Source organism: Eggerthella guodeyinii (assembly GCF_009834925.2).
In the GTDB taxonomy this organism is placed as follows: domain Bacteria; phylum Actinomycetota; class Coriobacteriia; order Coriobacteriales; family Eggerthellaceae; genus Eggerthella; species Eggerthella guodeyinii.
In genome coordinates this window covers 3,152,924-3,207,911 of record NZ_CP063310.1, presented here as the reverse complement: position 1 = coordinate 3,207,911, position 54,988 = coordinate 3,152,924, and the positions used below count along the sequence as shown (strand labels likewise).

The window sequence follows — 54,988 nt, the reverse complement described above, 5'->3', positions numbered from 1 at the left end:
ACAGGTCGGTGATCTGGGGCGCGAGGTAGTACATCATGACCGAGTCTTCCACGAACACGAGCGTGATCATCACGGCGAACACGAGATACGGCTTTCTCATGCGCAGCAGGTGCTGCCGCAACGCCTCGTCGCCGGTGCGGCGGTACGCCCAGAACCCGTACGCGAGCGCCGATGCCACGCAGAGGTCGCGCACGCCGTAGAAGATCCATTGGCTCAGCCGCGAGTCCTGCACGGCCACCACGACGACGGCCTGCACGAGCACGCAGATGCCGCAGGGCACGGCGATGCGCAGCCAGGTGCGGCGCTCGACGTATTCCAGCACCACCCACCACACGCTCATGATGAACAGCGTGGAGAACGCCAGCTTGAACCACGGGTGCATGAAGGGGAACGTCACGATCTCGGCCAACGTCTCGGGTTTCAGATACGAGTACTCGTCGAGGAAGATGAGCGACGTCTCCAGGCAGAACGCGAGGAAGAAGGCCATGACGCCCAGGTACGTGGTGCGGTGCGACACGAAGTAGGCCGACAGCGACATGCTGGCCGAGAACAGGCACATCAGGATGAACAGCATGGTGTAGCAGAACCAAACCTCGTTCATGGGGCCTCCTCGTCGTGGGCGCGCCGCGTGGTCTGCCTGGTCATTCCTTCCAGAAGTCGCGGGTGAGCTCCTGGCGGCTCGCGTGATCCGTCTTCTTCAGGATGTTGTGCACGTGCGCCTTCACCGTGCCCAGAGCCAGCTGCAGATCGCTGGCGATGTTCTGGTTGTCCTTGCCCTGCAGCACGAGCGCGAGGATCTCCCGCTCGCGGGCGGTCATGCCGTGGCGCTCGCTGTAGGCGGGCAGCAGGTCGTCGATCTGCTGGCGCACGACGGGGTTCTCGGACACCGGGGGCTCCTTGAACCGCAGGCGCAGCGTGGCGGCGGCTTCGCGCAGGCTGAAGAAGGCGAACGCCAGCATGAGGAAGTTCTCGGAGAAGTTGCGCTCGGATATGTAGAGGGGAAGCATGGCGACGGTGGTGGGGTCCCATACCAGCATCATGAACGTGTCCTCGAGGATGATGCACATCGTCAGCACGAGCGTGATCAGGAACAGGGGCTCCTGCCGGCGCATCCTCGCCTTTTCAATCTCGCTTTTCGTGGTGCGGTAGCGCAGCAGCGCGTACGCGAGGCACCACAGCAGGAATATCTGGCGCATGCTGTAGAACAGCCATTGCTTGTACTGCCCCTCGGGCACGGCGATGATGACGGTGGCGCTGAGCACGACGAATCCCACGGCCGGCACGATCCGCATCGACAGGCGCTTGTCCCCGAGGAAGTCGAGCGCGACGAGCCACAGCGATTGGATGATGCCCAGCGCGAAGAAGATCCTCAGAGCCGGCTGATCGATGATGTAGAACACTTCGAGGGGAAACTCGGTGTTCTGGCCGAGGTATTCGTTCTGGAAGATGAGCGCGAGGTCGAGAAAGTAGAACAGGAAGAACGCCACCATATATAGGTGGCTGCGTTTGCGGCAGACGAAGTACGCGGAAAGGGAGATCGTTCCCGCCGCGATGCAAACGAGCATGACGAGGATCGTGTAGAAGTAGAAGGCAATCTCCAAGGTTTAGTCCCCTCGCTTTCCCGCGTGCGGGTCGGCCGTTCTTCCTGCGGTTATTCTACCTCGTGGGTTTAGGGAGTCGTATCGGGGTTGTAGTGCTTTTGTAATCCAAGATTATAACACCTGATCAGAAGATGGATTACCAAGGATTATTTCGGTTATAGACTCTTTTTGAAGAAAATAATCTTCATTATTCCTTCACAACGGAGGGTGCCGGCTGCATAGTGGGCGCCATGAGAAGCGGCCGACGAACCGGAAGCCGCGGACACCGATCCCACATAGGAGGAACCATGGCAGTGAAGGACTACATCGACACCAACGACTTCACCAAGGAAGAGCTGCTCGACATGATCGAGCTGGCGCGGTCCATGAAGACCATGATCGAGGAGGGCGGCCGCTACCCGCAGGTGCTCAAGGACCGGACCCTCGGCATGATCTTCCAGCAGGTGTCCACCCGCACCCGCATCTCCTTCGAGACGGCCATGACCGACCTGGGCGGCCACGCGCAGTTCTTCGGCCCGGGCACCATCCAGCTCGGCGGCCACGAGACCCTCGAGGACACGGCGCGCGTCATGGGCTCGCTCGTCGACGTCCTGATGGCCCGCGTGAACCGCCACCCCGACGTCGTGGGCCTCGCCGCGAACTCGGCCGCGCCGGTCATCAACGGCATGTCCGACTACAACCACCCCACCCAGGAGCTCGGCGACCTCATGACCATGATCGAGAACCTGCCCGAGGGCAAGTCCATCGAGGACTGCAAGCTCGCCTTCGTCGGCGACGCCACCCAGGTGTGCGTGTCGCTGATGTTCATCGCCTCGAAGATGGGCATGGACTTCGTGCACTTCGGCCCGAAGGGCCACCAGGTGACCGACGGCGGCCTGGTCGTCGACAAGACCGTCGACATCATGGCCATCGCCGAGGGGAACTGCAAGGTCTCCGGCGGCACGGTGACCGTCTCCGACGACGTCGAGAGCATCGAGGGCGCCGACTTCGTCTACACCGACGTGTGGTACGGCCTCTACGACGAGGAGGAGGGCGGCGCGAGCTACATGGACGTCTTCTACCCCAAGTACCAGGTGACGATGGACATGATGGACTTCGCCGGCCCGGATTCCAAGTTCATGCACTGCCTGCCGGCCACCCGCGGCGAGGAGGTGACCGACGAGGTCATGGACCATCCCGAGCGCTCGCTTTGCTGGGTGGAGGCCGAGAACCGCAAGCACTCCATCCGCGCGATCCTCGCCTACCTGTGCCCCAAGGCGAAGGAGGACGCCGCCGTCGCCGACGCGGCCGAGGCCCGCATGAACGCGGTGCTCAACAAGATCGCCTAGCGATGCCTCGGGTGTTCCGAGGGGGACGGACCCCCTCGGAACACCCGCACTGATCGAACGCTCCACCGGGCCGGGCCCGCGCTCAAGCTGACGCGACCTGGTGGGGCTGACCCCCTGGAAGGGGATACCAATGGGTAATAAAGTCAAGAAGTTCTCATTCATCAGCGTCATTCTTTCCGTGATCTGCGTGGTGTTCGTGGCCGAGGCCGCCGCCCCCGCTGCCGCTATCGGCAACCAGCAGTTCTTCTGGTGGATCTTCCTCATCATCACGTTCCTGCTTCCCTACGGCATGGTGGTAGCCGAGCTGGGAACCACTTACGATTCCGACGGCGGCCTGTACGACTGGATCCGCGAAGCCTTCGGCGATCGCTGGGGCAGCCGCGTGGCGTGGTACTACTGGATCAACTTCCCGCTGTGGATCGCATCGTTGGCCACGCTGTTCCCCGACATCCTCGGCATGGTGTTCGGCGTCGAGTTCGAGCTCGCCCCGGTCCTGCTCATCGAGCTGGCCTTCGTGTGGATCGTCGTGTTCATGAGCTTCTCGAAGGTGTCTGACTCCGCCTGGATCCTCAACGGCGGTGCCGTCCTCAAGGTGCTCATCGCGGTGTCCGTGGGCGGTCTCGGCATCTGGTACGCCGTGAACAACGGCTTCGCCAGCGACATGTCGCCGGCCACGTTCATGCCCGACCTCACCAACACCAACGCGTTGACGTACCTGTCCATCATCCTGTTCAACTTCATGGGCTTCGAGGTTATCTGCACGTTCGCCGGTGCCATGAAGAATCCCTCGAAGGACATTCCGAAGGCCATCGTGCTGGGCGGTCTGGCCATCGGCGCCATCTACCTGTTCTGCTCGTTCGGCATCGGCGCGGCCATCCCGGCCGACCAGATCGACCCGGACTTCGGCATGATCTACGCCGTGATGACCATGGTGGGCGAGGCGTCCCCGATCTTCATGATCATCTGCATCATCTTCCTCGTCACCCTGTTCGCGAACATGGCCTCCTGGTCGTTCGGCGTGAACTTCGTGGCCGACTACGCCGCCAAGCACGGCAACATGCCCAAGCTGTTCTCGCATGAGAACGCGAAGACGGAGATGCCCACCGGCGCGGCTATCATCAACGGCGTGGTGGCATCGCTCGCCCTCATGCTGCAGCTGATTCCGATCCCGGCCATCTCCGACGGTATCTTCTGGATGCTGTTCTCCATGAACGTCGTGTTCCTGCTGATCAGCTACATCCCGATGTTCCCGGCGTTCCTCAAGATGCGCAAGGTGGACCCGAACCGCAAGCGCGTGTTCACGTTCCCCTTCAAGGGCAAGCTCATGTACGTTATGCTGGCCATCCCCGCCATCGAGCTCGTGCTCGCCATCATCGCCACCATCGTGCCGCTCAACGGCACGGAGGAGGAGCTCTCGAAGATCCCCATGCTCATCGGCGTGATCGTGTTCGTGGTGCTCGGCGAAGTGGTGCGCATCTGGTCGAAGCGCGGCCGCACGGAAGAGTACAAGGGCTTGACGCCCGCCCTGGCCGCCGAGCGTTTGGCCGAGGAAGCCGCCGAAGAGGCTGGCGAGGGTGCCGAAGCCGAAGAGGCGAAGAGCGACGCGGAGGCCGAGCCCGTACCGGTGGCGTAGCAACCGCCGCAACCGCAAGCAACGCTTGAAAGCAAGTACTGCAAACCAAAACAGAAAGGTGTGCATTATGAAGACGATTCACGAGAGCGAATCCACCCCGAAGGCAGACGGCTACCGCATGCCCGGCGAGTTCGAGCCGCAGACCCGCATCTGGATGGCGTGGCCGCATCGCACCGACACGTGGGCCTGGGGCGCGAAGCCGGCGCAGAAGCAGTACGCCGACGTCGCCCGCGCCATCGCCCAGTTCGAGCCCGTCACGATGTGCGTGAACCAGGCCGACTACACCAACGCCAAGGCGATGTTCGAGAACGATGAGAACGTCACCGTCATCGAGATGACCACCGACGACGCGTGGGTGCGCGACACCGGTGCCACTTGGGTCGTCAACGACGAGGGCGACAAGCGCGCCGTGCATTGGCACTTCAACGCCTACGGCGGTTTCGAGAACGGCCTGTACTTCCCCTGGGACAAGGACGAGCAGATCGCGCTCAAGATGGCCGAGATGAGCGGTTGCCGCCGCTATCGCCCCGAGAGCTTCATCCTCGAGGGCGGCTCCATCCACGTCGACGGCGAGGGCACGGTCATCACCACCGACATGTGCCTGCTCGATCCCGGCCGCAACGCGTCGGCCACCGACTTCGAGCCCTGGTCCGAAGAGCTGCGCGCGTACTGCGACGAGCAGCTCAAGAAGTATCTGGGCGTCGAGAAGGTCATCTGGGTCAAGGACGGCATCGATCCCGAAGAGACGAACGGCCACATCGACGACGTCGCCCAGATCGTCGCGCCCGGCAAGGTGCTGTGCATCTGGTCCGACGATCCGGACTACCCGTTCTACAACGAGTGCCATGCCGCCTACGAGACGCTGTCGAACGCGACGGATGCCAAGGGCCGCAAGCTCGAGGTGACCAAGCTCGTCATGCCGGTGAACCCGCTGTACATGGATCAGGATTCGTGCGATTCCATCGACACCGATGAGAACGCCGAGCCGCGCGTGGCCGACGAGCCGCTGATCGCTTCCTACATGAACTTCCTCATCGTCAACGGCGGCGTCATCGTGCCGCAGTACGGCGACGAGAACGACGCGCTGGCCGTCGAGCAGATCCAGGCCGCGTTCGACGAGGCGTGGGGCGAGGGCGTGTACAAGGCCGTGGGCGTGAAGACCGACCAGGTCGTCTTCGGCGGCGGCAACATCCACTGCATCACCCAGCAGGAACCCGCCGGCAAGTAGTACCGCGCGCCGTGGCGCGCCTGGAATCTTCCCGGTCGAGTGCGTTCATGCGCGCCGACCGGGCGGATTCATAGGATGCATTTTCCAGAGAACCGCGCGTTTTCCTTCAGCTTCCCGGTGCGCACCGGCGAAGGGGGCGATGCGGCAGGAGCGGTCCTTTTCGCCAGGGGCCGCTCCGCCTTTTCCATCAATCCTCGATAGAAGGAGTTTCGTATGCCTTACCAGAAGGGTGACGGCAAGTCGGTCGTCATCGCGCTCGGCGGCAATGCGCTGGGCAACACGCCGCAGGAGCAGCTCGACCTCGTGAAGAACACCGCCAAGCACATCGTGGACATGGTGGGCGAGGGCGCGAACGTCGTGGTCAGCCACGGCAACGGCCCGCAGGTCGGCATGATCAACAACGCCTTCGCCTACGCGAGCGCCCACGACGGCAAGACCCCCGAGATGCCGTTCCCCGAGGCCGGCGCCATGAGCCAGGGCTACATCGGCTACCAGCTGTCCCAGGCCATCCTCAACGACCTCAAGGATCGCGGCATCATGCGCTCCACCGCCTGCATCGTCACGCAGACCGTGGTGGATCCAGACGACCCGGCGTTCCAGAACCCCACGAAGCCCGTCGGCGCGTTCCTGTCCGAGGAGGAGGCCAAGGCCAAAGCCGCCGAGACCGGTTGGACGTTCAAGGAGGACGCCGGCCGCGGCTGGCGCCAGGTGGTGGCTTCGCCGAAGCCCGTGCGCATCGTCGAGTTCGACGCGGTGAAGGACCTCATGGACGACGGCTACATCGTGGTGTCCACGGGCGGCGGCGGCGTGCCGGTGTTCGAGGAGGACGGCCAGTACACGGGCGTCCCCGCGGTCATCGACAAGGACCGCTCCTCGGCCAAGCTCGCGGCCGACTTCGGCGCCGACATGCTCGTCATCCTCACGGCCGTCGAGAAGGTGTGCATCAACTTCGGCAAGCCCGACCAGGCCGAGATCTCCACGATGACCGTGGCCGAGGCCGAGGAGTACATCGCCCAGGGCCAGTTCGCCCCCGGCTCCATGCTTCCGAAGGTGGAGGCCTGCATCGAGTTCGTGCAGGCGCATCCCGAGGGCAAGGCCCTCATCACGAGCCTCGAGTGCGCCGCCGCGGGCCTCGAAGGCAAGACCGGCACGGTGATCACCGCCTAGCGCAGCAACCTCGCATCGCCAGCTCCACCAAGCGCCCCGCCCCGACCTCGGTCCCGGCGGGGCGCTTTGCTATTCCTTCCAAAAATCCTGCATGAGCTCCCGGCGGCTCGCCTGGTCGGTTTTCTTCAGGATGTTGTGCGTGTGCGATTTCACCGTGCCCACGGCAAGCTGCAGCTCGCTCGCGATGTTCTGGTAATCCTTGCCCAGCAGTGTGAGTCTGAGGATGTCGCGCTCGCGCGGCGTCAGCCGATGCTGCTCGGCGTACAGCGGCAGCACGTCCTCGATGTGTATCTGGGACGCGGGGCTGTCGGGGGTGGGCGGCTCCTTCGCCCTGAGGTGGAGGGTTCTGATGCCCGTGCGCAGGGCGAAGAAGGCGTACACCAGGACGAGGGTGTTCTCCGAGAAATTGCGCTCGGACAGGTACAGCGGCAGCAGGGATGCCGCGATGGCTCCCGACGGAGTCCAGATGAGGATGAGCAGCGTGTTCTCGACGACGATGCAAACCACGAGCACGGCCGTTGCGAGGAACAGCGGTTTCTGCCGGTGCAGCCGCGCATGTTCAATGGCGCTCCCGGTACGCCGGTACTGCACGAAGGAGTACGCAAGGCACCAGACGAAGAACGCCTCGCGCAGGCTGTAGAAGCACCATTGCTTCCAATCGCCTTCGGGCATCAGCATGACGACGAGGAAGCTGGCGACGACGAACGCGGCCGCCGGCGCGATCTTGAGCGTGAGACTCCGCTTGTTGAGGTAATCGCACACGATGAGCCAGATCGATTCCAGGATGCCCACGGCGAACACGGTTTTGAGCAGGGGCTGCTCGATGCCGTAGTACGAATCGAGGGGAATGAGCGTGCCGTGGTTCAGGTACTCGCTCTGGAATATGAGCACGAGGTCGAAGAAGTAGAACAGGAAGAAGAACACGGTGAAGAGGTACGTGCGGTTCTGCGAGATGAGGAACGTGGAGATCGCGATCGTGCTTGCGGCGATGCAAACCAGCATGACGAGTATCGTGTAAACGTAGAAAACAATTTCCAACGTGATCTACTCCCCTTCGATCCCCGGTGCGAGCCTGTGTGCCCATGATAACCCTCCGAAGGGGAGGCGATAGCGGTTCAAATGCGTTCAGGGCCGGTTCAAAAAGGTTCAGACGCGTTCAAACGGGTTCATGCGATGCCGACCGCACTATCACCCCTTTGTAATACCTCCTGCTCATACGCTGTATTTCTGGTTCAGTTCCCCTGGGGGCGAACTGCGCCGAAAAATGAACTCCATTATTCCTTCACAACCTCACCTCCTGCTCCCATGCTGTGCGCCATGAGAAGCGGCCGACGAACCGGAAGCCGCGGACACCGATCCCACATAGGAGGAACCATGGCAGTGAAGGACTACATCGACACCAACGACTTCGCCAAGGAAGAGCTGCTCGACATGATCGAGCTGGCGCGGTCCATGAAGACCATGATCGAGGAGGGCGGCCGCTACCCGCTGATCCTGAAGGACCGGACCCTCGGCATGATCTTCCAGCAGGTGTCCACCCGCACCCGCATCTCCTTCGAGACGGCCATGACCGACCTGGGCGGCCACGCGCAGTTCTTCGGCCCGGGCACCATCCAGCTCGGCGGCCACGAGACGCTCGAGGACACCGCGCGCGTCATGGGCTCGCTCGTCGACGTCCTCATGGCCCGCGTGAACCGCCACCCCGACGTGGTCGGCCTCGCCGCCAACAGCGCGGCCCCGGTCATCAACGGCATGTCCGACTACAACCACCCCACGCAAGAGCTCGGCGACCTCATGACCATGATCGAGAACCTGCCCGAGGGCAAGTCCATCGAGGACTGCAAGCTCGCCTTCGTCGGCGACGCCACCCAGGTGTGCGTGTCGCTGATGTTCATCGCCTCGAAGATGGGCATGGACTTCGTGCACTTCGGCCCGAAGGGCCACCAGGTGACCGACGGCGGCCTGGTCGTCGACAAGACCGTCGACATCATGGCGATCGCCGAGGAGAACTGCAAGGTGTCCGGCGGCACGGTGACCGTCTCCGACGACGTCGAGAGCATCAAGGGCGCCGACTTCGTCTACACCGACGTGTGGTACGGCCTCTACGACGAGGAGGAGGGCGGCGCGAGCTACATGGACGTCTTCTACCCCAAGTACCAGGTGACGATGGACATGATGGACTTCGCCGGCCCCGATTCCAAGTTCATGCACTGCCTGCCGGCCACCCGCGGCGAGGAGGTGACCGACGAGGTCATGGACCATCCCGAGCGCTCGCTTTGCTGGGTGGAGGCCGAGAACCGCAAGCACTCCATCCGCGCGATCCTCGCCTACCTCTGCCCCAAGGTGAAGGAGGACGCCGCCGTCGCCGACGCGGCCGAGGCCCGCATGAACGCGGTGCTGGGGAAGATCGGCAAGTAGGTTCCGGACGCGGCGTCCTCGCCGTCTTCGACGGTGCGGCGGCCGACCGCGGTCGCCGCACCGCTTCTGCACGAGCTACAGGAAGGATCTCACGATGAAAACGCGAGAGAAAGCAGTGAAAGAGGTGAAGTTTCGCCATGGCGTGCTGGCGCTCGGGGCGCTTGCGGTCGTCATGTTCGGCTGCGTGGTGGGGTTGGGGTCCGAGCCGCAGATCCCGCTGGTCATCGGGTGCGCCATCGCCGGCGGCATCGCCCTGTACCTGGGCCGCACGTGGGAGGACGTGCTCGATGCCATGCTCAAGGGCATCAACGACTCGATGGAGGCCGTGCTCATCCTGATGTGCATCGGCATGCTGGTGGGCGTGTGGATCCAATCGGGCACGGTTCCCACCATGATCTACTACGGCCTGATGGTGGTGACGCCCGAGCTGTTCCTGCCCATCGCCTTCGTGGTGACGCTTGTCGTCGGCGTCGTGCTGGGCTCGTGGGGCGCGGCCGGCACCATCGGCATCGCCTTCTTGGGCATCGCCGCCGCGCTGAACGTCCCACTGGGCATGGCTGCCGGTGCCATCGTCGCCGGAGCGTACGTCAGCGAGATCATCTCGCCGCTGGTCGACGGGCCGAACCTGGCCGCCGCCATCGCCGACTGCGGCGTGTTCGCGTTGTGCAAGCGCTTCCTCGTGCTGTGCCTCGTCACGTGCGCGGGCTGCACCGTCGTATACCTCGTGATTGGCATGAACCTCAACCTTGCGGGTTCTACCGACGTATCGGGCCAGGTCGCGTCGCTGCTGACGGCGCTTGATGCGAACTACAGCATCGGCCCCGTCACGCTCATCCCGCTCGCGGTGATGATCGTGTGCATCGCCCTGAAGGTGCCGGCCATCCCGTCCTTCCTCGTGGCCATCGCCTTCGGCATGCTCGAGGCGTGTACGCTGCAGGGCTCCGACCTGTCCACGGTGGTCGAGGTCGCCAACCTGGGCGTGGTGAGCAGCACCGGCTTCGCCGAGCTCGACGCGCTCCTGTCCAACGGCGGCATCCAGGAGATGATGAGCACCATCTCCATCGTCGTGCTCGTCATGGCCTTCGGGGGCATCATGCAGCACACGCACCTCATGGACGCGCTGGTCGATCCTATCGTCAGCCGCCTGCGTCGCTTCGCCCAGCTGGTCACGGCCACCGTGTTCTCGGGCGCGCTGTTCAACGTGCTGCTGCCCGACCAGTACCCGGCCATCACGCTGTCCACGCAGATGTACAGCAAAGAGTTCCGCCGTCGTGGCGTGGAGAACGAGGTGTGGGGCAACATCGTGAACTCGAGCGCCGGCATCACCTCGGTGCTCGTGCCGTGGAACACCTGCGCCGTGTACATGGTGACGGTGCTGGGCGTCCCGTGTCTCGCCTATGCGCCGTACGCGTTCTTCTGCTACCTGTATCCGCTGGTCATCATCGTGGCGGGTATGTTCTTCAGCCGGAAGCTCGGTTGGATTTCCCGGCCCGAGCCCGTCGAGCCCGAAGCCGTCGCCGTGCGGGAGGGCTGCCCGGACGGCGTGACCGCCGCCCAAAACGCGTAACGAACCGGAGGCTCGCGTGACAGGTGCGCGCGGGCCTCGCTCGATGGAGCACTTCGCCCAGAGCGCATGGCCTGTGCGCCCCGCCCGAAGCGCCCCGCTCGCACGCGGCCGTCCGGCTTGCGTGAAGAGGGATTTCGGAAGTGAGGGATTCACATGAAGGGAAACTTGAAGGAGGCGCGAGGCCATGCGTGGCTCGTCGTGCTCGCCTGCGGGTTCATGATCTCGGGATCGATCGGCTTTCTCACGGTGGTTGCGGGCAACTTCTACGTGCCCGTCAGCGAGAGCCTCGGCGTGGAGGAGTCGTCGCTGACGCTCTACATGACCATCGTGTGCCTGGGGCAGGCGATCAGCATGCCCATCGCCGGGCGCGTGGTTCCCAAGATGAACATCGCCGTGCATATGACGCTGATCAACGCCGTGGAGGCGGCTGCTGTGGTGGTGATGTGCCTGTACAACGACGTGTCGCTGTGGTACGTCTCGGGCGCGATCGTGGGCATCTGCATGGGGTTCAACACCTCGGTGGGCATCGCCATCATCCTGAACAACTGGTTCTACAAGCGCACCGGTTTGGCCATCGGCATCGCCTGGGCGCTCGCCAGCGTGTGCAACGCCATCATGAGCCCCATCATCAACTCGGTGATCTCGACGGCCGGTTGGCGCGTAGGCTACGTGGTGCTCGGCTTATCGGCCGCCGTGCTCATGTGCGGCTCATCCCTGTTCATCATCAGGCTGAAGCCCGAGGTGAAGGGCTACCTGCCGTACGGGTACGCCGAGGTCGGCGCCGCCGCCGAGCAGGGATCGACCGAGGGCGTGGACTTCAAGCGAGCGGTGAAGTCGCCCGCGTTCATCGCGCTCATCGCCGCGATGTGCCTGATCGTCATGACCACGGTGACCAACCAGCTGTTTCCCATGTACGGGACGTCGGTCGGGTTCGCCCCGCACGTGGGCAGCCTCATGGTTTCGGTGGCGATGCTGTGCGATATCGCCTGGAACCCGCTCATCGGCTGGACGTGCGACAAGTTCGGTCCGGCGCGCGCCGTGGTCATGTGGGCCTCGGTGACGGTGCTGTCGTTCGTGTGCCTGCTGTTCAGCTCCGCCTCGCCGGTCCTCGCCTGCATCGGCGCCGGCCTGAACGACTCGATGTACGCCGTGTTCGGCACGGGCATCGCCACGCTGACCATGGCGATGTTCGGCCACAAGGACTACGGCAAGATATACTCGCTGGTTCCGGCCATCGGCTATGTGCTGGGCTCCATGGGCGCCCCGCTGCTGACGTCGCTCTACGAGCAGACGGGAAGCTTCCGGTCCGTCTGGATCTTCTGCATCGTGTGCGACGTGGCGATAGCGATATTCGCGGTCGTGGCGATGAGGTCCAGCAAGAAGCTCGCATGGAGTCGCGGGAACAGCCCCGCCGTCGAAGAGCCCGTGTTCGAGAAGGTGGAAGAGCAGCCTGTTTTGGCGTGAGGAGAGGGAGGTTGCTACGGGAAGCCCCTGCTGCGGCTTGACGACAGGATGTTACGAAGGGCGCTTCGGACGGCTGGCTTTTTCGAGCTCTTGCGCGAGAAAGCCGTCCAGTTCGGAGCGCCCTGAAATGCCCAGCTTCTTGTACGTGTTGTGGGCGTGTGTCTTCACTGTCCCGACTGAGATGTACTCGCGTTCGCTGATAGCGCGGTTGCTCATGCCTTCGGCCAGCATGCGCAACATCTCCTCCTCGCGCTTCGTCAATCCGTAGCGGTGCGCCACGACGGGGATGAGGTCGGCTTCCGAAGCTTTCCGTTCCAGATACCTGCGGTAACGAAGATAGAGGAATCCCGCTGCCAGATACGCGCACCCCAGCACTTCCATAGGGACCCTCCGAAGCGGATATATGTTTGCTTGAACACCCTGAAAGGTGATGATCGAATCGGCGATCTCGCAAGCGACGAACACGGCCAGCGCTGCGGCCAGCGCGAAGGCTTCCGAGCGGTTTGATCGCACTGTGCGCACGAGCAGCATGCGCATGCCGAACATGACGACCCATAAGCGCAGCACGGTGGAGATGACCCATTCCGCTATGACCGAGACGGCGAAATCTGGGATGGTCCAGCTGACGACGGTTCCCAGGAAGCACATCATCCAAAAGGCCGCTTCTTGGTTCGGGTGGCTGCGGTCAAACGAGCTGGTCAGGATGAGGCGATAGCATAACAGCATGGCTAGGCTCAGCGACGCGTAGACGTACGGTGCGGTTTCCTGCAGCCACGTGAGCGTAGCTTCGAATTCTGGGATGAAATCGAACATGTACAGCACGATGATGTCGATGAAATAGAGCAGATACAGCAAAGCCACGTACAGGAAGGTGCTGACGCCTTCTGCTCGATACAGGCGCAGGTAGGTAGAGCAAAGGTAGAGGCTCGCGAAACTGATGGCTATGTTGTAGAAAAAGAGCAGGTACGTCATAGCTCCCCCTTTCGAGAATTTGATTATAAAAGGGTCGCCGGTTCGTTGTGCTCGGGCTTGCGAGGGAGACGGCGAAATGCGAGGGTAGAAAAAATCTAAACCGCGTTCTAATCCCGTTTTGCCCTGTTCGCCGCATCGCGCACTTTCTATGGTGAGCGCATCGGGTTCGAAACGAGCCCTGAGAGAGCAAAGCCGAGTTCGAAGGGAGCGGGCATGGACAAGCGGCATAACGCGAAGGTGGAGGGACGCGATCGGGTGGGTCTGACGAGACGCTCGTTCGTTGCAGGTTCGGCAATGATGACGTTGGGAGCGTTGGCGTGCCTTGCCGGTTGCAGCGTTCCGTCGAGCGGGAGCGGAGATCCATCGGCAGCGTCATCCGAACAGACTGCGGATGTGGTGTTCAGAAACGGGCACGTGCAAACAATGGTCAGCGAAGGAGACGTGGCAGAGGCGGTTGCAATACGGGGCAACGAGATCGTGTATGTGGGTGACGATGCCGGCGCAGAGGCCTTTATTGCGGACGGCACGAACGTCATCGACTTGGACGGGGCATTCCTGTCACCAGGATTCATGGACGGGCACATCCACGCACCGGGGACATGGCTCGATCAGCTGTTCAACGTGTACCTTGAGGGCATGAAAACGAACGACGAGTACCTGGCTGCCATCAAGTCGTTTGTGGACGCTCACCCCGAGATGGACGCGTACTTCGGGCGTCCGTTCATGTTGAACGCCTACCAACAGGCCGACGGTTCGAATCCCGGACCCAGCAAGACGGACCTCGATGCGATTTGCGCCGACAAGCCCGTGGTCATTACCGACGTGTCGGGGCATTCCGCGTGGGTCAACTCAAGAGCGCTCGAGTTGGCCGGCATCACCACCGACACGCCGAACCCTGAAGGCGGAGTCATCTACCGCGATGCGAGCGGCGAGCCGTCCGGCTGTGTGACTGATGCGGCGTACGACCTCGTCTCGAGTGCAGTGCCGATGACCATCACGAATGAGCAGATGGAAGAAGCGCTCGTTTCGTTTATGGAGGAAGCGAACTCGTACGGGGTGACGGGCATCACGAACATCACACGCGGCGGCCTCGACGTCAACGATCTGTATCGCCGAATGGAGCGCGAAGGTCGACTCAGTCTACGCATGCGCGTTGTGACGACGATGGATCCGCTGTACTCCTACCAGGACGTGTTCGACACCATCGCGTCGAGCGTTCCTCAGGATACCGACATGGTCAGCACGAACACGGTTAAGATCTTCTATGACGGCGTGACCGAGAGCGGTACGGCCGTCATGCTTGAGCCGTATCTGCCCGAAGCGGGCTTGGGAGATGGCTGGGTCGGTGAGCCTATCTGGCCGGATGCTGAGTTCCAGGAGATGGTCAAGAGCTTCGACGCCGCGGGCGTGCAGGTGCACGTCCATGCAATTGGGGACGGGGCGGTGCGGGCGACGCTCGACGCGTACGAGGCGGCGCGCGCGGAGAACGGGATGCGTGATGCGCGTCATACCATTACGCACGCTTGCGCGATCACTGACGACGACGTCAAGCGCATGGCCGATCTCGATATCGTCGGGGCGCTCCAATTCCTTTGGATGTACGGCGATTCGCTGTACGAGCTGGAGAAGGCGTACATCGGTGAGGAGCGTGCGCTGGCCATGTATCCCACGAAGGACATGCATGAGGCGGGCGTAGTCGTATCGGGTGCGTCCGACGCCCCGGTGACGCCTTATGTGGTGCTCGACGAGATCGAGGTGGGCGTCACCCGCAACAGCCCCTACGCCGGAGAAGACAACGCCGACATGCATCGCTGGCCCGAACAGGGGTTGACCGCCTACCAAATGCTCGAAGCGTACACGAAGAACGTCGCCTACCAGAACTTTATGGACGATCTCGTGGGAACCATTGAGGTGGGCAAGCGTGCCGATCTGGTGGTGCTCGCGCAGAACATCTTGGAAACCGATCCGCGCACTATCTCCGATACGAAGGTGCTCTATACCGTTTCCGACGGCCGCATCGTGTACGAAGGCTAACGCGGTGGGCGGGGCGGGGTCCCGCGCTGCGAACGTGGAACCCTGCCCTGAGCTTTGGGGCCGCGCTTCGAGTATTTTAGCTCGGAGGAGTCTCCGTCTGAGCCGTCGTTTCTCGATCCTGCCCCGACGAAAGAAGCACGCCGCCATGCGGTACAATATCCCCATGAGCGAACCGGCATCCATCTTGATCATCGAGGACGACGCCGCCATCAACGAGGTGGTGGCGGTTCATCTGCGCCGCAGCGGCTTCGCGTGCACGCAGGCGTTCTCGGGCAGCGAGGGGCGGCTGCTGCTGAGCGGCGGCCAGCCGTTCGACCTCGTCGTCACCGACCTCATGCTGCCCGGCTTGGCGGGCGAGGACGTCGTGCGGCTCGTGCGCGCGAGCGTCGACGTGCCCGTCATCGTGATGTCGGCGCGCACGACCGCCGCCGACAAAGTGGCCCTGCTCGAGCTGGGCGCCGACGACTATCTCACCAAGCCGTTCGACCTCGACGAGCTGCTGGCCCGCGTGCAGGTGCAGCTGCGCCACGCTCGAGCCCGCAGCAGCGCGCCGTCTGCTGCCGAGCCCGCCGCCGTCCGTCCCGACGCGCCGGGCGCCGCAGCTCCTCTGCATTACAAAGACTGGGAAGTCGACGCCGACGCCCGCACGTTGACGGTGCGCGGCGAGCAGGTGCGTCTCACGCGCCTCGAGTTCAACATCGTCGAAGCCCTCGTGCGCCGGCCGCGCAAGGCGTTCACGAAGAGCGAGCTGTTCGAGATCGCGTGGAACGAGGAGAGCGCCGTCGAGGAGAAGGCCATCAACGTGCATGTCAGCAACATCCGCACCAAGCTGCGCGCTGCCGGCTCCGCGGGCGAGATCGAGACGGTGTGGGGCGTCGGCTTCAAGCTGGCCGAATGACCGCGCCCTTCGCGCCGCGGGGTTCCGCCTCCGCCGCCGAGTCGCCCGCCGTACCGCCGCCCGTCGTACCGCTGTCCGCCGCGCCCGTTCTTACAACTTTCTTAACGTTTTCGGGAAGGTTCCCAAACCTCTTCTCCGTATCGTGGACGACAGGGTATCCACGGCAGGAAGGAGAATCGCATGCTGGCAATTGAGACGCGGGGCCTGAGCAAAGCCTATGGGAGACGCAACGTCGTCGACAGGTTGAACATGCATGTCGCGCAAGGCGACATCTACGGGTTCGTCGGGCGAAACGGCGCGGGCAAATCCACGACGATGAAGATGATGTGCGGCATGATCCGCCCGACGGCGGGGGAGGTGCGGCTGTTCGGCCGTCTGGCCGCCGACCCGTCGGGCGACGCCGAGTACGGCGAGGCCGTCCGCATCGGCGCGCTGGTGGAAAGCCCGGGGCTGTACCCCAACATGTCCGCGTTCGATAACATGCGCTGCAAGGCCATCGCGCTGGGCATCGTGGACGATGTGGAGGAAATCGAGCAGCTGCTGAGCATCGTGGGGCTGAACACTGCGGGCAGGAAGCGAACGGAGGACTACTCGATGGGCATGAAGCAGCGCCTCGGATTGGCGCTGGCGATGCTCGGCTCGCCCGACCTGCTGTTGCTGGACGAGCCGATGAACGGGCTCGATCCCGAGGGCGTGCGCGAGATGCGCAACCTCATCATCCGCTTGAACGAGCAGCGCGGCGTCACCGTGGTGGTGAGCTCGCACGTACTCGACCAGCTGGGGCGCATCGCCACGCGCTACGGCGTGATCAACGCGGGCCGAATGGTATGCGAGATGACGGCGGACGAGGTGGCCCAAGCGTGCGGCGACTACCTGGTCGTGCGCACGGCCGAGCCGGAGCGCACGCTGGCGCTGCTGGCCGAGGCGCATCCCGGCATCGCCTGCACGGCGTTGCCGGACGGGACGCTGCGCTTGCAGGACGCTTCGGAGGAGCACGCAGCGCTCGACGCGACCATGATCGGCACGTTTCTGGCTGCGAACAACATCCCGGTGTACGAGCTGCGCGTCCACGAGCGCGATCTGGAGGACTTCTTCCTCGAACTCATGGGAGGGGATGGTACTCATGCTTAAGTACCTGCGCATGGATGTGTACCGCCTGATTAAGAGCAAGACGCTGTACGTAACGCTCGGCATCGTCCTCGCGGTAGTAGCGTTTTCGGTGTATATGATGAGCGCGGCGGCCACGCCCGGTCTCGGCGTGACGGGCGGGAGCGGCTCCTCGTCGATGGCGATCCAAAACGGCAAGGAGTTTGAAAGCTTCACGCGGATTCAGTCCGGTCTGTGGATCTGGACGATGGTCATCCTCGTCTCCGTGGTGGTCGCCCAGTTCTTCGCGCTTGATTTCTCAAGCGGCTTCGTGAAGAGCCTGCCCCTGTCGCACCGGGATCGCTTGGGCTACTACAGCGGGAAGATCGTGTTCGTCATCCTGCTCTCGGCGGCGCTCTCGGTGTTCGGTATCGCGGTGTTCGAAATCTTTCTCAAGGCGGCAGGGTTCACGTACGCCCATGCGGACTCGGTCGCGGAAATCGCCGTCTGGTACGGGTTGCTGCTGCTGGTCCTTTGGACGTATGGAATGCTGGCCGCGACGGCAACCTGGCTGACGCGGAGCAGGGGCGTGGGCATCGTCGTCGCGATGCTCGCGAGCACTTCCGTTGCGTGGGAGCCCCTCGCTCGCGCAGCGGAGTGGCTTCCGTACGGCAGCTGCGTGCTGCTGAGGCAGGGCGGCCAGGCGCTGCTGGCGTCGCCGGGCGACGTGGGGCACATCCTCATCTCGTCCGGTGTCGTGCTCGTGGCGTGCGCGGCGGTGGCGTTGCGCGTGTGCGCTCGAAAGGACGTGTAGGCCATGGACGGGTTCGTGCTGGTCATCGTGGCCGTTGCGGCGGCAGCGGCGGGGGCGGGCATCGTCGCCTTGCGGTACGAGCGGGAGCTGCGCCGCATGGCGCGCTTCCTCGACCAGCGCGAACCTGCCGGAAGCGCCCGGATGACGACCGGCGTGCGCACGCGCGGCATGCTGTCGCTGGCGCGCGGGGTGAACGCCGAGCTTCGCGAACTGCAAGACGAGCGCATCGCCGCGCAGCAGGGGCGCCAGGCGTTCCAGACGGGGCTCACCTGCCTGTCGCACGACATCCGCACCCCGCTCGCCGGAGCGCAGGGCTACCTGCAGCTGGTGGACGGCGAGGAGGATCCGGCCGAGAAAGCGCGCTTCCTGAGCGCCGCCGCCCATCGGCTGGGCGACGTGCGGGCGCTGTTGGACGATCTGTTCTCGTTCGCGCAGGTGCACGATCCGTCGTTCGAGGTGGTCTGCGAGCCGATGAAGCCCGCCGACGTGGTGGGCGATGTGCTCATGGGCCTGTACCCGCAGTTCCGCGAGCGCGGTTGGGAGCCGAGCGTGACCCTCGACGACGAGGCGCTCGCGTTGGCCGACGCCGAGGCGCTCGCGCGCATCGTGCGCAACCTGGCGGCGAACGCCCTGCGCCACGGCGCGGCGGCGCCGGTCGTCGTGCAGCGCGGCGCGCGCATCTCGGTTGAGAACCGCGTGGCGAACCCTGACGCGCTCGACGTCGATCGCCTGTTCGAGCGCTTCTACCAGGGGGAAGGCTCCCGGTCGAGCGGCGGTGCCGGCTTGGGGCTGGCCATCGTCGCCCAGCTGGCCGCCGCCATGGGCGCCACCGTGGCGGCCGCCCTCGAAGGCGACCGCCTCCGCATCGAGGTGGCGCTGCGGGAAGCATGAGCCCCGATCTCTCAATCCCTCACTAAAAAGATCATCATCGAGCCGTGAGTTTGCTAGAATGAACTCCTAGTTGAATCGGACGGGCGCGCTGAGACGCGAAGGGGGCGGCGCTCGGTGCGGCGAGAGGGATGATGGATATGGGCGATTCGGAAGAGCTGTCGCGTGCGAGCATTCCCGCTGTCGAGGCGATCAAGCCGGCGGCGCTCGAGGCGCTTGCGAGCGGGCGGGCGCGGTCGCTCGAATCGTTCGAGCACGAGACGGCGAATCGCCTGGGCCTTTCGTCCAAGCAGCGAGCCTACCGCATTGGCGGCAGCGCCACGACGCTCTTTTCCAACCGCTTCGAGAAGGCTCGATCGGAGCTTCATCGCGAAGGGCTGATCGAGTATCCGACGCGCGGAAAGGTTCGCTTGACCGAGGCGGGCCGTTCCGCCGAAGGCGAGAAGCCGGCGGCGTCGGTCGGCGATGCGCCTGCGACCGCCGCCGAGCCGGCGGCGACCGTGCCGATTGCCGCCTCAAGCGAGCCGTACGAACCCGGCTCGTTCGAAGGCGGCATCGTCGCTTTCCCGTCCGAGAAGAAGCCTGCTGCGCAGCTGCGGCCATGGCTGCCGCTGGCGTTGGCCGTCGTCGGCTTGCTGCTGTGTTTCACGGGCACGTTTGCGCTGCTGGGCGTGGCATGCGGCATCGGGTCGTTCGGGCTGTTCCTGCACGATCGCAAGAGCTCGTCGGACGCGGGTTCGCGCAAGCTCGCCGCGCCCAGGGCGACGCTCGCGATGGGTGCGTGCTCGGTCTTGCTCGGCATCGTGCTCATGGCCGGCGGCGCGGCGTCCGGGGGCAACCATGCGGACGTGCAGCAGCCTCCCGATCCCGCACCTGAGCAGCAGGAACCGAAGGCGGCCGAAGAACCTGAGGGGCACGAGCTGAGCTTCGTCGTGGAGGCCGACGGCGAAGGCGAGGTGCCCGCGTCCGTCAAGGTGCGCGTCACCGGAACGCAGAAGGACGGCGCGAAGGTGAGCGATACGCGCGAGGCCGCCGTCGGCAAGACGTACGCGCTCCCGTATCCGGCTGGATCGTATGTCTTCGAAGTGGACGCCTCGTCGCTCGCGGCGGGGGACGTGCTGTTCAAGGCCGAGCGCGTCAGCTACTCCTTTGACGGCGCCGAAGACCATACGGTGCGCATCAGCGTGGCGCAAGACGTCGAGGCGATGGAGAAAGCGCAGGCGGAGAGGGCGGCGCAAGAGGAAGCGGAGCAGCGGGCGGCGGAAGAGGCCGCCGCAGCCGCAGCCGCTGAAGAAGAAGCCGCCGCGGCGGCCGCCGCCGAGCAGGAAGCCGCTGCGGCCGCTGCTGCGGCAAGCGGAGGAGGCGGTAGCGGGGGAGACACCGTGTACATCACGAACACGGGCGAGAAGTACCACCGCGACGGTTGCCGATACCTGAAGAAGAGCAAGATCCCGGTATCGCGCTCCGACGCCCTTGCCCAGGGTTACGACGCCTGTTCCGTGTGCAACCCGTAAGGGGTTCCGAGAGGCGCAGCGTTCCGCCTACCCGAAAACCTCGCACGCTGCGACGAGCCGGAGCTTCTCCTCGTCCACTTTGTCGCGCCCGTATGCGTCGAAGAACCGTTGGCGGTAGGCGTCGGTCTTGAGGTTGAACGCCAGGGTCCAGGCGCCCCAGAACAGGTCGACGTGGGCGTCTCCGACGCCTCCGTTGCCGAGGTCGACGAATCCGCTGAACTCCCAATGGTCGAAGATGACGTTCGGGAGGCAGTAGTCGCCGTGCAGGAGCGTGTCCGTCCGCAGCAGGCTTCGCTTCGCTTCCACGACGGCATACGCTTCGTCCGGATCCGCATAGCCCCAATTGTCGGGAAAGAGGGTCGCGTCATAGCGCTTCGCGCGATGGTTTCGCTCGACGACCTCCAGGTAGCGCTGCGTATGGTCGGGCACGGGGCATCCGGCGGGATTGAGCGCGTGCAACAGGGCAAGCCGCTCGGCAAGCGCATCGCACAGGCGCGCAGGCTGCTCGAGATACGTTGCCGCCGCGCAGTCGTCGCCGGGCACCTTCTCGGTAAGAAGCCAGCTGCGCTCGCCGTCCGAGACGTACTCCACCACCCGCGCCGCCCAGCCGAGCTCATGAACATAGCAGGTCATCGCATACTCGCGGTCAAGCAAGACCGCAGGGCCCGTCTTGAGGAACAGGCCTTCGTCCCGATCCACGAAGATAACGCGCGCTTCGGGCGAGCAGCTGCTATCGTACAGCGATGCGCCCCTCAGGTACGGGCGCATCGCTGCGGGGTATTCCTCGACGTCGATGGATATCGGCTGCAAGTTCACGAAACGGCCTCCGGTCGCACCGCCCCTACGCGGGTCGAATCACCAGTTCTTGGATCAGGCTGTCGTCGAGGCTGCAGGAGCCGTCGGTGCAGTTCTCGATCTGGGCGAGGGCGTGGATGATGGTGCCGTTGTAGTCGGCGTAGAAGTTCACCGTGCGTTCGTTGACCACGCGGGGGTCCAGCATGCCGAAGCCGCCGAACGTGAACTTGTTGTGGTAGAACATCTCGATGGCGTTGCGGCCGTACAGAAACGAGTTCTGGCGCTTCACGATGGAGGGGCAGTAGTCGAACAGACGGCACTCCTCGGCGAAGCACGCGGCGAGCGCTTCGTGGTCCTTGCCCTGCATTGCAGAAACGAAATCGTTGATGACCATGGTCGCCTCCTAGTAGACTTTCTCGGAATTGAGCAGGGCGTCGGTGCCGCCGTCCACGAACAGGACCACCCCGTTGATGCCGCTGGCCTCGGGGCTGGCGATGAACGCCATGGAGTTCGCGATCTCGATGGGATCCATGAGCGGTTCTTCGCCGAAGTGCGTGGGAACGGGGATGGCCTCCATGGCGGCGCGCTGCTCGGGCAGCATGTTGGACGTCATGGCGGTGCGCACGTTGCCCGGCGCGATGGCGTTCAGGCGCACGCCGCGCGAGCCCCAGTCGGGGCTCATGCGCCGCACCCAGCGGGCCAGCGCGTACTTCGTCGACGCGTAGTAGACGTGCCCGATAGCGGGATCGACGTCCTTCACCAGCTCGAGGATGCGGTCCTCGTCGGCGTGGTTGTTCAGCATGCCGGCCACGTCCATGCGCGCCGCGCCCTGGGCGATGGAGTTCGACGAGGTGACCACGCAGCTGCCGCCCTTCTTCTCCAGCAGGTCGAACACGCCGCGCGCCATCTCGGTGGCGCCGAAGTAGTTGAGCGAGATGATGAGCGAGATGGGCACCTTGCCGCCCGACACGCCCGCGTTGCAGATCATGGCGTCGATGCCCTCGGGGAAGCGCTCGTGCAGCTCGGCGAGAGCGCTTGCGCGCCCTTCCTTCGTGGCGAGGTTGGCGTTAATGTCGCCGCCGTTGAGGTCGATGTTCACCACTTCGTGGCCGCGTTCGCGCAGGATCTCGGCCGTCTTCGCGCCGATGCCGCTCGAGGCGCCGGTGATGACGTAGATGCCCATGAGCCGTCCTTTCATGCCGTCTGAACCGATGGAAAACTTATTGATACGCAATACTATTACGGTGCAAATCATAGCATTCCGCGCGGTTCGCACGACGGTTTCAAGGCCAGCGGTAGGCGAACCGTCATGCTCGGCGCCGCCGCTCGGCGGCCGGTTCGCCGTCGGCGGCGTCGGTCAAGCGCGCACCCGTCGAGCGCGCGCGGCCGCTGCGCGCGGATGCGGGAGGCGGCCGAGCACCGCCGTGGCCACCGTGCCGGTGAGAAAGCCCGCCACCACGCCCGCTACCAGCAGAACAGGCAGGTAGAATGCGATTTCAGGCGTGCCGGTGACCGCGACGGCCACGGCGATCTGCCCGATGTTGTGCGCGGTCGCGGCCACCATGGCGCAGAGCCGCACGCGCTCCGTCGAGGAGAAGCGGACGAAGAGGAGCGTCACCCCCAGCGCGCAGGCGCCGCCCACGAGGCTGAACGGCAGCGTGGCCAGCTGGCCGGTGAGGAAGGCTGCCAGCACGATGCGCACGCCCAGCACCACCGCCGCGTCGATGGGGCCCAACCAGAATGCGGCCGCCACCGTCACGATGTTCGCGACGCCCAGCTTCATGCCCGGCACGGGCAGCGGGATTGGGATGAGCGACTCGAGCGCGGTCAACGCGAGCGCGAGCGCCGCCAGCAGCGCGCAGCGGCAGACGCGCAGGCTCGTAGGGGGCGCGGCGCTCGCGCGTCCGGCGCTAGCGCGCCACGGCGTCGATGCCATCGGCGGCACCTCCTTCGCGCGCCACGGTGATGGTCAGCCCGTGCGGCACGCACGCGATGGGCGTGGCGGGACCGTCGATCCAGCCCGTGCGCACGCACACCTCGTCGGGGCAGTCGGCCTCGGCGACCCTGATGCGCCCGGGCTCCACCGCCACCACGTTCACGCCGCGTTCGTCGTCGAGCCGCAGCGTGTAGGGCTCGTCCACGGCATCGAGGTCGATGGTGTCGACGACCGCGCCGTCGCGCGCGATGGTGGCCACGGCGTGCCCGTCGGGATGGGCGGCGTCGGCGGCGTGCGCCAGCGCGAACCCGCCGACGGCCACGGCCAGCACGGCGGCGGCGAACAGCAGCTCGGCTTTTCCCGCGCGGCGCTTCATGGGCGCTCCTCGATGCTCACGCGGCCGGCGTAGCCTTCGGCGGCCTCGAACGATGCGGCGACGCCCTCGGTGACGCGCACGCTCCCGTCGTTGCCGACGAGCACGAGGTCGAACGCGTCCTCGCCGTCCGCCGCGCGCCACAGGGCGAGCGCGCCCTCCGTGCCCAGCACGTAGCACGCGGTGGACAGCGCGTCGCAGCGCGCCCCGTTCGGGCCGACGGCGCTGACGGACGCAAGGTCGGAGGCGGCTGGATAGCCGGTGGCGGGGTCGAGCAGGTGGTGGTAGCGCGTGCCGCCCTCGTCGAAGAAGCGCTGGTAGGCGCCCGACGTGGACACGGTGGCGTCCTGCACGGAAAGCGCGCCCGCCAGCCGGTCGGGGGCGCTCGGGTCGGCGATGCCCACCTTCCAGGGGCTGCCGTCGGGCTTCGATCCGAGGGCGGTCACGTTGCCGCCGAGGTCGAACAGCGCCGATGCCACGCCGCGCTCGCGCAGCAGCGCCGACAGCTCGTCGGCGGCGAAGCCCTTGGCCACGCCTCCCACGTCGATCTGCGCGCCGCCGTCCAGCGTGATGGTGCCCGCCGCCTCGTCCACCTGCACGGCGCCGTAGCCCACGCGCGCCAGCAGCGCCGCAATCTCGTCGGGGGCGGGAACGCGATGATTGCCGTCGGTGAAGCCCCAGGCGTCCGTCAGTGGGTACACGGTGGGGTCGAACGCGCCGCCCGTCTCGCGCGCCGCGTCGAGCGCCTCGTCGACGAGCGCGCCCACGGACGCGGACACCTCCACCGGCGCGCCGCCCGCGGCGTTCGCCCGCGCAAGCTCGCTGCCCTCGCCGGCGGGCGCCAGCAGCGCGTCCAGCTCGCGCACGCGCTGCTGGCAGGCGTCTGCGGCCCCGTCGGCCGCCGCCTGGTCGGCGGCGTGCACGGTGAGGGTCATGCCGGTGTCCATGGCCGTGAACGCGCGCGTGGCGGTGGCTGCATCCGCGCTGCCGGCCCCGTTCTCGGCCACGCCGCCGCCCGCAGCGCAGCCGACCAGCCCCGCCGCCAGCCCCATGCCCACCGCGCCGACCAGCGCGCACGCCATCGCAGCGCGCAGCGCTCGCCCGGCCCCGAGCGGGCGGGGCGAGCGCGCGGCGCGGCTCTGTCGCAGGATGATCGTCATGGGCGTCGCTTCATCGCATCATTGGAACACGAGCTTGCCGATGGCGTGGGTCGGGCACGTCTCGACGCAGGTGCCGCAGCCGATGCACGTGGCCGCGTCGATGCGCGCGAGGTTGTTCTCCACGGTGATCGAGGAGGTGGGGCATGCCTTCGCGCACTTCTGGCAGCCGATGCAGCCCACGCTGCATACCTTGCGCGTCTTCGCGCCCGGCATGGTGTTCTTGCACGTCACCACCGACGCGGTGGGCGCGGAAGCCTGGTCCACCAGCGAGATGATGCCGCGCGGGCAGATCTTCGCGCAGGTGCCGCACCCGGTGCAGGCGGCCGTGTCGATGCGCGCCACGCCGTTCTTCACGACGATGGCGTCGAACGGGCAGGCCTGGGCGCAGTCGCCGAACCCGAGGCACCCGAACGGGCACGATAGGCTGCTGTACGACAGCGTGCTGAACACGCGGCAGCTGGGCACGCCCTTGAACACGAGCTGCGGGTCGATGTGGTCGAGCGACCCCTGGCAGGCCACGAACGCCTCGCGCTGCACCACGCCGGTGGACTCCACGCCCAGAAACGCCGCCAGCTCGGCCGCCACGCGGTCGCCGCCGGCCGTGCAGGCGTTCGGCGGGGTGCCCGCCATCATGGCCTTCGCGTACTGCTCGCAGCCGGCGTAGCCGCACGAGCCGCAGTTGACGCCCGGCAGGATGCTCGTGAGGTAGGTGAGGCGCTCGTCTTCGCCGATGGCCAGCTTCTTCGAGACGATCAGCAGCAGCACCGACCCGACGAGGCCGACGGCGGCCATGAGCACGACGGTCCAAACGATGGTGTCCATTCGTCCCCTCCCTTCCTACAGCACGCCGAACAGGTTGTCCACCACGCCGGCGAAGCACATGAAGCTCAAAGACACGAACGCGGCGGAGATCAACGTGATGGGCATGCCCTTGAACGCCTTGGGCGGTTCGGCCTCGTCCACGCGGCGGCGCACGCCGCTGAACAGCACCATCGCCAGCAAGAACCCCAAGCCGGCGCCGAGCGCGCACACCAGCGCCTGCGGATAGTTGTAGCCCTCGTCCACGGCGAGGATGGTCACGCCCAGCACGGCGCAGTTCGTGGTGATGAGCGGCAGGTACACGCCCAACGCCTCGTGCAGCGCGGGGAAGAAGCGCTTGATGACGATCTCGAGCATCTGCACGAGCACGGCGATGACGAGGATGAACGCGATGGTTTGGAGGTATCCCAGCCCCAGCGTGTTCAGCAGCTGCTGCAGGGGCCAGGTGACGGCGGTGGCGATCACCATGACCACGGTCACGGCGCAGCCCATCCCGACGGCCGAGTCGAGCTTCTTCGACACCCCGAGGAACGGGCAGATGCCCAAAAACTTCACCAGCACGTAGTTGTTGACGAGGATCATGCTGAACAGGATCGCGGCGAACTCGGCCATTATGCCTCACGCTCCTTCAGGTCGCACATCTGACACGACGCGCACGCGTCTTCCTGCGATGCGATGGCATCCTCTTCGGGCTCGCCCGCGCGGCGCTTGCGGCGCATCTCGATAGTCACCGAGATGGCGATGAGCACGCCCAGCACGGCGAAGCCGCCCGGGGGCATGATGAACACGCTCATGGGCTCCATGATGCCTAAGAGGATGGGAAAGCCCAGCAGCGTGCCTGCGCCCAGCAGCTCGCGGATGGCCGACATGAGGATCAGCGTGATGGTGAAGCCCACGCCCATCCCCAAGCCGTCGAGCGCGGCGTCCTTCACCGGGTGCTTCGACGCGAACACCTCGGCGCGTCCCAGCACGATGCAGTTCACCACGATGAGCGGCAGGTAGATGCCGAGCGCCTGGTTGAGGTCGGGGAGGTACGCCTCGATGATCATCATCGTGAGCGTCACGAACCCGGCGATGACGGTGATGAAGGCGGGTAGGCGCATGGTGGTGGGGATGATGTTGCGCAGCAGCGACACGACGATGCCGGAGCACACGAGCACGAACGTGGTGGCCACGCCCATGCCGATGCCGTTCGTCACCGCGGTGGTGACGGCGAGGGTGGGGCAGAGGCCCAGCATCTGGCGCAGCGTGGGGTTCTCGATGAGCAGCCCCTTGCTGAACACGGAGAGCGCCGAGGGCTTCTCGTTGACGGCTGCCATCATGCGGCTCCCTTCTCCGTCGAGGCGGCGGTGGGCGCGGAGGCGTCGCCAGCCGTGGTCTGGTAGGCTTCGATGGCCTCGTTGAGCGCGGCGAGCGCGGCCTTCGACGAGATGGTGGCGCCCGTGATGGCGTCGATGTCGTCGAGGGTCATCGGCTCGGCGGCGCGCCCGATGAACTGGTCGGTGAACGCGGCGTCCTTCACTTTCGTGCCCAGGCCGGGCGTCTCGGTGTTGTCCATGCCGATGACGTTCGTGATGACGCCCTCGTCGTCGAAGGCGACGGCCATCGGCACCTGGCTCGAGTACCCCTTCGCCTGCGCGGTGATGGCGAAGCCCCGGTCGTCGGCCGCCTCCATGCAGGCCGTCACGCCGGGCACGTCGCATTCGAGCGCGACGAAGTCGGACGCCTCGGGGATGAGGGACGAGTACGTGGCCCAGGCGCGCGCCTCACGGTTCGCCATGATGGTGGGCAACGTGAGGTTGTTGACGGTTCCCAGCAGAAATCCCACGATGGTGCAGATCACCACGAGGACGACGGCCGGCTTCAGGACGCTGCTCCACAGGGAGGCCTTTTCGGCGGATGCGGTAGCGGTCATTGTTCGCCTCCTTCCTTCCTTGCGCGGGCGAAGCGGCGCTTCTTCGCGCCGCCGAGCGGCGTGGTGGCCGTGAGCGAGTCGATGTAGGGCACCACGAGGTTCATGAGCAGGATGGAGTACGCCACGCCCTCGTTCATGTTGCCCCAGAAGCGGATGAGGCACGTGATGAGCCCCAGCCCGACGCCGAAGATGAGCTGCCCCTTGAACGACGTGGGCGACCCCACGTAGTCGGTGGCCATGAATACGGCGCCCAAAAGCAGGCCGCCCGAGAACACCTGGGTAGACACGTCGTGGCCGGTGAGCAGGCTGAGCACGATCACCGTGCCCACGTACACGCCCGGGATGGTGAACGTGATGGTGCGCGTGGCCAACAGCCAGATGAGGCCCAGCAGGATGGCCGCGCCGCACGTCTCGCCCAGCACGCCGGGATGCACGCCGAACAGCAGGTCCATGAACGGCAGCTGCGCGGCGCCCGGGGCCAGCGGGGTGGCCGAGCTCACGGCGTCGACGGCGGCCGCGCCGGGCAGGAAGCCCTGCGGCGCCGCGTAGTTCGTCATGGCCGCGGTGAACGATACCGACAGCACGATGCGGGCCACGATGGCCGGGTTCGCGAAGTTGCGCCCGATGCCGCCGAACAGCTCCTTCACCACGACGATGGCCACGAACGAGCCGATCACCGCCATGTACAGCGGGATGGTGGAGGGCAGGTTAAACGCCAGCAGCAGGCCGGTGACCACGGCGGACAGGTCGCCCACCGTCTGGGGGGTCTTGCGCAGCCGGCACCACAGGTATTCGAACAGCACGCAGGCGAGCGTCGTGACGGCGGTCACCAGCAACGCCTGCCAGCCGAAGATCACGAACGAGGCGATCAGCGTGGGCACGAGCGCAATCAGTACGTTCAGCATCACCTTCTGCGTGGTGATGCCGTCGAACACGTGCGGCGCCGTCGAGAGGATGAGCGGTCGTTTCTCCGTAGGTTCCATCTAGCCCCTCCTCGCCATCTCGGCGCGCATGAAGTCGCGTGCCAGCTTGCTCGTCTGGGCGAGCGGCTGCTTGGCCGGGCACACGTACGAGCAGGTGCCGCAGCCCATGCAGAGGTCCGCCATGAGCTTGTCCAGCTTGTCCGCGTCCTGCGTCGTGTACGCCTTCTTGATGGCGATGGGCGACAGCTGCATGGGGCACGAGTTCGTGCAGCGCCCGCAGCGGATGCAGGCGGTGGTGACCGGTTGCTCCATGGCCTCTTCGCTGAACACGAGCAGGCCGCCGTTTTGGCGGACGAGCGGGTAGTCGAGGTCGATCTGCGCGTTGCCCATCATGGGGCCGCCCACGATGATCTTGTGCGGCTCCTTGGCCAGCCCGCAGTAATCGACGATGTCGCGGATGCGCGTGCCGATGACCACCTCCACGTTCTGCGGACGGGCCACGGCATCGCCCGTCACGGTGACGCGGCGCTTGATGAGCGGCATGCCCGTGCGCAGGAAATGCCCGATCATGGACATGGTGGTGACGTTGAACAGCATGACGCCCACGTCGGTCTGGCGCTTGCCGCGCGGCACCACGCGGCCGGTGACGTTGTACACCAGCACGTTCTCGGCGCCCTGGGGGTACATGCCGGGAAGCGCGCGCACCTCGATGTTGTCGTCGGCCGATGTGCGGGCGCGCATGTAGTCGATGGCCTGGGGCTTGTCGTCCTCGATGCAGATGATGGCCTGCGGCACGCCCAGCAGCTTGAGGCAGGCGCGGATGCCGTGCAGCAGCGAGTCGGCGTGCTCCATCATCTCGCGGAAGTCGGTGGACAGGTACGGCTCGCACTCGGTGGCGTTCACGAGCCATGTGTCGATCTCGTCCAGGTTGGGCGGCGCCAGCTTCACGTCGGTGGGGAAGCCCGCGCCGCCCAAACCCACGATGCCGCTCTTCTTCATGGCCTCGAGCAGCGTGTCCCGATCGATGACGTTCGGCGGCGCGATATCGGGCGAGACGGTCTGCGCTCCGTCGGCCTCGATGACCACGGTGGTGTCGGTTTTGCCGGTGGAGTAGAACACCGGCTGGATGGCTTTGACGGTGCCCGAGACGCCGGAGAAGATGTCGGCGGACAGGCCGCGCGGCGCGTGCCCGACGAGGGTGCCCACGTCAACGTGGTCGCCCTTCTTCACCACCGGCTCGCACAGTGCGCCGATGTGCTGCTGCATGGGCAGCACGATCTCGCGCGGTAGCGGCATGACGGTCGTCTCGAAATCCGCCGTCTCCTTGTGGTGGGGGACGGCGGCGCCCCGCATGCGGCGGAACCGCGAGAGCAAGGTTGTGGCGTTCATCGGCAAGTTCACTCCCCCCGAAGTGCGTTGGCTGGCGTGGTCGGTCGGTGTGCGGATAGGGTCGAGCGTCACCCGGCCGCTGCGGGGTGAGGTGAAGCGCCCAACTTGTTGCTTTGAGATGCTGGCCATCCTACGTGAGCGGGTCATCGGATGCCAGGAATCGTCGGTGAAGGGAAACCACGTCGCGCGCCAAAGGCGCAGGCGAAGCACGGTTGTGCGCATTTCCCCGGTGGACGGCGCCGCCTTTCTCCGCGCGGCCATCGGCGCGCTCCCCTTGCGAACAGGCTGTCCGCAAGCCCCTCCCAAGCCCCAGCCCTCGATGCGACCCGGTTCGTGCCGATGGCGGTCGGGCGTGCGAATCCGCTCATGCTAACCAATTTTTTCGTTTTGCGTGCGATTCGGCGCTTCGAAGCGCCCTTGGACGTCGATTTCCGAAAGCGTTTTTACGTTTCCGCAGGTCGCGCGATTCGCGTTCGACCGCTGCGGGGCAGCAAGCCCCCTTGAGCGTACGCAAAACGAAAAAACTGGTTAGAACTCGGCGATTCGCGTGCCGCGCCGCGCCGCCATCGGCACGAATCGTCGTTCTCCCGATAACGGCGGACGCTCTCGGCGGAGGCTCGGAGGAAGGGGCAGGCGCAACCCCGAGGCGGCATGCGTCGAATGCGTCAAACGATAGATCAAAACATCCGTTCTCAAATTCCCGATCAGATACCATACCATCGTGCTATACTCTCCCTATCCACCCCCGACCTCTGGAGGATGCCCATGACCGCCTGGCACGAGCTGTTTCCCGCGGATCGCGAGCCGACGATGGACGACGTCGCCGCTCACATCGCCAACCCCCTGTGGGGCGCGTTCACCGCGTTCGTCGACGAGACGTACGGCGCGCAACCGCGCATCGAGTACAGCCGATGCGGCGGTGCTCCCGGCTGGAACGTGAAGTACAAGGCGCGCAGCCGCGCGCTGTGCACGGTGTACCCGCACGACGGCTTCTTCATCTGCATGGTGTCGGTGGGTTCGAAGGAGAAGGACGAGGCCGAGGCGCTCATGCGCCGGGCCGACCCGTACGTGCGCGCGCTGTACGAGCGCTCGGCCGACAGCAGCATGGGCCGGTGGCTCATGATCGAAGTGACCAGCGATGCCATCTTGCGCGACGCCGAGGCGCTCATGCTCCTGCGCGCCGCGCCGAAAGGAGTTCGTTCATGATGCGCGACCCCGAGCAGACCATCGGCAACCTCGTCGACCACCAGAACGCGTCGTTCGTCGGGTCGATGGACGAGGACGGCTATCCCGAGATCAAGGCGATGCTGCCGCCGCGCAAGCGCGAGGGCGTCCGCGTGTTCTACTTCACCACGAACACCTCGTCCATGCGCGTGCGACATTACCGTGCGCATCCGCAGGCTTGCATCTACTTCTTGGATCGCCGGTTCTTCCGCGGCGTCATGCTCAAGGGCGCGATGGAAGTGCTGGAGGACGCCGATGCCAAGGAGCTGATCTGGCAGGAAGGCGACGAGACGTACTACCCCCTCGGCGTCACCGACCCCGATTACTGCGTGCTGCGCTTCACGGCCGAGCGGGGTCGCTACTACCAGAACTTCGGATCCGAGGACTTCGTCGTGCCGGTTGCGTGATCCGCCGGGCAGGTGCCGCGGGAGCTACCGGCGGTGCTGCTCGCGGTAGCGGGCGAGGGCTGCGTCGTAGCTGCCGGCCGTCCTCTTGAAGTAGATGCCGTACCCGATGGTGGCCAGGGCGAAGATGGCGAGGAAGGTGATGAAGAACGACACGATCACCTCGATTTCGCGGGGGAACCAGTTGCCGAACCAGCCGCAGGCGAACAGCATGCCCGCGCCGGTGACGGCGAACCCGGTGAGCCGCAGCGGATACGCCAGCTTCTTGAGGATGAGGCCGCTGAACCAGAAGCCCTGCAAGAAGGAGAAGCCGATGCAGGCGACGAGCAGGGTGAGCGTGATGGTGAGCCCTTGCGTGTCGGCGCCCGAGAGGCCGGCGTAGTAGTAGGCCATCGGCAGGCTCAGCGTCATGAAGACGGTGAAGGTGACGCAGGTGCCGAGAACGAATTGCTTGAGAAACGATTTCATGGAATGCTCCCTTGCAGAGGCGGGCGGGTACGTTAGAGGTCGAGCTTGCGCTTGATGGCGGGCGCGTACTGGCGCGAGACCATCACCGATTCGCCGTTGTCGAGCAGCAGCTGCAGCCGCGCGTTGATCGCCGGGCGGATGGCCTTCACGTGGTCGAAGTTCGCCAGCAGCTGCTTCGACGCGCGCACGAACTCGGTGCCCTCCAGCCGGTCTTCCAGCTCGTACAGCCGCAGCGGCGTCTGGTACACGGCCTCGTCGGTGTACAGGAACGTGCGGCCGTCTACCGTTTCGGCGTAGCAGACGTCGTCGATGTCGAGCCGGTAGGTGGCTCCGTCGCGCTCGCCGGCGAGCTTGCGGTCGAAGGCGCTCAGGCTGGCGACGATGCGCTGCACCCGCTCGTCGATGCGCGGGCACGCCAGCGTGACTTCGATATCGGCGAGCCGGGGGTTCTCGGTGATGGTGACGTTCATAGGCGCGCCTTCCGGAGGAGGGGAGGGGACGGGTGGTTGACCAACGCCGTCAGTATGCCGAATGCGCCGGACGCGCACAAGGCTCGCGCCCTCAAGTTGCATGCGAGCGCCTCCCAGTTGCATTGCAGCGCCCTCTCTTGCTATCATGGCCCCTGCGAAGGTGAAAACACGGTCCGGTCGGTAGTCCGGGCGCGAAGCCGAGGGCGCGCACGCTCACGCCCGCTTCGTCAGTAACCTGCCTCCTTGGTTGTCCGTCCTTCGCGCGGTACCACGACATACAAGGAGGAACATCATGCAGGTCATCACCTCATCCACGCTGACCGTGCTCCATGACGGCCAATTCTGGGTCGGCATCTTCGAGCACGCCGACGAAGGGCGCTACGGTGCGTGCCGCGTCGTGTTCGGCGCAACCGAGCCCACCGACACCGAGCTTTTGGCATTCGTCGCGCGACGTTGGAGCGCGCTGCCGTTCGACCTCGCGGCCGATCCGTCCCCGGCGGCGGACGCCGCGCTCGCCCATGCGAACCCGAAGCGCCGCCAGCGCGAGGCGCGCAAGCAGATCGAACGCGCGGGCGTCGGGACGAAGGCCCAGCAGGCCATGAGCGCCAGCTACGAGGCGCACAAAACCGAGCGCAGGGCCGCGGCGCGCGAAGCCCGCGAGGCGGCTGACGAGCGCCGGTTCGCCCTCAAGCAGCAAAAGCGCAAAGCCAAGCACCGTGGGAAATAGGGAGCTGCGGCCCCTTCCGCTGGCGCGCGGCGCGAGCCCCCTCGCGCCGACGGCGTGGTAAGCTGTCGGCATGTCCTCCGCCCGCTCCCGCACATACGCGCTCGTGCTTGTGAACGCCATCACGGCGATGCGCCTCGTCGGCTCGTTGGCGCTGCTCGCGCTCGCGCCGCTGTCGGCGCCGTACTTCGTCGCGTACGCGGCGTTCGGGGCGAGCGACGCGCTCGACGGGTGGATCGCGCGGCGTGCTGGCGCGACGAGCGCGTTCGGCGCCTCGTTCGACAGCGTGGCCGACACGGTGTTCGCGCTCGCGCTCGTCGTGTCGCTGTTGCCGGCGGCCGAGCTTCCCCTGTTCGTGTGGCTGTGGATCGCGGCCATCGCGCTCGTGAAGCTCGCGGCGCTCGCCGTCGGCTACGCGCGTTTCCGCGCGTACGCGGCGCTGCACACCTACGCGAACAAGCTGGCCGGTCTCGCGTTGTTCGCCCTCCCGGTGCTCTTCGCGCTCGCGGGCTCCGTGCCCGCCGCGGTCGTCGTGTGCGCCCTCGCCACGTTCGCCGCCCTCGAGGAACTGGTCCTCACCGTCAAGGCCCCTGCCCTCGACCCCAACGTCAAGGGCGTCCTCGGCTTCCGTCGGAAGCGCTAGAACAGGCTCGTTTGCGCGCCGAGGGGTTGGGCGGGCTTGTACGCGGCGATGATGTCGGGCATGCGCCACAGCAGGCCGTGCCGCGTGCACAGCGTGCGGAACAGGGCGCGATTCTCGGCTGCGCGGGGGCTGTTGCAGAAATAGCGGTCGCGATAGGCGGCGCGGTAGCGCTCGGGCAGCGCGGGGTCGACGGCGGCCACGCGGTCGAGGAAGTGCTCGCGCTGGCGGTCGCGCATCGTGACGCCCGTCATGTGGAAGACGAACCGCGCGCCGGCCGCCGCCGCGCCCTCGACGACGCCGCGGATCGTGTCATCGTCGTCCGTCACCCACGGCAGCGTCGGCGTGAACAGCACGCCGCAGAACACGCCGGCGCCCGCCAGCTCGGCCAGCGCCGCGAAGCGCTCGCTCGGCGACGGCGCATGCGGCTCGATGATGCGCGCCAGCCCGTCGTCGGCCGTGGTGACGGTGATCTTCGCGACGGCGCCGCCTTGCCGGCCGATGGCGCTCAGCAGGTCCGCGTCGCGCGCGACGAGGGCGCTCTTCGTGTCCACCGACATGCCGAAGCCGAACTCCTCCAGCAGCTCGAGCGCTCCGCGCGTCAAGCGCAGCTCGTCCTCGAACGGGTTGTACGTGTCGGACATGGCACCGATGCCCACGATGCCGCGCGTGCGGCGGCGGTACAGCTCGCGTCGCAGGATGGCCAGCGCGTCGAACTTGACGCTCACCTGGTCGAAGTCGTCGATGCGGTAGCACTCGCTTCGGCTGTCGCAGTAGATGCACCCGTGGCAGCAGCCCCGGTACAGGTTCATGTTGTAGTCGATGCCGAACCATTCGTTTCCGTGCGTGCGCACCTTCTGGAGGATCGACCGCGCGCGCACGACGGGGCAGGGGCTTGGCGCGGCGTCGCTCATGCGGACGCGGGCTTCACGGGATGGCGGATCACCGTCTTGAGGTTCTCCGGCTTCGTGCGGCGCGGGTCGCCCAGGTAGATCTCGTGGTGCAGGCGCACCGCGGGCACGCCGCCGCACGCGTCGAGCGCGTCCATCATGGCCGCGGCGCTCGGCGGGTTCCCGATGTCGTCGACGAGGCCGGACGAGGCGATGAACTCCTCCATGCATGCGATGGTGGCCGGCTCGTCGTCGTACGGCCCCTTGTGCATGATCTGCGCGCACGGCCCTTCGGCGAACCGCACGAAGCGAGCGCGCCCCAGGTCGAGCTCGGGCTTCTTGACGGCCACCTGGTCGGCCGCCCACGCGCATACCTCGGGCGTGACGAAGTCGGGCTGGCGGATGAGCGAGATCCAGGAGAACGCGTCTTTGTCGAGGATGCGCTGACCGTCGAAGGCTTCGTCGCTCGTCCACCACAGCCCCTCGAGGGGCGGCACCGCGTAGTCGAAGTAGCCTTGCGGCTGCCAGTCGCCCATCTTCGACATCTTGATGGTGTACGAGAACGCGTACAGCAGCCCCAGCGCGTCGGCGTAGGAGCCGTTCTCCTCGTTCGGGTTGCCCGTGCCGGCCACCGCGATGAAGTTCATGGGCGGCACGTCCACGAGCGCGGGCGCCGTCCGCGGCAGGTAGAGGTCTTTGTATTCCTTCGTGAAATTGAACGCGCCAGCCATGAGGTCCTCCGTCGGTCGTCAGGGGTCGTCGAATGTCAGTTGTTCGCGGCGCCCTTCCAGCGTTCGAGCGTGGGCAGCAGCGCCTCCAGGTAGGCGCGCGCCTCGTCCTCGGTGAAGGGCGCTTCGGGTCCGGCCATGTTCGCCACGCAGATGTCCACCATGTCCTCCATGGTGCATGCGCCCAGGTAGGAGCCGTCCGCGTAGCACCACTTGCAGTGGTGCTCGCTGGGGGAGCCGTCCGCTTCCGTGCCCAGCAGGCTCGCGTCCGCGAGAGGCATGCCGCAGCTTTGGCACACGGCCTGCAGGGGCATGTCGAGCAGCTTCTCGATGGGCACGTTGAACGTGGTGGCGATCAGCTTGAGCACGTCGATGCCCGGTTGCGTGTCGCCGCACTCCCAGCGCGACACGGCTTGCCTCGTGACGAACAGGCGCTCGGCCATCTCGGTTTGCGTGAGGCCGTGGTGCTCCCTGAGCTCGATGAGCGTGTCCTTGATCGCCATGAAAGGCTCCTTTTCCCGGTGTCGATACGTGATTTCATGGAACCACGGCGCACGCGGCCCCGTCAAGCAACAGCCGGTTGCCCGACGGGACGCGCGCGGGCATCGCGGGTGCTAGCGCAGGGCCACGTACACGTCGATGTCGGCGCAGGCCATGTCGTCGCCGGGCAGGTAGGCCTCGAAGTCCACGGTGAACGCGCGCTGGGCACACAGCTCCTCGTCGGCCCAGATCTCCTCCCAGGCCTTGCCGACGCTTGCCACGCAGTCGCCGCCGCGGATGGCGATCTTCGCATAGCGCCCGGCGGCGATGGTCTGGGCTTCCATGCCCTCGGGCGCGGCGGCGGGCGTCTCGCAGCCCACGAGCATCGTGTAGCTCATGTCGCCCATGTCGTAGTCGTAGTACAGCCCGAAGCAACCGTAGGGCTCGACGCGCGTCTCGGGGATGGTGCGGTCCATGCCCTCGCCCATGAAGCGCCCCCAGAGCTGGCCGATGGCGCTGATCTCCTCGGGGGAGTTGTTGGACGTGCGGATGGTGGGGCCGACGACGGTGCGCGCGGGAAGCTCGACGATTTCGTAGTTCATGGTTCGGATCCTTTCGAAGCGGTGAATGTTGACAAGGGGCACGATACCGAACCGAACCGGACAGGGCGTGTCCGCTTCTGCGAGAAAGTTGGGGAAATCATAACAGCGAGCTCGAGCGTTGCCGGTGCCCTGCCGCGCTCTTTGCGATTGCCGCCGCATCGCCTAGAATAGCGGTGCGGCGTCGCGAGGCATGGGGACGAACGGACGAACGGGGACGGGGACGAGGATGCTGGGAGATTTGGTGGTGTGGTACTTGTTCCTGGGCGGGGCGGGCGCCGGGCTCCTGCTCGTCGTCGCGATCCTCGAGCGTCTCTCCCCGCAGGCGGTCGCCGCCGATCGTGCCGGTCGCTTCGTGCCCCCAGGGTCGTACCGGCGGTTCTTCGGGCCGGCCTACCTGACGGGCATCGCCGCCATCGCCCTGGGCATGCTCTGCCTGCTGCTCGATCTCGGGCGCGGCGAGCGGGTGCTGGCCGTGCTCTTTCAGCCCACGCTCTCTTTCATCTCGGTGGGCGCGTTCGCGTTGCTCGCGCTGATCGCGCTCGCCGCGGTGCCGGCAGCCGTGTGGGCGTTCGGCTGCGCGTCTTTGCCGAAGGCGCTCATGCTGGTCGACCGCCCCCTGATCGCCGTCGTCGCGGTCGCGGTGATGGCGTACACGGGCCTGCTCCTCTCGAGCATGCCGTCGGTGCCGTTGTGGGCCTCGCCCCTGCTGCCTGTGCTGTTCGTCGTGTCGTCGCTCTCGTCCGGCATCGCCCTGCTGACGTGCGCGGTCGTCCTGACCGGTTCCGGCGAGGCGTTCGCGACCACGCTGGAGCGCCTGAGGAAGATCGACGCGGCGGTCATCGTGTGCGAGATCGTCGTGCTCGCCCTGTTCACGGCCCTGGCGTTCCTCGGAGGCGAAACCGCGCGAGCGTCGGCCGAGCGGCTCGTGCAGGGCGATCTTGCCGCACCGTTTCTCGGCCTCGTGGTGGCGCTCGGGCTGCTCGTGCCGTTGATCTGCGAGGTGGTCGGCCGGAAGGACGCTCTGCGCGCCGCCGTGGCGGCGAGCGCGTTCGTGCTGGTCGGCGGGTTCTTCCTGCGCTGGTGCATTTCCGAGGCCGGCATGGCCGTCGATATCGCGGCGTCCGTCACGCGGGTGCTTGGGATACAATGAAACGACGCACGGGCGAATTGACGAAGGGATGCGGCGCGGCGACGTGACTTGGTTCGAAGTAGACAAAGAGAGCGATCTTCCCATCTGGCTGCAGCTGCGCAACCGCATGGTGTACCTGATCACGACCGGATACTTCAAGCCGGGGGAGAAGCTGCCCACCGTACGCGGTTTGGCCGCGGACATCTCCATCAATTTCAACACGGTGAACAAGGCGTACATCAGCCTGGTCGACGAGGGCTACATCGACTCGAAGCCCGGCCGAGGCGCCATCGTGCGCGAGATCGAGGAGGAGAAGAGCGAGAAGTTCGAGTCGGTGGACACGCTCATCGAGGATTGCGTCGACGCCTGCCTTGCCATGGGGTTGTCGTTCGACGATGTGAACAAGCGCATCAAGAAGAAGATGCGCGAAATGGAGAAGGATCGAAGTTCGAGTCGGAGCTAAGCGAAAGAGGGAAAGCGAGATGAAGAACGATAAGGCGGGCGCGCGAGAGCGGAATCGCCAGGGGGTGGTCGCCGAGACCCAAGTGCTCGAAACCGATCGGGTCGCCTCGAAGACGGGCGCGCTGATCTTCTCCCTGGCGCTGTTCGTGATCGCGTTCGGCCTGGTGCTGGTCTTGTGGCAGCTTGCCTGCGGAACGCTCGACGCGGTGAGCGTGATCGTTGCCCTTGCCGTCGCGTGGCTGGTCACGTCGACGGTGCACATCGCGCAGCAATGGGAGAAGATCGTCGTGCTGCGGTTCGGCAAGCTCAATCGCGTCTCGGGGCCGGGCCTCGTGTTCACGCTGCCCATCGTCGAGTACTGCTCGCTGAGCGTGGACATGCGCACGAGGTCGGTGCCGTTCGGCGCGAAGGAGACGCTGACCGCCGACCTGATCCCCCTCGACATCGACGCCGTGCTGTACTGGATGGTGTGGGATGCCGAGAAGGCGTGCATGGAGATCAGCAACTACAGTCTGGCCGTGCAGCTGGCGGCGCAAACCGCCCTGCGCGACGCGATCGGGCGGTCGAGCGTGGCCGAGATCACCATCCGCCGCAACCAGCTGGACAAGGAGCTCACCCAGGTGCTCGACGAGAAGACCTCGCAATGGGGCATCTCCGTGCTGTCGGTTGAGATCAGGGACATCGTGGTGCCCGAGTCGCTGCAAGAGGCGATGTCGCTGGAAGCGCAGGCCGAGCAGCGCAAGAAGGCCCGCATCATCCTCATGGAGGCCGAGCAGACCATTTCCGAGATGGCGAAGGAAGTGGGGGAGGCCTACGACGACAACGAGAACGCCCTGCAGATCAGGCGCATGCATCTGCTGTACGAGAGCGTGCGCGACACGGGCGGCACCGTGGTGGTGCCCAGCGCGTTCGCCGAGGGCTTCGGCGACGCTTTCCCTGATGAGATAGGTAAAATTATCGGCACGTAGCGCCCCGTCGAATTGATGACCTATTCCTGAAAAAGAATAATACAAAGCAAAGTTATCCTAGGACAAGTGTTGATTATCCTAGGATAACTTGCTATGGTGCAACCAGTGGAATTGGCCAATTCTCAGAAGATATCGGAGGGGGATATCCTGAAAGCGTGATTTCGCATCCGGTTTCGCGACGGCGTGCGAAGTCATCGGCGGATATTCCGACAGGATCTGAGGAGGAGAAATGTCGGGAACAAGCAGTCCGCAAGGCGGGCTCACTCGGAGGAGCTTTCTCAAGACGACAGGAGCAGTGGCCGGGACGGCGGCGGTCGGTTCTGCGCTTGCTCCGTCGCTGGATGCAATTGCAGCCGAAGAACAAAGCGGTGGGAACCAAGAGATTGTCGTTCAGAACGCATGTCGCGTTGGTTGCGTGACGGGCTGCAGGCTTGATGTTTATGTGAGGGATGGAAAGGTCGTGAAAACGCGACCAGCCGATCTTCCTGATCCGGAGTACAAGCGGGCGTGTTTGCGAGGCCTTTCGCATGCGCAGATGATCTATTCCGAAGAACGGGTCAAGTATCCGATGCGACGAGTCGGCGGACGCGGTAATGACGAGTGGGAGCGAATCTCCTGGGATGAGGCTGTTGAGGAGATCGGCGACAAGCTCCTCGAAACCAGGGAAAAGCACGGTGCCAAAGCGAACTACTTTATGTCGAATGGCGGCAACGTGTCGATTCTGAGCGGGTCGTTCGGCTCGATGCGATTCCGCAATGCGTTCGAGATGCAATCGATCAGCAACGGCGTCGATCTGGGCTGTATGCCAGGAATTTCACGCGTGTATGGCAGTAACGGCACATGGGGCAAGATTGCAGAGCCTTCCGATATCCAAAATGCTGATACGTTTTTCGTATGGGGCATGAATCTGACTGTTACGACTTGGGATCGTTGGAGATATATAGCGAACGCTATGGACAACGGTGCGAAGCTCGTCGTGATCGATCCGAATTTCACGGCCATAGCGGCTAAAGCTGATAAGTTCGTATCCGTTCGTCCCGCTTCTGACGGAGCTTTGATTATGGGCATGATCAATGCGATCATAGAAGAGGGACACTTCGATCGTGACTACGTGCTTAAAGCGACAGTAGCTCCCTTCCTCGTGCGACGCGACAATGGCAAATTCTTGCGAATGAGCGATCTTGGCGTCGCTCCGACGGAGGGTCCTGTCAACGCGAGGACCGGCAAGCCCACGATCATCGATCCAGCTGCGGTGTACGATGAGATCGAGCAGGGGTTCGTTGCGGTCAATGAAGCGGTGCAGCCTGCTCTGACGGGCAATTGGGATGCCGAGGGTGTTGCTGTTGATACGGCGTTCGATATGCTTGCTGCTCGTGCGAAAGAATTCACTTTGGAGCGAGCATCCGAACTGTCCGATGTGTCTGTGGAGGATATTCGCGAACTGGTAGATCTGTATGTGAACGGTGGAACCGTATGCAATCTTCTTGGATTTGGATCGAACGGATACGATAACGGCCCCTCTATGGGGCACGCCTTTGCGACGTTAGTCGCGCTAACCGGTCAGATCGGCAAATCGGGCACAAACGCTTGTTATCATCAAGATCCATCTCAGGGTACGCTCGTGGACACGATGTACATGTTCCCTGATGGCAAGAACTTGACGGCACCCTCTATCCCGCTGCTCGATGTGCCGGAGCTTATCGAAAAAGGCGAGCTTCATCGCTATGGCGGCGATTTCGTTCCCCCGAAGACTCTCTGGATTACGCAAATGAACGCTTATAACAACTTTTTGAATCCTCAGACATGGAGGGATAAAATTCTTCCAAATGTGGAAATGATCGTTGTGGTCGACCGGATTATGAGTGATACGGCGCGCTACCTGGCTGATTACGTGTTGCCGGCTGCGCATTTCTTTGAGCAGACCGATGTGCGTCATGTTGCGACGGCGACTCCGTACATGATGTACCTGGATAAAGCAGCGGAGCCCCTTCATGAGTCGCTGCCGGATAAAGAGATATATCGAAAGTTTGCAAAGAAGTTAGGCTTTCCGCAATACTTTGACATGTCGGACGATGAGCTGTTGAAGGAAGCCTTGACCGTGCAAGGCGGCGGCGTCGATTTCGACCAGCTCAAGAAGGAGAAAGTCGTTCGCGTCCTAGATCGAGATTACCAGCCGTACGATGTGGATAAGGGGCGCCTAGCAACAGCGAGCAAGCGATTCGAATTCTACTGCGAGAATCCGGTTAGCCAGCAGGGGCTGCCTCTTCCTGAAGACTTGTTTGAAGAGAACTGCCTTCCGACGTTCACGGAGCCCCGAGAGGCTTGGCCTACGGCTGAAGGTGCCGACAAATACCCCTTCCCCCTCATCTCAGAACGAAGTCGAGCGCTTCTGCACTCGCAATATTCCGATGTTGAATGGCTTCGCGAAGTAGAGCCCGGACCGGTCGTGTTCATGAATCCGGTTGATGCCGAGTCCTATTCGCTGACGAATGGCGACTATGTGAAGGTGTACAACGATCGAGGCTATGGAGTTGTCAAACTCGTCGTGTCGGACGGGCAGCGCCCTGGCTCTCTCACATGGCCGAAAGGCTGGCAGCAGAAATTCTATAAGGAAGGGAATCTCCATAATCTGACGCCCTTGGAATACAACCCCGTTGCCGTGAATCATTCGTATACCGATTGTCATGTCAACGTTGAGAAATGGGAGGGCTAGCCATGACAAGGTACGGATTAGTGATCGACATGAAACGCTGCATCGGTTGCCACGGATGCGCTATCTCATGCAAAGTGGAGAACAATGTGCCTAACGATATTGCTTGGAATCGTGTATTGACGGTTGGCGGGGAAAACATGGACACGCCTGCAGGTGTTTTTCCTAATGTGCGGATGTCGTTTCTCCCGTTAAATTGCCAACACTGTGAAAACCCGGCCTGCGTGAAGGTGTGCCCCGTGGGCGCCACCTACCGGGACGAGGAGACGGGCGTCGTGCGCCAGGACTACGGCAAGTGCATCGGCTGCCGCATGTGCATGTCGGCGTGCCCGTACACGGGCGTGCGCTCGTTCAACTGGGAGGAGCCGAAGTACTCGATGGAGCATGCTGTTGGAGACGCGGACGTCCCCGCTCATCAGAAGCATGTAGTCGAGAAGTGCACGATGTGTTGGCACCGGCTGGCTAGAGGGCTGGAGCCGGCATGCGTGGAAGTGTGCCCCGGGCTTGCTCGTCACTTCGGTGATTTTGATGATCCTGATTCCGAGGTTTCGCGGCTTGTTCGGGAACGCGAGCATATGCAGCTGCTTCCCGAGATGGGTACGAATCCTTCCGTCTACTACCTCGTCTGAGCAGAAAAGGAGAACAACATGTCTGAGAACACTCAGGCGGCGCAAGCCGTCAAGGCTCCTGCTGCCAAATTCGGGGGCAGGGGGATTAACATCTGCATAGTGGCTGCGGCGGTCGTTGCCCTTGCCGGGATTGCGCTGTGGGTTGTCCAGCTCTCCGGCGGCCTCGCGCAAACTGGCATGCGGAACCTCGATTCGTGGGGCCTCTACATTACGAGCTTCATGTTCTTCGTGGGCCTTTCCGCCGGCGGCCTCATCATCTCGAGCGTGCCGCGAGCCTTCGGCATGAAGGGGTTCGGCGGCATCTCGAAGGTGGCCGTGTGGACATCGATCTGCTGCACGGTGCTCGCCATCGGGTTCGTGGTCATCGACCTTGGGCAGCCCCTGCGCCTGTGGGAGTTGTTTGCCTACTCGAACCTGGGCTCGCCGCTCATGTGGGACATCATCGTGTTGGGCACATACCTGATCCTGTCGATCGTTTATCTGTGGGCGACCATCCGTTTCGAGGGCGGCAAGGGTTCTGAGCGATCCTTGCGGGCAATATCGGTCATCGCGCTCGTGTGTGCGGTGCTCGTACACTCGGTGACCGCGTGGATCTTCGGGCTACAGCAGGCTCACGAGTTCTGGCACACCGCGCTCTTGGCCCCGTGGTTCGTGTCCTCTGCGCTCGTGTGTGGCGTGGCGCTCGTGTTGGTCGTTATCATCGGCCTACGTAAGGCGGGCTACATGGAGCTCGCGCAGGAGAATGTCGTGAAGATGGTGAAGCTTCTGGGCGCGTTCGTGGTCGTCGATCTGTACTTCTTCGCGTGCGATCTGTTGACCTCCGCTTTCCCGGGCGGCTCGGGCGCCGAGGTCGTTGCCCTGCTCACGACAGGCGTGCTCGCACCGTTCTTCTGGATCGAGGTCGTCGGGTGTGCTATCACCGCGGTGATTGCGTTCGTGCCGAGGCTGCGCACCAACCCGCTGATCGTCGTGGGCGCGCTGCTGGCTATCGTGGGCATCTTCTGCAAGCGCGTGCAGCTGCTCGTGGGCGGCTTCCAGCTGCCGAACATCGACTACCCCGGCCCTATGACGTCGTACACGGTGACCGATGCTTCCGGCACGCTGGCGAATGCCTACCAGGGCATGGTGTACTGGCCGCAGCCGCTCGAGTTCGGAGTCGTACTCGGCGTGATCGGCCTGGGCGCGCTTCTGTTGCTGCTGGGCTTCAAGTACCTGCCGCTCAAGCCTACCGAGAACTCGCATTAAACGACTGGGGGAAGGTGTCCGGATCGTGCGGATGCCTTCCCTCTGATGGGAGAAGGCGATGATGCGGAAAACCGTCATAACCTTGCTGGTGTTCGCCTTGGCGGGGGCGGCCGTGTTCGGTGCCGGCTTGCTCGCCGATGATGCAGTGGGCGCGCCGCAGCCGATCCGCGCCGATTCCCCGTGTCCCGCCGTAGGATGTGCCAGCGGGAAGTGCCACGGCTTCGATGACGTGCCCTCGCCCGACGGTGTGCACGAGATGAGCTGCCCCGAGGCATCGTGCGCGAGCGTCGAGTGCCATGCATGGGACACGCTGACCACGCGCTATTACCGGGCGAGTGATGCGAGCCTTAACCTGTGGGTGCTCGCGCCGGTGGCGCTCGTCGTCGGGCTCGTGCTGATCGTGCGAAAGCTTTAGGAGGTTGCTGTGGACGTGCGCAAGAACCTGGCGATCGACGTCGTCGCGCTGGTCGTGTACCCGATCGTCGCCAATCCCGCCCTCACGGGCATCGGTGTCCACGAGTGGCTGGGCTTCGGCGTGCTGCTCGCGTTCTTCGTCCATTGCGTCGCTCATGTTGGCTGGGCGGAGTCGGTGCTATGCGGCTTCCGGGGCGCGTCCTGGGCCGCGCGGGGCAACCTCGCGCTCGACGTGCTGACCCTCGCGGCGTTCGCCACGGTTATGGTGTCGGGACTGTGCGTGTCGGGAGCGGTGCTATCGACGTTCGGTCTGTACGCCGACGGGTACTACTTCTGGGACCCGCTGCATGCGATAGCAGCGAAAGCGCTGTTGGCGCTGCTGCTCGTGCACGTGGCCGTGCATGGGAAGTGGCTGGTCGGTTTGATGAGAAAGGGAGGGGAAGACCATGGTGAATGACGTCGCGAGCGAGGGCGCGAAGGAGGGCGCGAGTGAGGGAGTGGAAGAGGGCCGGGAAGCCTTTGCGGCGGCCTGCGAATTGCTCGCGCTCTCTTTCCGCTATCCAACGCCTGAGCTGGTTGCAGTCGTTTCGTCCGGCGAATGGGCCGAAGCTGCACGCGAGATCGCGACAGCGCTCGGCCTGGCCCTGCCCGCCGGCTGGGACGCGGGGGCCGACGCCTGCGCGGGCTCCGATCCCGAAACCCTGCTGCACGTGCTCCGCGTCGAGACGACGCGCCTGTTCGTCGGCGCCCCTGAGCCTGTGGTCAGCCCGTACGAGGGCGTCTGGCGAGCGGCCGACGACGGCGTGCAACCGCTCCTGTTCGTGAATCCCCACTCGATGGATGTCGAGCGCTTCATGAGATCGTGCGGGATAGGGCGCATCGAGGGGACGAACGAGCCATTGGATCACGTGGCCACCGAGCTGGAGTTCGTGCAATGGCTGTCCGTGGTCGCGCGCGACGGGGTGCCGGCTCCCGGCGGGGTTGAGGCGCCTGATGGCGGTTGGGCCGGTGCCGCCGATCGTTTTCTTTCGGAGCATGTGCAAACGTGGATGCCGCGATTCGCACGAAAAGCCGTTGCAGAATCCCGCGAGCCGTTTTACCGCTCGGCAGCGATGTTGCTCGAAGCTTTCGTGCGATAGGGGCTCTCTTTTGTTTTTCGGCACGCAAGATACCCGTCGCACCCTCCGTGCCAACGAAAGCGCTCATTTTGGCAGTTTTTGCACGATATTCGCCGTCGAGAGCGTTCAAGACAGGTGCAAAAAGGAACTTCGCATCAACGCCGCAACGATCGTCCCAGGTCAGTGAGTTTGCTTGTGATCCCGCTAGTGAAATGACCCTCCAGCGACGGTGAATATCGTGCAAAAACTGCCAAGAATCGGGAATTTGCTGGCGCGGTGGGTGTGCAGGCTCGCATTGCCTCCTTGTGGGCGGAGCGCTAGAAGCTGCCTTCGGAGTCGCTTTCGCTATAGCGTCGTGCAACGGCTTGCGCCTGCTCTTGCAGCCAGGCGCGCACGTCGACGGGCTCGAGCACCTCGAGCAACGGGCCGAACGACAGCAGGTAGTAGCGCGTGCGTTCGTTGATGTCGCAGACGAGGTCGACGCGCCAGCTGCCGTCGGTCTCGCGCGTGATCGTCTCGGGCGCGAACTCCTCGCGCACGCGCGTTTCCGCTTCGGGCGCGAAGCGCATGACCAGCCGATCGCTGCCCGTCATGTGGCCCCGCTCGTCGAACGCGGGCATCGGGCGCGCCTGAAACGTCTCGGGCGCGATGCTGAGCGTCTCCCAGTCGATGCGGAACAGCTTGAACGTGCGCCACGCCGCGCGCTCGCGGCACCAGGCGCGCAGGTACCATGACGATTCCTTGAACACGAGCTGCGCGGGCTCCACCGTGCGCTCGGTGCGGTTGCCCGCGGCGTCGAAGTACGCGAACGACAGCGGGTGCCGTCCGATGGTGGCGTTGCGGATGGTGTCGAACGCGGCGCGGTAGTTCGGCGGTGCGCCCCAGAACGAGAAGTCCATGTCGAGCCAATCGACGTTCTCGCGCTGGAACAGCCGCCCGAGGCGCGCGGCCGTCTCGTCGCTCGCTACGTCTGCGGCACCGGTGCGGTTGAGCGCCGAGAGCGCGGCCATGATGTCGCTCTGCTCGCGCTCGCTGAGCACCGAGCGGTCCAGCACGTAGCCGTCCATGAGGTGCACGCCGCCGCCCTTGCCACGCGTCATGTACACGGGCACGCCCGCCGCCGACAGCGCGTCCACGTCGCGGCGCACCGTGCGCTCGGACACCTCCAGCTTGGCCGCCAGCTCGGCCGTGGTGGAGGAACCGCGGTCCATCAGCAGGTAGACGATCTCGAACAGGCGCTGGGGCTGCATGGCGGGCCCCTACGCGCGCCGGCCCGGCGCGGCGACCGCGGCGTTCGCGTCGGCCAGGACCTGCCGCACGAAACCCTCGTGCATGCGGGCGCATTCGTCGAACGGCATCGGGTCGCGCGGGCGGTCGTCGAAGGGCGCGAGCGCTTTCACGTACCACGCCACGTCGTGCCACGAGCCGCCCTTCCAGCCGGCGTGCGGCTGCACCCAGGACCGTTCGAACCCGAAGGCCTCGTGCAGGTGCTCGCTCGCCTCGTTCGGCACGGTCACCAGGCCGTACGCGCTCAGGATGCCCTGCTTGCGCACCAGCTTCAGCAGCGCGTCGTACAGCGCGCGCCCCCAGCCGGCGCCGGTCGCGCCCTGCTCCAGGTACACCGACAGCTCCGCGTTCCAACGGTACGCCGCGCGCCCCGCCTGGGCATGGGCGTACGCGAACCCGACGATGCGCCCGGCGCGCTCGAGGACGAGGCACGGGTAGGCGGGCATCACGTCTGCCATGCGGGCGGCGAACTCGTCGGGGGAGGGCACGGCGACGTCGAAGGTGGCGGGCGTCTCGACGTACGGCGCGTACACCGCGCGCATGCCTTCCGCGTCGTCGCGCGTCGCCAAGCGGACGGCCGCGCAGGCCGCGCAGGTCGCGCGTGAGGGGAGGGCCATCGGTCGATCCTTTCGTGCCGGGAGCGGGGAAGCGGTTGCGCAGCCACATACTACCACGAGCGCGTCCGCGCCGCTCTACGGCGGGGGCTCGCAGGGCGCGCGACCGACGTGCGAAGTCACAAAAATCACCGATGTGAGGCGATTTCGGCCTCATTACGCGCCTGCGTCGAGCATTCGGCCGCAACCGTCGTGCATCTCGCAGGCGTTTTCCCAGGTCGTATGATGCTCCGATGGCGATCGTCTGAGCGTTGAGCTTCACAGCGGTGATTTTTGTGACCTCGGGGCGCGCTTCGCGATAGATCGTCTGCGGGCCGCACCCACGAAGCCGCTTCGATCGTACGAAATGCAATATATATTTGACATTATGTCAAACGAACCGTATAGTTGCACGAAAGAACACACGAACTCGCGGAAAGGACGGCCGAGATGGACGCAGCATCGTGGGCGACGTCCGGAAACATCGGGCGCATGGCCGGCACCGCATCGCGCGCGGGCGCCGTCGCGCCGCCGGCATCCGGCGCGACGGGCAAGAACCTGCGCATGAAAGCCGCCCGGGTGGCGTCCGACATGTCCCAAGCCGACCTGGCCGCGGCGGTAGGGGCCACGCGCCAAACCATCGGCCTCATCGAAGCTGGCGGCTACAACCCCTCGCTCAAACTGTGCATCGCCATCTGCAAGGCGTTGGGATGCACCCTCGACGACCTGTTCTGGGAAGAGGGTGCGTGAGCCATGTGGGCGCGTCTGCATGCGCGGTTCTTCGGCCCGCGCCAAGAACTCGACGAGCGGCTCGTCGCCGAGTCGAACCGCATCTACAAGACGGGTTTCTGGCTGTTCGTCGTCGGCTACGGGCTGTACGTGTGGCACAGCTTCATGCTTTCGCAGGTGGCGTTCGTGAACGATCTGACTCCGGGATTCGAGACCGAGGTCAGCCCGTTCCTGAATTCCTGGTTCCTGCTCGTGTTCGCCGTCGTGGGGTTCCTGCTGGTTCGCAAGGGAATCTTCGCTTTCGACGACCTCGACGAACAGGGGCTGTTTCCCGTCGAGCGCTGCCTGGGCGCGTCGTTCGGCGCCGCCGTCATCGTGCTCGTGTTCGCCACGCTCATGCGCGCGCTCGCCGAGTTCGAGCTCATGGGCCTCGAGGGCGTGAACTGGCTTGACGACATCGTCATCGCCTGCGTGTTCGCCATGGAGGTGTTCGTCGCGGCGCTCGTATGCTTCGCGGCCTCGTACGCCGTCGCGAAACGCCGCCGCAAGCGCCTCGAGGCAGACCTCGACGACGAGTAAGGTAATTTCGACGACCCGTTCTGGGAAGAAGGTGTGTGATCGTGAAAGTGGCTCAGCGGTGGAAGACGTACGTCGGCCCGCAGGACGAGCGCGTTGAAGCGGAAAGCAACCGCATCTACAAGGTGGGCTTCGTCATGCTTTCGTTCGGTGTGCTCGTGTATATGTACTACGATTGGTCGCTCAAGCAGGCGATGTACATGCGCGATGTGCTGGCGAACGGCACGGGGCGCATGGAACTCACGACGGCTGACCTGTTCCTGTTCGGATGGGTGCTGTTGACGATGGTCGTCGGAGCAGTGCTGCTGTGCCGTAAGGGATTCGCGGACGATAACCGGTTCGCCGAAGCTGAGAAGTTCCCAACCGGGTACTACGTGCTCGTTTCGATCGTCTCCGTCATCTGCGTCGACGTGCTGGCCGCGGCCATCCGCATAGCGGCGGAATTTCAAGTGCTGGGCGCGGAGGGGATCATGTGGTCGTCGGTGGCGTTCGGCGGCGCGTTCCTGATCATCGTGGGGATTCCCTTCTTCCTGCTCGTGTTCTGGACGAGCTTCAAAACCGCGCAAAGCCGCCGCAAGCAGCTCGAGCTGCGCTTCGACGAGTAACCTTCCTCGCCTTGGAAAGCCCGTGGCACTCCTATGTTGATTGGCTGTTGCGGACTTGTATCCTTTCGTTCGTTAGGGAATACTGCACAGACGGACACGCCCTGAACGGGCGCAAGGCAGTGAAGCGGACTCGCCGGAAAGGCTGTAGTGGCAAAGGTTCTCAAAACGATCAAGCATCGGCTGAAGCGCCAGCCCGCCCTCGTCGCGGGCGTGCTCGTGGGCGCTGCGGCGGTGCTCGCCATCGGCGTAGGCACCATGGCGGCGAACGCCGTGCATGCCGAGGACCCCATCGCCGTCGCCGACGAGGCCATCGCCGCGCTGCCCGAAGCCACCGCGCAGACCGACGGCGACGCGGCCGCGAACGCCGAGGCCGAGGCGAAGGACGACCCGCGCGTCGTGGCCGAGGACGCCCGCACGGCGCTCGACGCCGCATCCGGAACCGAGGACGTGAACCTGTTCAGCTCGGTCACCGGCATCGCGCGCACGCTGGCCTCCGACGAGATCGCCGACGTGGAAAGCGCCATCGCCGCGTTCCACGATGCGGGCTTCAACGTGGGCTTCGTCATGTACGACCTCACCACGCGCGAAGGCGTGGGCTACAACGCCGACCAGCAGTTCTTCTCGGCCAGCACGGTGAAGGCGCCGTTCGTGGCCTTCGCGGCGCAGGACATGGTGGACGGCGGCAAGGCCTCCTTCGACGATGAGGTGGTGGAGGACGTCATCCTCGACGGCACGGGCGTCATGGCGTCCGACGACATCGACCGCTACGACCTGCAAACCGTCATGAGCAACACCATCGTGCATTCGGACAACACCGGCTACGGGTTGCTGCGCGAGCGTTTCGACCAGGGCGATTTCGAGGCGTGGTGCGCCGCGGCCGACGTGGACGCCGCCGCGTGGCAGGGCGAATGGTACCCCTCCTACACGCCGCGCGACCTGGCGAAGCTGTGGCTGAACATCGGCGCGTACGTGGCCGAGGGGGAGGGCAACGCCGCATGGCTCTCCGACGTGCTGCAGCAGACCGACCTGTCGTTTCTGCGCGAGGCGCTGGGCGATCGGCACCGCGTTTTGTCGAAGCCCGGCTACGAAATAGACACGCTCTGGTACGACATGGGCGCCCTCAACGACGCGGGCCTCGTGATCGCCGATACTGACGCCTACGTCCTCGTCATCATGTCCGATGCCGATTACGACGACGAATACTTCACCGATAACGAGCACCTGATCGTCGACCTCGCGTCCGCGTTGGGCGCGACGCACGATCGTCTGTTGTTCGAAGGAGGCGCAGCATGAGATCCGTTGCACGCTGGCACGCACCCGCACCGAGCGCGATACTCGCGGCGATGCTGACGCTTGCGCTCTGCCTGAGCGGCGGAGCCCTGGGCGGGCAGGCGGCTCCGCGCGCGTGGGCCGACGAGGCCGAGGAAGCGCAGAAGGCGGTCGATGACGCGCAGGCAACGCTCGACGACGCCGAGACGCGCATGGAGAGCATCGCGGGCGACTACGACGCTCTCAAGCAGGACGTGGACGAGCTGCAGACGCGCGTCGACGAGATCACGGCCCAGGCCAAGGACGCCCAGCAAGCGGTCATCGAGGGCCGCACGGCGCTCGGCAAGACGGCGGCGTACGAGTACCTCAACGGCGGTTCGTCGCAGTCGCTCGTGACCATGGTGCTCGAGGCGCAAAGCTTCAGCGACCTCATACGCAACCTCACCTACCTCGGCTCGGTCATGCAGTTCCACGCCGACGAGGTGGAGGCGCAGAAGGAACGCTCGGCCCAGTACGAGCAGCTCATCGACGACTTGAACTTCCAGAAGGACGAGCAGGAGAAGAAGCTCGAGGAGCTGGAGGCGAAGCGCGCAGAGGCCGAAAGCGTGCTGTCCGAGGCGAACTCCAAGCTGTCGAACGCGCAGAGCGATCAGGCCGCGCGCCTGGAAGCGCTCAAGCAGAAGGCCGAGGAACTGGCCGCGGCCGACGGCGCCACCGAGCCGGTCATCGACGAGAACGCGAACACCCTCGGCCGCGAGGACGTGGTCGATGCGGGCACGCCGGTTCAGCCCGATCCGAATCCGACGCCCCCGGCGCAAGACCCTGCGCCCTCGCCCGATCCGACGCCCGATCCCGGCGTCAGCTGGTCCACCGGCATAGCGTCCGCCTACGGCGGGTCCACCGACCCCTACACGCCCAATCCGGGCACCACCGCGACGGGCGCCGTCTGCGACGACTACTCCATGGGCGTGGCCATTCCCGTGTCGTGGCCGAACTTCCGCTCGTATTTCGGGCGCACCGTGGAAATCTCCTACAACGGGCAAACCGTGCTGGCCACCATCAACGACTGCGGCGGTATGGGCGGCGGCAGCCGGTCGCTCGACTTGCAGCCCGGCGTGTGGAAGGCGTTCGGCTTCTCGTCGTGCCTCGACTGGGGTCTGCGGACGGTCAGCTACCGCATCCTATAGCCTCAACAGGCGTTTGAATGACGCTGCCAGGTCATGCCTCCTTCCTTCCCGATGCTAGTATGGCCGAGTCGGCCCGCGCGACGGGTTCGACGCTCCCATCATCACAGCGTGCAGGAGGAACTATGGAGACTACGAGGCTTTGCAAGACGGCGCTCGGCGGGTTCGGGGCCGCCCTGCTGCTCACCGCGGGACTGGCCACCACCGCGTTCGCGTCCGAGGCGGTGACCACCATGGCAACCACCGCGCCGCTCAACCTGCGCGACGCGTCGAACATCAACGCCGGCGTCATCGACGTGATGCCGGAGGGTACGTCCGTGCCGGTGTACGGCATGACCACCGACGGCTGGTACCACGTGAAGTACCAGGACAAAGAGGGTTTCTGCTACTACCGGTTCCTGAACTTCGAGGGCTCGGAAGACGGCACCGTCCGCGACGGCAAGGCCACCACGATGTACGCCACCGCGCCGCTCAACGTGCGCGAGCAGCCCAGCACCGACAGCCGCATCGTGGGCTCGTTGGCCGTCGACGAGGGCGTGAACGTGGTCGCGAAGCACGACGGCTGGTTCACCGTGAGCATCGACGGCGTCGACCGGTACTGCTACGGCGAGTACCTCGGCTTCGGCCAGGGCGGCTACACGCCGGCCGCCGAGGACACCGCCGGCAACAGCACCATGAACCAGCTGACCACCTCGGCGCCGCTCAACGTGCGCACGGCGCCCAGCACGGATGCGACCATCATCGGGTCGTTCCCGGCGGGCACCGCGGTGAACGTGCTGGCCGTGGAAGGCGACTGGTACCAGGTGAAGTTCGGCGACACCACGGGCTACTCGTACGCCGAGTACCTGCGCTAGGGGGGACGGAACGGCGGCGGGACGTAATCGCGTCTCGCCGTCCCTTGTGGAATCTCGCGCCGGCCGCGCTCGTTTGTGCTAAACTGCATCGTTACATGCGATGACGAAGACAGCGCCGCGCGACCGGCGCCGCCATCAGAGACGGGTATCCCTAGGCTGCGAGGAACCCGGGCGGCGAGTGCGACGATTCCCTTCCGAGCAGCGCGTTTGAACGCGGACGTAGAGGCGCGACCCCGTCGTCGCCCCGCGAGACGCCAAGTAGGATGCGCCGGGTGCTCCCGTCACAGAGCGAACGAGCGGGCGGCCGCGCGCAGGCGCAGCCGTCAACCGAGGTGGTACCGCGAGAGCCTTCTCTCGTCCTTGGATCGGGGAGCAATCCCCGGAAACAAGGACGAGAGAAGGCTCTTTTTTATTGCGCTGCCGGGCGGGCGGCGCGAGGTGAGAGACGGAAAGGGACGGCACTATGGCAATCGTGGAGGAACTGGCATCGCTGCGCGAGCAGACCATCGCGCAGATCGCGCAGGCGGCCGACACCGCGGCGCTCGAGCAGGTGCGCATCGGCGTGCTGGGCAAGGCGGGCACGCTGACGGGCTACCTGCGCCAGATGGGGCAGATCGCGAAGGAGGAGCGCGCCGCCGTGGGCAAGGCGGGCAACGAGGTGCGCGCCGCCGTGGAGGGCGCGCTCGCGGCGCGCAAGGAGGAGCTTGCGGCATCCGAGCTGGCCGCCGCCATCGACGCGGCCGCCGTGGACGTGACGCTGCCGGGCCGCGCGCAGCAGGTGGGCACGCGTCACCTCATCAACCGCATCACCGACGAGATCTCCGAGATATTCCTCGGCCTGGGCTACACGGTGGCCACGGGTCCCGAGGTGGAGACGGACTACTACAACTTCGAGGCGCTCAACGCCCCGGCCGACCATCCCAGCCGCAGCCTGGCCGACACGTTCTACGTGCGCGACCTCTCCGGCGCGCAGGCGGCCGTGCGCGGCGAGTCCGACGTGTTGCTGCGCACGCAGACCTCCGGCGTGCAGGTGCACGCGATGGAGGACAACGAGCTGCCCATCTACGTGATCGCGCCCGGCAAGGTGTACCGCCGCGACGTGGCCGACCCGTCCCACCTGCCCCAGTTCACGCAGATCGAAGGCCTCGTCGTGGACGAGGGCATCACGTTCGGCGACCTCAAGGGCACGCTCGACTACCTGTGCAAGCAGATGTTCGGCGAGGAGCGCAAGACGCGGTTCCGCGCCCACTACTTCCCGTTCACGGAGCCGTCGGCCGAGGTGGACGTGAGCTGCGGCATCTGCCACGGCGAGGGCTGCCGGTTCTGCAAGAACACCGGCTGGCTGGAGATCCTCGGCTGCGGCATGGTGGATCCGAACGTGCTGTCGATGTCGGGCATCGATCCCGAGAAGTACTCCGGCTTCGCGTTCGGCATGGGGGTGGAGCGCATCGCCTGCCTGAAGTACAACGTGCCCGATTTGCGCATGCTGGTGGAAGGCGACATGCGCTTCTTAAGGCAATTCTAGGCTTCGACGGCGCCCCGCTCCTCCGTGGCGAGGCCGAAGACGCGCGCATCCAGCGCCTCGTCCTCGCCCTCCCGGTGATTCGGGGTACCGCGATCGATCTTCGTTGACGTTGCGAACTACCGGTGATAGCAAGAGAAAGAAACCAGTATGAAAGTATCTCTGAAATGGTTGAGTGAATACGTGGACGTGCCGGCGGACACGAAGGCGTTCTGCGACCGGCTCGATTTGACGGGCACGGGCGTCGAGGCGGTGGAGAAGACCGGCGAGGCGTACGACGGCGTGGTCGTGGGCTACGTGGAGACGTGCGAGCAGCACCCCGACAGCGACCACATGCACGTGGTCTCGGTGAACGTGGGCGCCGACGAGCCGACGCAGATCGTGTGCGGCGCGCCGAACATCGCAGCCGGCATCAAGGTGCCGGTGGCCACCGTCGGCGCGGTGCTGCCCGGCGACTTCAAGATCAAGAAGTCCAAGCTGCGCGGCGTCACGAGCTGCGGCATGTGCTGCTCGCAGCGCGAGCTGGGCATGGGCAGCAATCACGAGGGCATCTGGATCCTGCCCGAGGACGCCCCCGTGGGCATGCCCGTCGCCGACTACCTCAAGCTGTCCGACACGGTGCTCGACCTCGAGGTCACGCCGAACCGCCCCGACTGCCTGAGCATGGCGGGCATGGCGCGCGAGGTGGGCGCGATGTACCGCACCGACGTGAAGCACCCGCAGATCGACCTCGTGGAGGACGCCGACGCAACCCCCGCGGCCGACCGGGTGAGCGTCGAGATCGCCGACGCGTCCCGCTGCTGCCGCTACACGGCGCGCGTCATCCAAAACGTGCAGGTGGGCCCGAGCCCCGACTGGCTGGCCGAGCGCGTGGCCGCCGCGGGCGCGCGTTCCATCAACAACATCGTGGACGTGACGAACTACATCCTGTTCCTGCTGGGCCAGCCGCTCCACGCGTTCGACTTCGACACGTTGGCGGGCGCGGACGGCAAGGCGCACATCATCGTGCGCCCGGCGGCCGAGGGCGAGCGGTTCACCACGCTCGACGGCGAAGATCGCCAGCTCGTGCCCGACATGACCGTCATCGCCACGCCCGAGCATGCCGTGGCGTTGGCCGGCGTCATGGGCGGTCTCGAGACCGA

At 65.2% G+C, this 54,988-nt stretch carries 58 protein-coding genes (2 of these 58 cut by a window edge); 34 read left to right on the top strand and 24 right to left on the bottom strand.

Annotated elements, in window-relative coordinates:
• Together GS424_RS13670 and GS424_RS13665 are read right to left on the bottom strand one after the other, a co-directional pair.
• Nucleotides 1-601, bottom strand: the 5' portion of a protein-coding gene (locus tag GS424_RS13670; protein WP_160943637.1) for a helix-turn-helix transcriptional regulator. It extends 368 nt beyond the left edge of the window; 601 of the gene's 969 nt are visible here — the first part of the coding sequence; its start codon is at nucleotides 599-601; the stop codon falls past the left edge of the window.
• Nucleotides 602-641: 40 nt separating this feature from the next.
• Nucleotides 642-1,601, bottom strand: coding sequence for a helix-turn-helix domain-containing protein (locus tag GS424_RS13665; RefSeq protein WP_160943638.1), 960 nt, complete (start codon nucleotides 1,599-1,601; stop codon nucleotides 642-644).
• 287 nt (nucleotides 1,602-1,888) lie between these two features.
• On the opposite strand from GS424_RS13665, the gene ptcA (GS424_RS13660) reads away from it, so the two are divergent.
• The 4 genes from ptcA (GS424_RS13660) (at nucleotide 1,889) to arcC (ending at nucleotide 6,957) form a co-directional block, all read left to right on the top strand.
• Nucleotides 1,889-2,929, top strand: coding sequence for a putrescine carbamoyltransferase (gene ptcA, locus GS424_RS13660; RefSeq protein WP_193666527.1), 1,041 nt, complete (start codon nucleotides 1,889-1,891; stop codon nucleotides 2,927-2,929).
• Nucleotides 2,930-3,059: 130 nt separating this feature from the next.
• Nucleotides 3,060-4,562 (top strand): APC family permease, encoded by a 1,503-nt coding sequence (locus GS424_RS13655; RefSeq protein ID WP_160943701.1) that lies wholly within the window; start codon nucleotides 3,060-3,062, stop codon nucleotides 4,560-4,562.
• Between the two features lie 67 nt (nucleotides 4,563-4,629).
• On the top strand, nucleotides 4,630-5,790 hold the full coding sequence (aguA, locus tag GS424_RS13650; protein ID WP_160943702.1) for an agmatine deiminase: 1,161 nt from the start codon (nucleotides 4,630-4,632) through the stop codon (nucleotides 5,788-5,790).
• 213 nt (nucleotides 5,791-6,003) lie between these two features.
• On the top strand, nucleotides 6,004-6,957 hold the full coding sequence (arcC, locus tag GS424_RS13645; RefSeq protein WP_160943703.1) for a carbamate kinase: 954 nt from the start codon (nucleotides 6,004-6,006) through the stop codon (nucleotides 6,955-6,957).
• 69 nt (nucleotides 6,958-7,026) lie between these two features.
• Here the strand turns inward: arcC and GS424_RS13640 are convergent, their stop codons facing one another.
• Entirely contained in the window at nucleotides 7,027-7,995 is a 969-nt protein-coding gene (locus GS424_RS13640) for a LuxR C-terminal-related transcriptional regulator (RefSeq protein ID WP_160943704.1), read from the bottom strand.
• Nucleotides 7,996-8,331: 336 nt separating this feature from the next.
• Here GS424_RS13640 and ptcA (GS424_RS13635) point away from each other — a divergent pair, with 336 nt between their 5' ends.
• From ptcA (GS424_RS13635) to GS424_RS13625, 3 genes are all read left to right on the top strand, one after another.
• The gene (gene ptcA / locus GS424_RS13635; RefSeq protein ID WP_193666526.1) at nucleotides 8,332-9,375 is read left to right on the top strand and encodes a putrescine carbamoyltransferase; all 1,044 of its coding nucleotides are present in this window, start codon (nucleotides 8,332-8,334) and stop codon (nucleotides 9,373-9,375) included.
• 94 nt (nucleotides 9,376-9,469) lie between these two features.
• The gene (locus GS424_RS13630; protein ID WP_160942536.1) at nucleotides 9,470-10,942 is read left to right on the top strand and encodes a Na+/H+ antiporter NhaC family protein; all 1,473 of its coding nucleotides are present in this window, start codon (nucleotides 9,470-9,472) and stop codon (nucleotides 10,940-10,942) included.
• A gap of 153 nt (nucleotides 10,943-11,095) precedes the next feature.
• Nucleotides 11,096-12,406: an MFS transporter gene (locus GS424_RS13625; protein WP_160942537.1), complete on the top strand. Its 1,311-nt coding sequence runs from the start codon at nucleotides 11,096-11,098 to the stop codon at nucleotides 12,404-12,406.
• A gap of 51 nt (nucleotides 12,407-12,457) precedes the next feature.
• Here the strand turns inward: GS424_RS13625 and GS424_RS13620 are convergent, their stop codons facing one another.
• Complete coding sequence (locus GS424_RS13620) at nucleotides 12,458-13,378, bottom strand: helix-turn-helix domain-containing protein (protein WP_160942538.1); 921 nt, start codon at nucleotides 13,376-13,378, stop codon at nucleotides 12,458-12,460.
• A 213-nt stretch (nucleotides 13,379-13,591) separates the two neighbouring features.
• Between GS424_RS13620 and GS424_RS13615 the strand changes: the two genes are divergently transcribed.
• From GS424_RS13615 to GS424_RS13590, 6 genes are all read left to right on the top strand, one after another.
• Complete coding sequence (locus GS424_RS13615; protein WP_160942539.1) at nucleotides 13,592-15,412, top strand: amidohydrolase; 1,821 nt, start codon at nucleotides 13,592-13,594, stop codon at nucleotides 15,410-15,412.
• 145 nt (nucleotides 15,413-15,557) lie between these two features.
• Nucleotides 15,558-16,310, top strand: a complete 753-nt coding sequence (locus GS424_RS13610; RefSeq protein ID WP_244977558.1) for a response regulator transcription factor — start codon at nucleotides 15,558-15,560, stop codon at nucleotides 16,308-16,310.
• Between the two features lie 180 nt (nucleotides 16,311-16,490).
• Entirely contained in the window at nucleotides 16,491-17,441 is a 951-nt protein-coding gene (locus GS424_RS13605; RefSeq protein WP_160942540.1) for an ABC transporter ATP-binding protein, read from the top strand.
• Nucleotides 17,434-18,210, top strand: a complete 777-nt coding sequence (locus GS424_RS13600; RefSeq protein ID WP_160942541.1) for a hypothetical protein — start codon at nucleotides 17,434-17,436, stop codon at nucleotides 18,208-18,210. The genes GS424_RS13605 and GS424_RS13600 overlap by 8 nt, the downstream gene beginning before the upstream one ends.
• 3 nt (nucleotides 18,211-18,213) lie before the next feature.
• Nucleotides 18,214-19,101, top strand: coding sequence for a sensor histidine kinase (locus GS424_RS13595; protein WP_160942542.1), 888 nt, complete (start codon nucleotides 18,214-18,216; stop codon nucleotides 19,099-19,101).
• 137 nt (nucleotides 19,102-19,238) lie between these two features.
• Entirely contained in the window at nucleotides 19,239-20,612 is a 1,374-nt protein-coding gene (locus tag GS424_RS13590; RefSeq protein ID WP_160942543.1) for a winged helix-turn-helix domain-containing protein, read from the top strand.
• Nucleotides 20,613-20,639: 27 nt separating this feature from the next.
• Here the strand turns inward: GS424_RS13590 and GS424_RS13585 are convergent, their stop codons facing one another.
• The 12 genes from GS424_RS13585 to rsxC form a co-directional block, all read right to left on the bottom strand.
• The gene (locus GS424_RS13585) at nucleotides 20,640-21,428 is read right to left on the bottom strand and encodes an aminoglycoside 3'-phosphotransferase (RefSeq protein ID WP_218958861.1); all 789 of its coding nucleotides are present in this window, start codon (nucleotides 21,426-21,428) and stop codon (nucleotides 20,640-20,642) included.
• A gap of 25 nt (nucleotides 21,429-21,453) precedes the next feature.
• Nucleotides 21,454-21,801, bottom strand: a complete 348-nt coding sequence (locus tag GS424_RS13580; protein ID WP_101723282.1) for a hypothetical protein — start codon at nucleotides 21,799-21,801, stop codon at nucleotides 21,454-21,456.
• A 9-nt stretch (nucleotides 21,802-21,810) separates the two neighbouring features.
• A complete protein-coding gene (locus tag GS424_RS13575) occupies nucleotides 21,811-22,590 on the bottom strand; it encodes an SDR family oxidoreductase (protein ID WP_160942544.1) in 780 nt (259 codons plus the stop codon).
• 174 nt (nucleotides 22,591-22,764) lie between these two features.
• Nucleotides 22,765-23,343 (bottom strand): Gx transporter family protein, encoded by a 579-nt coding sequence (locus GS424_RS13570; protein WP_160942545.1) that lies wholly within the window; start codon nucleotides 23,341-23,343, stop codon nucleotides 22,765-22,767.
• Nucleotides 23,318-23,719 carry a NusG domain II-containing protein gene (locus tag GS424_RS13565; protein WP_160942546.1) on the bottom strand — a complete coding sequence of 134 codons (402 nt, stop codon included), beginning with the start codon at nucleotides 23,717-23,719 and terminating at the stop codon, nucleotides 23,318-23,320. The genes GS424_RS13570 and GS424_RS13565 overlap by 26 nt, the downstream gene beginning before the upstream one ends.
• A complete protein-coding gene (locus GS424_RS13560; RefSeq protein ID WP_160942547.1) occupies nucleotides 23,716-24,876 on the bottom strand; it encodes an FAD:protein FMN transferase in 1,161 nt (386 codons plus the stop codon). Before GS424_RS13560 ends, GS424_RS13565 begins: the two co-directional genes overlap by 4 nt.
• Nucleotides 24,877-24,894: 18 nt before the next feature.
• Entirely contained in the window at nucleotides 24,895-25,698 is an 804-nt protein-coding gene (locus tag GS424_RS13555) for an RnfABCDGE type electron transport complex subunit B (RefSeq protein ID WP_160942548.1), read from the bottom strand.
• Nucleotides 25,699-25,713: 15 nt separating this feature from the next.
• Nucleotides 25,714-26,307, bottom strand: coding sequence for an electron transport complex protein RnfA (locus GS424_RS13550; protein ID WP_154333629.1), 594 nt, complete (start codon nucleotides 26,305-26,307; stop codon nucleotides 25,714-25,716).
• On the bottom strand, nucleotides 26,307-27,017 hold the full coding sequence (rsxE, locus tag GS424_RS13545; RefSeq protein WP_244977557.1) for an electron transport complex subunit RsxE: 711 nt from the start codon (nucleotides 27,015-27,017) through the stop codon (nucleotides 26,307-26,309). Before rsxE ends, GS424_RS13550 begins: the two co-directional genes overlap by 1 nt.
• Entirely contained in the window at nucleotides 27,014-27,610 is a 597-nt protein-coding gene (locus GS424_RS13540; RefSeq protein ID WP_160942549.1) for an RnfABCDGE type electron transport complex subunit G, read from the bottom strand. Before GS424_RS13540 ends, rsxE begins: the two co-directional genes overlap by 4 nt.
• Entirely contained in the window at nucleotides 27,607-28,593 is a 987-nt protein-coding gene (locus tag GS424_RS13535; protein WP_160942550.1) for an RnfABCDGE type electron transport complex subunit D, read from the bottom strand. Before GS424_RS13535 ends, GS424_RS13540 begins: the two co-directional genes overlap by 4 nt.
• Nucleotides 28,594-29,922: an electron transport complex subunit RsxC gene (rsxC, locus tag GS424_RS13530; protein WP_160942551.1), complete on the bottom strand. Its 1,329-nt coding sequence runs from the start codon at nucleotides 29,920-29,922 to the stop codon at nucleotides 28,594-28,596.
• A gap of 765 nt (nucleotides 29,923-30,687) precedes the next feature.
• Here rsxC and GS424_RS13525 point away from each other — a divergent pair.
• Together GS424_RS13525 and GS424_RS13520 are read left to right on the top strand one after the other, a co-directional pair.
• Nucleotides 30,688-31,128: a DUF3788 domain-containing protein gene (locus GS424_RS13525; RefSeq protein WP_160942552.1), complete on the top strand. Its 441-nt coding sequence runs from the start codon at nucleotides 30,688-30,690 to the stop codon at nucleotides 31,126-31,128.
• Nucleotides 31,125-31,553, top strand: coding sequence for a pyridoxamine 5'-phosphate oxidase family protein (locus GS424_RS13520; protein ID WP_160942553.1), 429 nt, complete (start codon nucleotides 31,125-31,127; stop codon nucleotides 31,551-31,553). Before GS424_RS13525 ends, GS424_RS13520 begins: the two co-directional genes overlap by 4 nt.
• 24 nt (nucleotides 31,554-31,577) lie before the next feature.
• Here GS424_RS13520 and GS424_RS13515 read toward each other — a convergent pair whose 3' ends face one another.
• Nucleotides 31,578-32,018: a DUF3021 family protein gene (locus GS424_RS13515; RefSeq protein WP_160942554.1), complete on the bottom strand. Its 441-nt coding sequence runs from the start codon at nucleotides 32,016-32,018 to the stop codon at nucleotides 31,578-31,580.
• A gap of 32 nt (nucleotides 32,019-32,050) precedes the next feature.
• Nucleotides 32,051-32,488 carry a LytTR family DNA-binding domain-containing protein gene (locus tag GS424_RS13510; protein WP_160942555.1) on the bottom strand — a complete coding sequence of 146 codons (438 nt, stop codon included), beginning with the start codon at nucleotides 32,486-32,488 and terminating at the stop codon, nucleotides 32,051-32,053.
• Nucleotides 32,489-32,780: 292 nt separating this feature from the next.
• Between GS424_RS13510 and GS424_RS13505 the strand changes: the two genes are divergently transcribed.
• A complete protein-coding gene (locus GS424_RS13505; protein ID WP_160942556.1) occupies nucleotides 32,781-33,215 on the top strand; it encodes a YjdF family protein in 435 nt (144 codons plus the stop codon).
• 70 nt (nucleotides 33,216-33,285) lie between these two features.
• Nucleotides 33,286-33,855: a CDP-alcohol phosphatidyltransferase family protein gene (locus GS424_RS13500; RefSeq protein ID WP_160942557.1), complete on the top strand. Its 570-nt coding sequence runs from the start codon at nucleotides 33,286-33,288 to the stop codon at nucleotides 33,853-33,855.
• Here GS424_RS13500 and GS424_RS13495 read toward each other — a convergent pair.
• The 4 genes from GS424_RS13495 to GS424_RS13480 form a co-directional block, all read right to left on the bottom strand.
• Complete coding sequence (locus GS424_RS13495; protein ID WP_160942558.1) at nucleotides 33,852-34,766, bottom strand: SPL family radical SAM protein; 915 nt, start codon at nucleotides 34,764-34,766, stop codon at nucleotides 33,852-33,854. The two genes, GS424_RS13500 and GS424_RS13495, sit on opposite strands and share 4 nt — an antisense overlap.
• On the bottom strand, nucleotides 34,763-35,473 hold the full coding sequence (locus GS424_RS13490; protein WP_160942559.1) for a GyrI-like domain-containing protein: 711 nt from the start codon (nucleotides 35,471-35,473) through the stop codon (nucleotides 34,763-34,765). Before GS424_RS13490 ends, GS424_RS13495 begins: the two co-directional genes overlap by 4 nt.
• 35 nt (nucleotides 35,474-35,508) lie before the next feature.
• Nucleotides 35,509-35,973, bottom strand: a complete 465-nt coding sequence (locus GS424_RS13485; protein WP_160942560.1) for a zinc ribbon domain-containing protein — start codon at nucleotides 35,971-35,973, stop codon at nucleotides 35,509-35,511.
• Between the two features lie 111 nt (nucleotides 35,974-36,084).
• A complete protein-coding gene (locus tag GS424_RS13480; RefSeq protein WP_160942561.1) occupies nucleotides 36,085-36,552 on the bottom strand; it encodes a GyrI-like domain-containing protein in 468 nt (155 codons plus the stop codon).
• A gap of 226 nt (nucleotides 36,553-36,778) precedes the next feature.
• On the opposite strand from GS424_RS13480, the gene nrfD (GS424_RS13475) reads away from it, so the two are divergent.
• The 9 genes from nrfD (GS424_RS13475) (at nucleotide 36,779) to GS424_RS13435 (ending at nucleotide 45,248) form a co-directional block, all read left to right on the top strand.
• Nucleotides 36,779-37,702, top strand: coding sequence for an NrfD/PsrC family molybdoenzyme membrane anchor subunit (gene nrfD, locus GS424_RS13475; protein WP_160942562.1), 924 nt, complete (start codon nucleotides 36,779-36,781; stop codon nucleotides 37,700-37,702).
• A gap of 43 nt (nucleotides 37,703-37,745) precedes the next feature.
• On the top strand, nucleotides 37,746-38,144 hold the full coding sequence (locus GS424_RS13470; protein WP_244977556.1) for a GntR family transcriptional regulator: 399 nt from the start codon (nucleotides 37,746-37,748) through the stop codon (nucleotides 38,142-38,144).
• Between the two features lie 19 nt (nucleotides 38,145-38,163).
• On the top strand, nucleotides 38,164-39,111 hold the full coding sequence (locus GS424_RS13465) for a slipin family protein (RefSeq protein WP_160942563.1): 948 nt from the start codon (nucleotides 38,164-38,166) through the stop codon (nucleotides 39,109-39,111).
• A 229-nt stretch (nucleotides 39,112-39,340) separates the two neighbouring features.
• On the top strand, nucleotides 39,341-41,824 hold the full coding sequence (locus GS424_RS13460; RefSeq protein ID WP_160942564.1) for a molybdopterin-dependent oxidoreductase: 2,484 nt from the start codon (nucleotides 39,341-39,343) through the stop codon (nucleotides 41,822-41,824).
• A 2-nt stretch (nucleotides 41,825-41,826) separates the two neighbouring features.
• Entirely contained in the window at nucleotides 41,827-42,450 is a 624-nt protein-coding gene (locus tag GS424_RS13455; RefSeq protein ID WP_160942565.1) for a 4Fe-4S dicluster domain-containing protein, read from the top strand.
• An 18-nt stretch (nucleotides 42,451-42,468) separates the two neighbouring features.
• Nucleotides 42,469-43,695: an NrfD/PsrC family molybdoenzyme membrane anchor subunit gene (gene nrfD, locus GS424_RS13450; RefSeq protein WP_160942566.1), complete on the top strand. Its 1,227-nt coding sequence runs from the start codon at nucleotides 42,469-42,471 to the stop codon at nucleotides 43,693-43,695.
• 58 nt (nucleotides 43,696-43,753) lie between these two features.
• Nucleotides 43,754-44,110, top strand: a complete 357-nt coding sequence (locus GS424_RS13445) for a hypothetical protein (RefSeq protein WP_160942567.1) — start codon at nucleotides 43,754-43,756, stop codon at nucleotides 44,108-44,110.
• Nucleotides 44,111-44,119: 9 nt separating this feature from the next.
• Nucleotides 44,120-44,566, top strand: a complete 447-nt coding sequence (locus GS424_RS13440; protein WP_160942568.1) for a DUF4405 domain-containing protein — start codon at nucleotides 44,120-44,122, stop codon at nucleotides 44,564-44,566.
• A complete protein-coding gene (locus GS424_RS13435; protein ID WP_160942569.1) occupies nucleotides 44,556-45,248 on the top strand; it encodes a TorD/DmsD family molecular chaperone in 693 nt (230 codons plus the stop codon). Before GS424_RS13440 ends, GS424_RS13435 begins: the two co-directional genes overlap by 11 nt.
• 296 nt (nucleotides 45,249-45,544) lie before the next feature.
• Here the strand turns inward: GS424_RS13435 and GS424_RS13430 are convergent, their stop codons facing one another.
• Nucleotides 45,545-46,477 carry a helix-turn-helix transcriptional regulator gene (locus GS424_RS13430; protein ID WP_160942570.1) on the bottom strand — a complete coding sequence of 311 codons (933 nt, stop codon included), beginning with the start codon at nucleotides 46,475-46,477 and terminating at the stop codon, nucleotides 45,545-45,547.
• A 9-nt stretch (nucleotides 46,478-46,486) separates the two neighbouring features.
• Nucleotides 46,487-47,131, bottom strand: a complete 645-nt coding sequence (locus GS424_RS13425) for a GNAT family N-acetyltransferase (protein ID WP_160942571.1) — start codon at nucleotides 47,129-47,131, stop codon at nucleotides 46,487-46,489.
• A 426-nt stretch (nucleotides 47,132-47,557) separates the two neighbouring features.
• Between GS424_RS13425 and GS424_RS17985 the strand changes: the two genes are divergently transcribed.
• From GS424_RS17985 to pheT, 8 genes are all read left to right on the top strand, one after another.
• Nucleotides 47,558-47,857, top strand: a complete 300-nt coding sequence (locus GS424_RS17985) for a helix-turn-helix transcriptional regulator (protein WP_244977555.1) — start codon at nucleotides 47,558-47,560, stop codon at nucleotides 47,855-47,857.
• Nucleotides 47,858-47,860: 3 nt separating this feature from the next.
• On the top strand, nucleotides 47,861-48,415 hold the full coding sequence (locus GS424_RS13415; protein ID WP_160942572.1) for a hypothetical protein: 555 nt from the start codon (nucleotides 47,861-47,863) through the stop codon (nucleotides 48,413-48,415).
• A gap of 41 nt (nucleotides 48,416-48,456) precedes the next feature.
• The gene (locus GS424_RS13410; protein ID WP_160942573.1) at nucleotides 48,457-49,017 is read left to right on the top strand and encodes a hypothetical protein; all 561 of its coding nucleotides are present in this window, start codon (nucleotides 48,457-48,459) and stop codon (nucleotides 49,015-49,017) included.
• Between the two features lie 147 nt (nucleotides 49,018-49,164).
• Nucleotides 49,165-50,310 (top strand): serine hydrolase, encoded by a 1,146-nt coding sequence (locus GS424_RS13405; RefSeq protein ID WP_244977554.1) that lies wholly within the window; start codon nucleotides 49,165-49,167, stop codon nucleotides 50,308-50,310.
• Nucleotides 50,307-51,473 carry a coiled-coil domain-containing protein gene (locus tag GS424_RS13400; protein ID WP_160942574.1) on the top strand — a complete coding sequence of 389 codons (1,167 nt, stop codon included), beginning with the start codon at nucleotides 50,307-50,309 and terminating at the stop codon, nucleotides 51,471-51,473. The genes GS424_RS13405 and GS424_RS13400 overlap by 4 nt, the downstream gene beginning before the upstream one ends.
• A gap of 122 nt (nucleotides 51,474-51,595) precedes the next feature.
• Nucleotides 51,596-52,324 (top strand): SH3 domain-containing protein, encoded by a 729-nt coding sequence (locus tag GS424_RS13395; protein ID WP_160942575.1) that lies wholly within the window; start codon nucleotides 51,596-51,598, stop codon nucleotides 52,322-52,324.
• A gap of 463 nt (nucleotides 52,325-52,787) precedes the next feature.
• Nucleotides 52,788-53,849 carry a phenylalanine--tRNA ligase subunit alpha gene (pheS, locus tag GS424_RS13390; RefSeq protein ID WP_154333658.1) on the top strand — a complete coding sequence of 354 codons (1,062 nt, stop codon included), beginning with the start codon at nucleotides 52,788-52,790 and terminating at the stop codon, nucleotides 53,847-53,849.
• Nucleotides 53,850-53,996: 147 nt separating this feature from the next.
• On the top strand, nucleotides 53,997-54,988 hold the 5' portion of the coding sequence (gene pheT, locus GS424_RS13385) for a phenylalanine--tRNA ligase subunit beta (protein WP_160942576.1). The gene runs 1,447 nt beyond the window's last position; the window shows 992 of its 2,439 coding nt (coding positions 1-992); the start codon lies at nucleotides 53,997-53,999; its stop codon lies off the right edge, out of view.

What these genes read in the sequence shown, in the direction of transcription:
- GS424_RS13565 (WP_160942546.1), bottom strand. Translation starts at nt 23,719, where the DNA reads ATGAAGCGCCGCGCGGGAAAAGCCGAGCTGCTGTTCGCCGCCGCCGTG.
- GS424_RS13415 (WP_160942572.1), top strand. Translation starts at nt 47,861, where the DNA reads ATGTGGGCGCGTCTGCATGCGCGGTTCTTCGGCCCGCGCCAAGAACTC.
- GS424_RS13435 (WP_160942569.1), top strand. Translation starts at nt 44,556, where the DNA reads ATGGTGAATGACGTCGCGAGCGAGGGCGCGAAGGAGGGCGCGAGTGAG.
- GS424_RS13620 (WP_160942538.1), bottom strand. Translation starts at nt 13,378, where the DNA reads ATGACGTACCTGCTCTTTTTCTACAACATAGCCATCAGTTTCGCGAGC.
- GS424_RS13515 (WP_160942554.1), bottom strand. Translation starts at nt 32,018, where the DNA reads ATGAAATCGTTTCTCAAGCAATTCGTTCTCGGCACCTGCGTCACCTTC.
- GS424_RS13625 (WP_160942537.1), top strand. Translation starts at nt 11,096, where the DNA reads ATGAAGGGAAACTTGAAGGAGGCGCGAGGCCATGCGTGGCTCGTCGTG.
- GS424_RS13455 (WP_160942565.1), top strand. Translation starts at nt 41,827, where the DNA reads ATGACAAGGTACGGATTAGTGATCGACATGAAACGCTGCATCGGTTGC.
- GS424_RS13575 (WP_160942544.1), bottom strand. Translation starts at nt 22,590, where the DNA reads ATGGGCATCTACGTCATCACCGGCGCCTCGAGCGGCATCGGCGCGAAG.
- ptcA (WP_193666527.1), top strand. Translation starts at nt 1,889, where the DNA reads ATGGCAGTGAAGGACTACATCGACACCAACGACTTCACCAAGGAAGAG.
- GS424_RS13600 (WP_160942541.1), top strand. Translation starts at nt 17,434, where the DNA reads ATGCTTAAGTACCTGCGCATGGATGTGTACCGCCTGATTAAGAGCAAG.
- GS424_RS13425 (WP_160942571.1), bottom strand. Translation starts at nt 47,131, where the DNA reads ATGGCCCTCCCCTCACGCGCGACCTGCGCGGCCTGCGCGGCCGTCCGC.
- GS424_RS13580 (WP_101723282.1), bottom strand. Translation starts at nt 21,801, where the DNA reads ATGGTCATCAACGATTTCGTTTCTGCAATGCAGGGCAAGGACCACGAA.
- GS424_RS13570 (WP_160942545.1), bottom strand. Translation starts at nt 23,343, where the DNA reads ATGGCATCGACGCCGTGGCGCGCTAGCGCCGGACGCGCGAGCGCCGCG.
- GS424_RS13610 (WP_244977558.1), top strand. Translation starts at nt 15,558, where the DNA reads ATGCGGTACAATATCCCCATGAGCGAACCGGCATCCATCTTGATCATC.
- GS424_RS13615 (WP_160942539.1), top strand. Translation starts at nt 13,592, where the DNA reads ATGGACAAGCGGCATAACGCGAAGGTGGAGGGACGCGATCGGGTGGGT.
- GS424_RS13510 (WP_160942555.1), bottom strand. Translation starts at nt 32,488, where the DNA reads ATGAACGTCACCATCACCGAGAACCCCCGGCTCGCCGATATCGAAGTC.
- aguA (WP_160943702.1), top strand. Translation starts at nt 4,630, where the DNA reads ATGAAGACGATTCACGAGAGCGAATCCACCCCGAAGGCAGACGGCTAC.
- GS424_RS13395 (WP_160942575.1), top strand. Translation starts at nt 51,596, where the DNA reads ATGGAGACTACGAGGCTTTGCAAGACGGCGCTCGGCGGGTTCGGGGCC.
- GS424_RS13590 (WP_160942543.1), top strand. Translation starts at nt 19,239, where the DNA reads ATGGGCGATTCGGAAGAGCTGTCGCGTGCGAGCATTCCCGCTGTCGAG.
- GS424_RS13630 (WP_160942536.1), top strand. Translation starts at nt 9,470, where the DNA reads ATGAAAACGCGAGAGAAAGCAGTGAAAGAGGTGAAGTTTCGCCATGGC.
- GS424_RS13500 (WP_160942557.1), top strand. Translation starts at nt 33,286, where the DNA reads ATGTCCTCCGCCCGCTCCCGCACATACGCGCTCGTGCTTGTGAACGCC.
- nrfD (WP_160942566.1), top strand. Translation starts at nt 42,469, where the DNA reads ATGTCTGAGAACACTCAGGCGGCGCAAGCCGTCAAGGCTCCTGCTGCC.
- GS424_RS13495 (WP_160942558.1), bottom strand. Translation starts at nt 34,766, where the DNA reads ATGAGCGACGCCGCGCCAAGCCCCTGCCCCGTCGTGCGCGCGCGGTCG.
- GS424_RS13460 (WP_160942564.1), top strand. Translation starts at nt 39,341, where the DNA reads ATGTCGGGAACAAGCAGTCCGCAAGGCGGGCTCACTCGGAGGAGCTTT.
- GS424_RS13655 (WP_160943701.1), top strand. Translation starts at nt 3,060, where the DNA reads ATGGGTAATAAAGTCAAGAAGTTCTCATTCATCAGCGTCATTCTTTCC.
- GS424_RS13505 (WP_160942556.1), top strand. Translation starts at nt 32,781, where the DNA reads ATGCAGGTCATCACCTCATCCACGCTGACCGTGCTCCATGACGGCCAA.
- GS424_RS13560 (WP_160942547.1), bottom strand. Translation starts at nt 24,876, where the DNA reads ATGACGATCATCCTGCGACAGAGCCGCGCCGCGCGCTCGCCCCGCCCG.
- GS424_RS17985 (WP_244977555.1), top strand. Translation starts at nt 47,558, where the DNA reads ATGGACGCAGCATCGTGGGCGACGTCCGGAAACATCGGGCGCATGGCC.
- GS424_RS13525 (WP_160942552.1), top strand. Translation starts at nt 30,688, where the DNA reads ATGACCGCCTGGCACGAGCTGTTTCCCGCGGATCGCGAGCCGACGATG.
- rsxC (WP_160942551.1), bottom strand. Translation starts at nt 29,922, where the DNA reads ATGAACGCCACAACCTTGCTCTCGCGGTTCCGCCGCATGCGGGGCGCC.
- GS424_RS13520 (WP_160942553.1), top strand. Translation starts at nt 31,125, where the DNA reads ATGATGCGCGACCCCGAGCAGACCATCGGCAACCTCGTCGACCACCAG.
- GS424_RS13490 (WP_160942559.1), bottom strand. Translation starts at nt 35,473, where the DNA reads ATGGCTGGCGCGTTCAATTTCACGAAGGAATACAAAGACCTCTACCTG.
- GS424_RS13555 (WP_160942548.1), bottom strand. Translation starts at nt 25,698, where the DNA reads ATGGACACCATCGTTTGGACCGTCGTGCTCATGGCCGCCGTCGGCCTC.
- GS424_RS13465 (WP_160942563.1), top strand. Translation starts at nt 38,164, where the DNA reads ATGAAGAACGATAAGGCGGGCGCGCGAGAGCGGAATCGCCAGGGGGTG.
- GS424_RS13445 (WP_160942567.1), top strand. Translation starts at nt 43,754, where the DNA reads ATGATGCGGAAAACCGTCATAACCTTGCTGGTGTTCGCCTTGGCGGGG.
- GS424_RS13605 (WP_160942540.1), top strand. Translation starts at nt 16,491, where the DNA reads ATGCTGGCAATTGAGACGCGGGGCCTGAGCAAAGCCTATGGGAGACGC.
- GS424_RS13430 (WP_160942570.1), bottom strand. Translation starts at nt 46,477, where the DNA reads ATGCAGCCCCAGCGCCTGTTCGAGATCGTCTACCTGCTGATGGACCGC.
- rsxE (WP_244977557.1), bottom strand. Translation starts at nt 27,017, where the DNA reads ATGATGGCAGCCGTCAACGAGAAGCCCTCGGCGCTCTCCGTGTTCAGC.
- nrfD (WP_160942562.1), top strand. Translation starts at nt 36,779, where the DNA reads ATGCTGGGAGATTTGGTGGTGTGGTACTTGTTCCTGGGCGGGGCGGGC.
- GS424_RS13400 (WP_160942574.1), top strand. Translation starts at nt 50,307, where the DNA reads ATGAGATCCGTTGCACGCTGGCACGCACCCGCACCGAGCGCGATACTC.
- GS424_RS13540 (WP_160942549.1), bottom strand. Translation starts at nt 27,610, where the DNA reads ATGACCGCTACCGCATCCGCCGAAAAGGCCTCCCTGTGGAGCAGCGTC.
- GS424_RS13485 (WP_160942560.1), bottom strand. Translation starts at nt 35,973, where the DNA reads ATGGCGATCAAGGACACGCTCATCGAGCTCAGGGAGCACCACGGCCTC.
- GS424_RS13595 (WP_160942542.1), top strand. Translation starts at nt 18,214, where the DNA reads ATGGACGGGTTCGTGCTGGTCATCGTGGCCGTTGCGGCGGCAGCGGCG.
- ptcA (WP_193666526.1), top strand. Translation starts at nt 8,332, where the DNA reads ATGGCAGTGAAGGACTACATCGACACCAACGACTTCGCCAAGGAAGAG.
- GS424_RS13535 (WP_160942550.1), bottom strand. Translation starts at nt 28,593, where the DNA reads ATGGAACCTACGGAGAAACGACCGCTCATCCTCTCGACGGCGCCGCAC.
- arcC (WP_160943703.1), top strand. Translation starts at nt 6,004, where the DNA reads ATGCCTTACCAGAAGGGTGACGGCAAGTCGGTCGTCATCGCGCTCGGC.
- pheS (WP_154333658.1), top strand. Translation starts at nt 52,788, where the DNA reads ATGGCAATCGTGGAGGAACTGGCATCGCTGCGCGAGCAGACCATCGCG.
- GS424_RS13550 (WP_154333629.1), bottom strand. Translation starts at nt 26,307, where the DNA reads ATGGCCGAGTTCGCCGCGATCCTGTTCAGCATGATCCTCGTCAACAAC.
- GS424_RS13480 (WP_160942561.1), bottom strand. Translation starts at nt 36,552, where the DNA reads ATGAACTACGAAATCGTCGAGCTTCCCGCGCGCACCGTCGTCGGCCCC.